This is a genomic window from Pseudomonas sp. WS 5010, assembly GCF_012985565.1.
Taxonomy (GTDB): Bacteria; Pseudomonadota; Gammaproteobacteria; order Pseudomonadales; family Pseudomonadaceae; genus Aquipseudomonas.
Genome location: NZ_JAAQWQ010000012.1, coordinates 1 through 54971, shown reverse-complemented (window position 1 = coordinate 54971; position 54971 = coordinate 1). Strand labels below are relative to the sequence as shown.

Below are 54971 nucleotides of genomic sequence, written 5' to 3'. Positions count from 1 at the left end.
CACACCGGTCGCCGATTTCCAAGCCCCGGCGACCAGCGGGCAGACGTTCAGCCTTGCCGGCCTCAAGGGCAAGCAAGTGGTGATCTACTTTTACCCTAAAGACAGCACCCCGGGCTGCACCACCGAAGGCCAGGGGTTTCGCGATCACTACGCCGCGTTCCAGGCCGCCAACACCGAAGTGTTTGGCGTGTCCCGGGACAGCGTGAAGTCCCACGAGAACTTCAAGGCCAAGCAAGCTTTCCCCTTTGAGCTGATCAGCGACAAGGACGAGGCAGTTTGCCAGCTGTTTGATGTAATCAAGCTGAAGAAGTTGTACGGCAAGGAATACCTGGGCGTTGATCGCAGCACCTTCCTGATCGACAAGGAAGGCGTGCTGCGCCAGGAATGGCGTGGCGTAAAAGTGCCGGGGCATGTGGAGGCGGTATTGGCCGCGGCACAGGCACTGGACAAGGCTTGATGCGGCTGGTGGCAGTTAGATAGCTATCGCAGGCAAGCCAGCTCCCACATGGGTTCGGTGCTCGACCAGACAACTCGGTAAGTGCGGGAGCCGGGCTTGCCCGCGATGGGGCCATCAGGCCTTGCGCAACCAGTAACGATAGACGCCGTTATCGGCCTCCTCGTGCAACAGCGCATGCCCCGCCAGCTTGGCAAACGTGCGGAAGTCCCGCTGCGAACCCGCATCCGTGGCGATCACCTTGAGCACCGCACCGCTGGCCAGCCGATTGAGTTCCATCTTGGCCTTGAGCAGTGGCAACGGGCAGTTGAGGCCGCTGGCATCGAGCTCGGCGTCGTGGTTTACAGCAGCGGTCATGGTTTTGCTCCAGGCGGCGTCAAGGGGCGCTTAGAATATCTGGTCCCGAGCTCAGTGTCCGGCTACAGTAATGTCTTTGTCGAAAGGCTTTGTGCATGACTTTTTTGCGCCCTACCCTGCTGACGCTGGCTTGCCTGCTTGCCTCTCCAGGCTTCGCCGACGACCTGCCGTCACTTGGCGACGCCAGTTCTGCCATTGTCTCGCCACAACAGGAACACCAACTGGGCCGGGCGTGGCTGGCATTTCTGCGCGGCCAGGTCTCGGTCCTCAATGACCCGCAACTCAAGGATTACGTCGAGACCAGCGTCTACAAACTGGTGGAGACCAGCCAGGTCAATGACCGGCGCCTGGAGTTCATCCTGATCAACAGCCCTCAGCTCAACGCATTTGCTGCGCCGGGCGGGATTGTCGGGGTCAACGGCGGCCTGTTTCTCAATGCCCAGACCGAAGGCGAGTACGCCTCGGTGATGGCCCACGAACTGGCGCACTTGTCACAGCGCCACTTCGCCCGGGGCGTGGAAGCCCAGCAACGGATGCAGATCCCGATGATGGCCGCGCTGCTCGGCGGGATTATCGCTGCTGCCGCCGGCGCCGGGGATGCCGGGATTGCCGCGATTGCCGGCAGCCAGGCCGCCGCGATCCAGGAGCAGCGGCGCTTCTCCCGGCAGAATGAGCAAGAGGCCGACCGCATCGGCATCCTCAATATGGTCAAGGCCGGCTACGACCCGCGCTCGATGCCGACCATGTTCGAGCGCTTGATGCGCCAATACCGCTTCGATGCCAAGCCTCCAGAATTCCTGCTGACACACCCGGTCACCGAATCGCGGATCGCCGATACGCGCAACCGCGCCGAACAGACCAAGACCGGCGGCACCGAAGACAGCCTGCGCTATCAACTGATTCGCGCCAGGGTCCAGCTGTATTACGAAGATACGCCCGGCTTGGCCGCCAAGCGCTTCCGCGCCCAGCTGGATGAGAACCCGAAGAGCGATGTGGCGCGTTATGGCCTGGCCATCGCCCAGATCAAGGGCACCCAGCTCAACGAGGCACGGGAAACCCTCAAGCCGCTGCTGGCCAAGGCGCCCAACGACATCACCTACAACCTGGCGCAGATCGAGTTGGATATCACCAACAATCGCATGCCCGACGCGCAGCAACGCACCGACCGCATGCTGGCCCAATACCCCAGCAACTACCCGCTGAACCAGGTGCGCGTGGACTTGCTGCTCAAGCAGAACCGCACCGCCGACGCGGAAAAAGCCCTGGAAGGCCTGCTCAAGTCGCGCTCCGACGATCCCGACGTGTGGTACCAGGTCGCCGAAACCCGCGGGCTATCCGGCAATATCATCGGCCTGCATCAAGCCCGCGCCGAGTACTTTGCGTTGGTCGGCGACTTCCAGCAGGCGATCCAGCAACTGGACTTTGCCAAGCGCCGGGCCGGCAGCAACTTCCCGCTGTCGTCACGTATTGATGCGCGCCAGCGAGAGCTGATCGAACAGGAACGCATCGTCAAAGGCATGATGAGCTAAATCCAGCGCCCACAAAAAAGCCCCGCTCTCGACTATCAAGAGCGGGGCTTTCTTATTGACCGACTGCTAGCGGATTACTCGGCCAGCTTGAAGGTGATGAAGCTGGCACGCCCTTGACGCAGGACCCGCATCGACACCGAGCGATTCTTCGGCAGCGCCTTGGCGATGTCGGTGAATTCCTTGGTGGAGTTGATGGCCTGGTTGTTCAAGTGGGTGATCACGTCGCCTGGTTGCAGGCCAATCAGGGCGGCCGGGCCGTCCTGGACTTCCTTGATCACCACACCGCTCTTGAGGTCGAAGCTCTTCTTCTGCTCGTCGGTCAACTCGACGACGGCAATGCCCAGGCGGTTGCTGCTGCGCTCGGCACCCGATTTACCACCCAGCGCGCCAAGCTCCTGGCCTTCTTCAGGGATCGCGCCCACGGTCAGCTCGACGTTCTGGCGCTTGCCTTCGCGGATCACTTCCAGCTTGGCCTTACTGCCCGCCTTGAGTGCGCCGACCAGATGCGGCAGGTCAGCCGACATGACAATTGGCTGGCCGTTCATGCTCAGGATCACATCGCCAACCTGCAAGCCACCTTTAGCCGCCGGGCCGTCGTCCTGAATCTGCGCAACCAGGGCGCCGGCAGGCTTGTCCAGGCCAAAGGATTCGGCCAGGTCTTTGTTCACTTCCTGGATCACCACGCCCAACCAGCCACGGCTGACCTTGCCACCCGCTTTAAGTTGGTTGGAAACGTCCATGGCCACATCAATCGGGATGGCGAAGGAGACGCCCATGAAACCGCCGGAACGGGTGTAGATCTGCGAGTTGATCCCCACCACTTCGCCCGCCAGGTTGAACAGCGGACCACCGGAGTTACCCGGATTGATCGGTACGTCGGTCTGGATGAACGGTACGTAGTTCTCGTTCGGCAGGCTGCGGCCGATGGCACTGACGATGCCTTGGGTCACGGTGTGGTCGAAGCCAAACGGCGAACCAATGGCTACCACCCACTGCCCGGCCTTCAGGTCCTGGGACTTGCCCAGTTTCAGCACGGGCAGGTCCTTGCCTTCGATTTTCAGCAAGGCCACGTCGGAGCGTGGATCGGTGCCGACCAACTTGGCCTTCAGTTCACTACGATCAGCCAGGCGCACGAGGATCTCGTCCGCGTCGGCGATCACATGATTGTTGGTCAGGATGTAGCCGTCAGGCGAAATGATAAAACCCGAGCCCAGGGATTGGGCTTCGCGCTGGCCACCACCACCGCCACGGGGCGAACGGGGCTGGGGCATGCCACGCTCGAAGAACTCCCGCAGCATCGGCGGCAGGCCTTCGAGATCAGGCATCTGCTGGTTCGAGACTTTACGATCCGGCAGCTTCTGGGTGGTACTGATATTCACCACGGCAGGCGAGGCCTGCTCTACCAGTTGGGTGAAGTCAGGCAACTCCGCCGCTTGCGCGGCAACGGCCTGACCCAGCACCAGCACCGTGGCGACTATGGATAGGTAAGATTTCAAGCGTGGTATCGACATACAGCTCCCGTTACGACGAGCAGGGTTGGGCGACAGGGTTCAATAAACGCCGAAGACTACTACTAGCGACGTCAATATTGCGTGAACAACGCAAGGCCAGAGCCGAGAAGCTCTGACCTATAAAAAACATAAGGAGATTTTGCAAGTGAAAATACTCTCCAGACATTTCATGTTCTGCGCAGCAAAGCAGGCATTTCCTGCATCACTGTGAACGATCTGGATGAGCATAGGATTAACGGCTCACGGCTTTTCGGGTGCTGGGCCACTGCGAACCGACAGGGCGATGCGTTCGGCGGTGCCCAGGGGAATCTCACCGACCACCGTGGCCACGACCTCGCCCTCAGTGGTGGTCATGCGGCGAGAGACAGCAACCGTAGGCCCCAACTGCACCCGGCTTTCGGTCGCGGCTTCGCCACTGACGGGCTCGAGGAACAGCGAAAAGCGCGCCAGCCCGTCCTCATACATCAGGCTGGTGACCACCACCTGAGTCTGGGAGTCCTTGCGCGCGGTGCTGCGGGCTAATTGGAAGCCGGGCGGCAGCCAGCTTGGATGCCAGGCCTGGGGCTCTATTACTTCATCGGCCTTGCTGCTGGCGACCGACAGTGGCTTGCAGTCCTGGCCGGGCTGCAAATCGCTTTCATCCGGGGTTTTGGTGCTCAGTTGAGTGAACTGGAAACGTTCCAGCAACTGGCCTTTGTCATTGATCAGCAATGACTTGAGCGGCAGCGCGGTTTCACGGTCCAGATGCAGCTCGAACCCGTAACGATATTGATCACGTGGCGCCAACGAGACGATCACCGCCTTGCGACCAGCCACACGCGATTTACCAATAACGGCAAGTTCGTAAAAAGAACTGAGTTTTTGTGGATCAAGGACTTGGGCCGGAGCGCCGGGCAGACTGCCCAGACCCGCCACCAGGCTGCCACTGACGCACTGGGTGCGCCCATCGCCCCGGACAACTTCCTGGGCCGAGCCATCGAGCTGCAGCAGTCGTTCGCTAACCTGGCCATTCTGGACACGATGCCAGATGTCATGGGTAGAGAAACTACCGTTACGCTCGTAGATAAACGTGCCTTGGTAGCTTTGCTGCTGCTCTGCCCGCCCAAGACGCTTCAGCCAATCCTGGGCTTCATCGGCATGGGCAGGTACTGCAAACCAGCCACTGAGCAAAAGCGCAAGGAGCGGTATGGCGCGCATAAGGCTCCTTAGCGGTCTAGCGGTTTTCCAGGCTTGCAGCGCGAGCGTATGGCAGTGCGCTTTCGGTACCCTTTACAGCCGACTCTTGAGCGTGCTGGCGCAGGTAACCTGGCAGACGCTGGTCCTGCCAGCCGGATTGCCCTTGAAGCACGCCGTTGGCCATGGGGCCTGTCGCGTCAGAGCTTTCCTTGTAGCCGGCCAGGACAGCCGGGCCCTTGACTTGCGGACCAGCCATGACCGGCTGCTGGGTTTGCTGGGCCAGTTCGGCACCGGCGATTTCGTCCTGGTTGTACAGGCGTACACCGGCCAGTACGGCCACTGTCACCGAGGCAGCGACCGCCAGGCGACCGAGGCTACGCCAAGGACCACGGGTGGCTTTTGCCGGAACGGCTTCATCGGCCAGCGCAGCAGAAACGGCCGCAGCAATATCCAGACGAGGGATTAGTAGATCCTTATGCATCACCGCCCGAGCGACTTGGTAACGAGACCAGGTATCACGGGTTTGGGCATCATCAAATGCGTTGAGCACTCGACGAAGTTCCAGTTCATCCGCTTCGTTATCCATCACTGCGGACAGCGATTCCTGCAGGGCATCACGACTCATGGCGGTTCCTCTCTTGGCTGTCGCCGCTGTCTTTAGTTTTCCTGCAACAACGGTTGCAGGGCTTTATCGATGGCTTCCCGAGCCCGGAAAATCCGGGAGCGTACGGTCCCCACCGGACATTGCATGACGCTCGCAATGTCCTCGTAACTCAGACCATCGAATTCACGTAAAGTTAATGCCGTACGTAAATCTTCTGGCAGTTGCTGAATAGTGCGATGGACAGTGCCTTCGATCTCGTCGCGCAGCAATGCACGCTCCGGCGACTCGAGATCCTTGAGGCCGTGATCACCATCGTAGAATTCTGCATCTTCCGAACTCACATCACTATCAGGTGGGCGGCGTCCGCGAGACACCAGATAGTTCTTCGCCGTGTTGATGGCGATGCGATACAGCCACGTGTAAAACGCACTGTCACCGCGAAAATTACCGAGTGCACGGTAGGCCTTGATAAAGGCTTCCTGTGCAACGTCCTGCGCTTCATGGGTGTCGTGCACGAACCGCACGATCAACCCGAGAATTTTGTGCTGGTATTTCAGCACTAGCAGATCAAATGCGCGCTTGTCGCCGCGTTGAACGCGCTCGACCAGCTGCTGATCCTCTTCCTGGGTTAGCATGAACACTCCTCGTTGTACTTGAAGGAGGCTTGCATAACTAAACGATCAGGCTTGCAAACATAGACTAGGACTTTTCGCAAAAGTTCTCCCCCTTCAAGCAAGTTTCCGGTGGGCTCTGTTTTGGCACACACGAAAAACGCAGCGCGGGCATAGCCGGCTGCGTGAATAATCTTGTCGCCGGTTTTCTGACACTCCCATGTTCCAGGCCAATCAGTAAAACCAACGTTTTCCCAGCTTTCGGGCATCCTGTTATGGAGTCGGGCGTGATGCAAAAGTTCCCATCTCGACACCGGACCGCCTCATCAAAGCCGTGCAGTTCGTTCACCATAGTTTCACAATGCCACGAATGCCCGGCTATTGTGCCGATAGCCCCCTCTATATACTAGTGGGCCGTGTGACCCTTTGATTCGCCGATCCAGGCGTCCTGTTTGCGCCACCCCTCGGATCGCTTTTTGCGGAATCCCATAAATGAGCCAACAGTTTCAACACGATGTCCTGGTGATTGGTAGCGGTGCCGCCGGCTTGAGCCTTGCGCTGACCCTGCCGAGCCATCTGCGCATAGCCGTACTGAGCAAGGGCGACCTGGCCAACGGCTCGACGTTCTGGGCCCAGGGCGGGGTTGCCGCCGTGCTGGATGACACCGACACAGTGCAATCCCACGTTGAAGACACCCTCAACGCCGGCGGCGGCCTGTGCAATGAAGAAGCGGTACGTTTCACCGTCGAACACAGCCGCGAAGCCATCCAATGGCTGATCGACCAGGGGGTGCCATTTACCCGCGATGAACATGCCGGCAGTGATGACGGTGGTTTCGAGTTCCACTTGACCCGCGAAGGCGGCCACAGTCACCGGCGCATCATCCATGCCGCCGATGCCACCGGCGCTGCGATCTTCAAGACCTTGCTCGCCCAGGCCCGGCAACGACCGAACATCGAACTGCTCGAACAACGGGTCGCCGTCGACCTGATCACCGAAAAACGCCTGGGCCTGGCAGGCGAGCGCTGCCTCGGGGCCTACGTGCTCAACCGCGCCAGCGGCGAAGTCGATACCTACGGCGCACGCTTTACCATCCTCGCTTCAGGGGGCGCCGCCAAAGTCTACCTCTACACCAGCAACCCCGATGGCGCCTGCGGGGATGGCATCGCCATGGCCTGGCGTTCGGGCTGCCGGGTGGCGAACCTGGAGTTCAACCAGTTCCACCCCACCTGCCTGTATCACCCCCAGGCCAAGAGCTTCCTGATCACCGAGGCCCTGCGCGGTGAAGGAGCACACTTGAAACTGCCGAACGGTGAACGTTTCATGCAACGCTTCGACCCGCGCGCCGAGCTGGCCCCCCGGGATATCGTGGCCCGCGCCATCGACCACGAAATGAAGCGCCTGGGCATCGACTGCGTCTACCTGGACATCAGCCACAAGCCCGCCGACTTCATCAAGACCCACTTCCCGACGGTCTACGAGCGCTGCCTGGCCTTCAATATCGATATCACCAAAGGGCCGATCCCAGTGGTCCCGGCGGCGCATTACACCTGCGGCGGGGTGATGGTCGACCAGCACGGGCGCACCGACGTGCCTGGCCTGTACGCCATCGGCGAGACCAGCTTCACCGGCCTGCACGGCGCCAACCGCATGGCCAGCAACTCACTGCTCGAATGCTTCGTCTACGCCCGTTCCGCCGCTGCCGACATCCTCGAGCAACTGCCGCGCATCCCGGTGCCGGCCGCCCTGCCCCGCTGGGATGCCAGCCAGGTCACCGACTCGGACGAAGACGTGATCATCGCCCACAACTGGGACGAACTGCGGCGCTTCATGTGGGACTACGTGGGGATTGTGCGCACCAACAAGCGCTTGGCGCGGGCGCAGCATCGGGTTCGATTGCTGCTCGATGAGATCGATGAGTTCTACAGCAACTACAAGGTTAGCCGTGACCTGATCGAGTTGCGCAACCTGGCTCAGGTCGCCGAGCTGATGATCCGCTCGGCCATGGCGCGCAAGGAAAGCCGCGGCCTGCATTACACCCTCGACTACCCGCAGATGCTGCCCGAAGCCCTCGACACTATCCTGGTGCCAACCACCTACGGCGGCTGAACTTCAAGCGCACGCGCAGGCGTCGATGCACATCGGCGGCCTGCGAACCGCGCGGCACACACACCGAGCGTACCCGCCACTCCCCCGGCAACCGGTAGCGCAGCACCACGATCAGCGGCAACGCCAGGCTGTCGGGGCGCAACTGCACAGCGTGCCAGCCCCTCGCCGCACTCCACAGTTGCCAGCCGTCGGCGTTGCGCCGCAGGCCACGAACCGACGAATGGTGAGTCAAGCGAACCTGGCGTGGCAGCGCCCACGCGGCATGGGCCAGGCACACCAGCACACCGAGTGCAGCCATCGATAAGGGTACAGCCAGCAGGCACAGCGCACCGAGTGCAAGCACCTGGGCGAGGAGATACGCCGCCAGCAGAAGCCCGCAGGCCTGCCAGCGGCATTCGAAGGTATTACTTGGGCTGGACACGATCCAGGATCATCCGGACCATGCGCTGCAGCTCCGGATCTTCTGATTCGGCACGCTCCATGAACCAGCCGAACATATCCTGATCTTCGCAGGTCAGCAGCCTGACGTAGAGGTCGCGGTCCACCTTATCGAGGGTGGCGTACACCTCTTTGGTGAACGGCACCAGCAACACATCCAACTCCAGCATGCCGCGACGGCTGTGCCAGTACAGGCGATTGATTTCTACATCTTCGACCATGGAGCGCTCCTCAAATAGGGCGCAAGTATACAGGCCCACGCCCCTCGGAACAGTCGGCTTTGGTCGGGCTTATGAAACTACCCATTTGCCGGGCGCCCCTCTATGATGCACCCATGACTTTCCAACTGCGATGACCCATGGCTGACTCTGCTTTCTTCTGCCCCCTGTCCCACGAAGGCGTCCTGGCCGTTCGCGGCGCTGACGCGGCCAAGTTCCTCCAGGGGCAACTGACCTGCAACCTCAACTACCTCGACGACACCCACGCCAGCCTCGGCGCGCGCTGCACCCAAAAGGGGCGCATGCAGTCGAGCTTCCGCATCGTGCTGCAAGGTGACGGTGTGCTGCTGGCCATGGCCAGCGAACTGCTTGAACCACAGCTGGCGGACTTGAAGAAGTACGCGGTGTTTTCCAAGTCCAAGCTGACAGACGAAAGCGCCGCCTGGGTCCGCTTCGGCCTGGCCGACGCCGATCAGGCAATCGCCAGCCTGGGCCTGGACTTGCCAGCCGAGACCGACAGTGTGGCGCGCCATGCAGAACTGATCGCCATTCGCGTCTCCCCCGGCCGCGCCGAACTCTGGGCGCCCGCCGCGCAAGCCGACACCCTGCGCAGCCAACTGGGCGCAACACTCATCCAAGGCGACCTCAATAGCTGGCTGCTGGGGCAGATCCGCGCCGGCATCGGCCAGGTCATGGCCCAGACCCGCGAGCTGTTCATCCCGCAGATGCTCAACCTGCAAGCGGTCGGTGGCGTGAGCTTCAAAAAGGGCTGCTACACCGGCCAGGAGATCGTCGCCCGCATGCAATACCTGGGCAAGCTCAAGCGCCGCCTCTACCGCCTGAGCCTGGACGGCAGTGCATTGCCCGAGCCTGGTACGCCACTGTTCGCGCCCAGCCACAACAGTGCCATCGGCGAAGTGGTGATCGCTGCGCGGGCCGACGAAGGGATTGAACTTCTGGCGGTGCTGCAAGCCGAAGCAGCCGACAGTGGCGACGTGCATTTAGGTACGCTGGAAGGCGCGGGCCTCAAGTTGCTTGACCTGCCTTACCAACTGGACCGTGATCGCGAGATCCAGCGGTAATCGCCGTACCCTTTTGCAACACCCTAGAGAGCATGAATGAACAAACTGGCGGAAAAAGTCCAACAGGCGTTGGTGATGGCCATCGATAACGATGACCTGGTTCTGCCCACGTTACCGGAAGTGGCCCTGAAAATTCGTCAGGCCGCCGAAGACCCCGAAGTCAGCATCAGCCATTTGAGCAAAGTCATCGGCCGCGACACCGCCCTGACGGCGCGACTGATCAAGGTCGTCAACAGCCCATTGTTGCGAGCCTCCCAGGAGGTCACCGACCTGCATACCGCCATCACGCGCCTGGGCACCAACTACAGCAGCAACCTGGCGATTGGCCTGGTGATGGAACAGATATTCCACGCCCGCTCAGAAGCCGTGGAACAAAAAATGCGTGAAGTATGGCGCCGCAGCCTGGAAGTGGCCGGCGTCTGCTACGCCTTGTGCCGTAACCACAGCCAGCTCAAGCCGGACCAGGCCGCACTCGGCGGGCTGGTGCACCAGATCGGCGTGCTGCCGATCCTGACCTACGCCGAAGATCACTATGAACTGCTCTCCGACCCGGTCAGCCTCAACCATGTGATCGATAGCATCCACCCGCTACTGGGGGACAAGCTGTTACGGGGCTGGGACTTCCCGGAAATGCTGGTGAATGTGCCCGCACACTACCAGGACCTTGAGCGCGACTCGGCCAGCCTGGATTATGTCGACCTGGTGCAAGTGGCCGTGCTGTATTGCCACAAGAATACCCATCACCCGTTGGCCAACACTGCGCTGTCGAACTTGCCGTCATTCAAGAAACTGCGCATCGATCCGCTCAACGCAGCGGTACGTACCGAGCTGGACGAAGCGCGCTCGATGTTCTACTGAGCCGGCTTGCCGGCGATAGCGGTGGGCTACTCTCAGCCGGCGATAAAACTCACCCGCACCTTGAGCCCTTTCAGCTCGCCATCATGCAGGCTGATCTGGGCCAGGTGCGCGCGGCAGATTTCACCGACAATCGCCAAGCCCAGCCCCGACCCCGCGCCCTGCTGGTTACGCCGATAGAAGCGCTCGAACACCCGGTCGCGCTCATCCAGCGGAATACCCGGGCCGTCGTCTTCCACTTCCAGTACCGCTGGCGCCGTCACCCGCAGGATCACATTGCCGCCTGACGGCGTGTGCGCCAGGGCGTTATCCACCAGGTTGCTCAACAACTCGTTCAGCAAGGTCGGCTCGCCGCGCAGCCACACCGGCTCATCCGCCTCCAACGCCAGCGCCACACCCCGCGCATGGGCCAGGGGCGCCATGGCCATGCCCAACTCACGGGCCAGTTGACTGAGGTCGAGCAACTGCGCTCCACCTTCGGCAATTGCCCGCGCCCCGTTTTCGATGCGTGCCAGAGACAGCAGTTGATTGGCCAAGTGGGTCAAGCGATCCGTGCCTTGTGCCGCCGTTTCCAGGGTACTGCGCCAAACCGCCGGGTCCTCGGCGCGCAGGCCCAATTCCAGCCGGGCCTTGAGGGCGGCCAGCGGAGTGCGCAACTCGTGGGAGGCGTCGGCAATAAACTGTGCCTGGCGCTCGAACTGCCCGCGCAGGCGCTCGGTAAAGTGGTTCAACGCCCGCACCAGCGGCCCGAGTTCGTGTTGCACTTCAACCAGCGGCAGCGGCCGCAGGTCATCCGGCTGACGCTCCTCCACCGCCGTGCGCAAACGCTCCAGCGGGCGTAGCGCCGCACTCACCGCAAACCACACCAGCAGCAAGGCGCCGATGGCCAGCATGCCCAGGCGTAACAGGGTGTCGGCCATCAGGCTGCGGGCCATGCTGACGCGGGCTTCGTCGGTTTCGGCCACGCGGATTTCCGCCATGCCGTTCATGTTCGGCTCCGACACTGCCTTGAGCAGGCTCACCACCCGTACATTCTGCCCCTGGTACTTGGCGTTATAGAACCGCGCCAAGGCCGGGTAATCGTCGGTGCGCGGCGTACCGGGCGGCGGGCCGGGCAGGTGTTCGTAGCCAGAAATCAGCTTCTGGTGAATATCATTGACCTGGTAGTAAATCCGCCCGGCACTGTCATAGGCGAATGTGTCCAGCGCCACGTAGGGCACATCGGCACTCAAGGTACCGTCGCGCTGGGACAGGCCGGCGGCGATGGTGCGTGCCGAGGCCAGCAGGGTGCGGTCGTAGGCGGTGTCTGCAGCCTCGCGACCGTTCCAGTAGGCGCTCAGGCCGCTGGCCAGCATCAGCACCACCAACAGCAGTGCCAGGTTCCACAGCAGGCGCCAACGCAAGCTGCTGTGCTTACGCATCGCGCGCTTCCAGCAGGTAGCCAAGGCCGCGGAAGGTGACGATGGCGACCGGCTGGCCATCGAGCTTCTTGCGCAAGCGGTGCACATAGATTTCGATCGCGTCGGGGCTCGCTTCCTCGTCCAGGCCGAACACCTGGGATGCCAGTTGTTCCTTGCTCATGACCCGGCCAGGGCGGGCGATCAACGCTTCGAGCACGGCCTGCTCGCGGGAGGTCAACGTCAGCAGCTCACCGGCGAGGGTGAAACGCCGGGTTTCCACGTCATACACCAGCACACCACAGGTCTGCTGCCGCTCGCCGCCCAGCACACTGCGGCGCAACAGCGCCTTGACCCTGGCTTCCAGTTCGGTCAATTCGAAGGGCTTGGCCAGGTAGTCGTCGGCGCCCAGGTTAAGGCCATGCACCCGATCCTTTACATCGCTGCGGGCGGTGAGCATCAACACCGGCAGATTTTTCCCACGAGCCCGCAGGCGCGCCAGTACCTCGAAACCATCCATGCGCGGCAGGCCCACATCGAGAATCGCCACGGCGTATTCCTCGCTGCTCAAGGCCAGGTCCGCCGCCACGCCATCGTGCAACACGTCCACCGTCAACCCCGTGCTCTTGAGCGCCTGGGCCACACTTTCGGCCAGTTGCAGATGGTCTTCGACGAGCAGGACACGCATGGATTCATACCTCGTTAAGGGGTGGCCGATGCCGCCCTCTGTTTACCAACTCGCGGCGCAGTTTACAGCCGCGGCCTGTGCTGTGAAGCCCGAAAACATTGAAAGGACGCTGAAAGGTTAGTGAAAGGTTCGCCCATTAGCATCCAGAAACGGACGGTTACACCTTCCGAGCTATTTCACCCATAGCGCCCGAAAAACGCCTCGAAGCGTTTTCGCCCCATAAGAACAATAACGGAGTGCATCACGATGCTGTCGACACAGCCCCAGGCTTGCCCGCCTGTTCGTTTTTCCCGCCTGACCCAGACCGCCCTCGCCAGTGCCGCTGCCCTTGCCGGCTTTTCGCCGCTTAGCCAGGCTGCCTTCTTCGAAGACAGTAGCGCGACCCTGGAAACCCGCAACATGTACTTCAACCGCGACTTTCGCGACGGTACCAGCGCGCAACAATCCAAGCGCGACGAATGGGCCCAGGGCTTCATGCTCAACCTGCAATCGGGCTACACCGACGGCACCGTCGGTTTTGGCGTGGATGCGCTGGGCATGCTCGGGGTCAAGCTCGACTCCAGCCCGGACCGCACCGGCACTGGCCTGCTGCCCACCCACGATGATGGCCGCGCCGCTGACGAGTACTCGAAGCTGGGGCTGACCGGTAAAGTGAAAATCTCCGCCACCGAGCTGAAAATCGGCTCGCTGATCCCTGAACTGCCAATCCTCAAGCCCAACGACGGGCGCATCCTGCCGCAGACCTTCAACGGCGGCCTGCTGACCTCCAAGGAGTTCAAGAACCTGACCTTCACCGGCGGGCGCCTGGACAAGGCCAAGGACCGCGATGACACCAACTACGAGGACATCGCCCTCAACAACAAGAACAGCCGCTTCGTCGGCGGGGCCACCGGCAAGCACTTCAACTTCGGCGGCGTGGACTACAAGTTTGCCGAGAAGGCCACCGCCAGCTACCACTTCGCCCAACTGGACGACGTGTACCGCCAGCACTTCCTCGGCCTGGTCGCCTCCACCCCGATGGGTCCCGGCACCTTCGGCACCGATCTGCGCCTGGCCATCAGTGACGACACCGGCAGCGCACGCGGCGGCAGCATTGACAACAAATCCCTCAACGGCATTTTCAGCTACGCCCTCAACGGCCATAAACTGAGCGCCGGCTACCAGCACATGTCCGGCGACAGTGCATTCCCGTATGTGGATGGCAGCGACCCGTACCTGGTCAACTTTGTCCAGATCAACGACTTTGCCGGCGCCGAGGAACGCTCCTGGCAGGCGCGCTATGACTATGACTTCGCCAAGCTGGGGATCCCCGGCCTGAGCTTCATGAGCCGCTACCTGTCCGGCGACAACATCCAACTCAAGAACGGCGACACCGGCAAAGAGTGGGAACGCAACACCGAGATCAAATACGTAGTGCAAAGCGGCACGCTCAAGGATGTGGCCGTGCGCCTGCGCAATGCCACCTACCGTTCCAACTACTCGGCCCGGGACGCAGACGAAGTGCGCGTGCTGGTCAGTTACAGCGTCGCCCTGTGGTAACCCTGAAAGTCATACCCCAATAACAACAATGACGGAGTTCCCCATGTCCTCATCCCTGCGTAAATTTGCCCTGGCCGCCGGCTGCATGTTGTTTGCCGGCCAACTGCTGGCCGCCGAAGAACCCAAGCGCCCGGAATGCATCGCACCGGCCTCCCCCGGCGGTGGTTTTGACCTGACCTGCAAACTGGTGCAAAGCGCACTGGTCAACGAAAAACTGCTGAGCAAGCCGATGCGCGTGACCTACATGCCCGGCGGCGTGGGCGCGGTGGCCTACAACGCCGTGGTGGCCCAGCGCCCTGCCGATGCCGGCACGCTGGTGGCGTGGTCCAGCGGTTCGCTGCTGAACCTGGCACAGGGCAAGTTCGGGCGGTTTGATGAAAGCGCGGTGAAATGGCTGGCGGCGGTTGGCACCAGCTATGGCGCGATTGCGGTGAAAGCCGATTCTCCCTACAAGAGCCTGGATGACCTGGTACAGGCCCTGAAGAAAGATCCGAGCAAAGTGGTGATTGGTTCCGGCGGCACCGTGGGCAGCCAGGACTGGATGCAAACCGCGCTGATCGCCAAGGCTGCCGGAATCAACCCCCGTGACCTGCGTTATGTGGCCCTCGAAGGCGGCGGTGAAATCGCCACGGCCCTGCTCGGTGGACATATCCAGGTGGGCAGTACCGACATCTCCGACTCCATGCCACACATCCTCAGCGGCGACATGCGCCTGCTGGCGGTGTTCTCTGAAGAGCGCCTGGACGAGCCGGAAATGAAGAATATTCCGACCGCCAAAGAGCAAGGCTACGACATCGTCTGGCCGGTGGTGCGTGGCTTCTACCTCGGGCCAAAAGTCAGCGATGCCGACTACGCCTGGTGGAAAGAGGCGTTCGACAAACTGCTGGCCTCCGAAGAGTTCGCCAAGCTGCGTGACCAGCGCGAGTTGTTCCCGTTCGCCCTGACCGGCCCGGAGCTGGACACCTACGTGAAGAAACAAGTGGCTGACTACAAAGTGCTGGCCAAAGAGTTCGGCCTGATCCAGTAATCGCCCCTCTGTGGGAGCGGGCTTGCTCGCGAAAAACTGCAACGATGACGCGTGCTGCCTGGATACACGCGATGTCCTTGCGTTCTTCGTGAGCCAGCTTGCGCCTACAAGAGTCGCAAAGGAGTTTCCTATGCTCTTACAACGCATTTTCGCCGCGGTGTTGCTGCTGGCCTGCGCCTGCCTGGCACTGATGGCCTGGCCGTACCAGGCGTCATTTTCCTACGAGCCGGTGGGACCTCGGGCCTACCCACTGTTGATGCTCGGGCTGATGAGCCTGGCATTGATCTACATGCTGATTCGCCCGCAGCCGACCAAGCACACCGAAGAAGAACCCGCGCTGGACCGCCAGACCCTGGTCAAGATCGGCATCTGCGTGGCACTGCTGATCGTGTTCGCCGGCACCTTCGAACCCTTGGGTTTCATTCTCAGCAGCATGCTGATCGGCATCCCCATGGCGCGCCTGTATGGCGGCCGCTGGATGCCCAGCGTGGTGATCGTCAGCCTGATGTCCATCGGCCTTTATCTGCTCTTCGATAAAGCCATGGATGTTCCGCTGCCCCTCGGCCTGCTCGACGTTCTGGAGAACTGATATGGATACTTTTGGCTATTTGGGCCAGGGTTTCGGCGTCGCGCTGAGCCCCTACAACCTGGTGACCGCACTGTGCGGCACCCTGATCGGCACCGTGGTCGGCCTGTTGCCGGGCCTGGGCCCGATCAACGGCGTGGCGTTGTTGATCCCCATCGCCTTCGCCCTGGGCCTGCCGCCGGAATCGGCGCTGATCCTGCTGGCAGCCGTGTACCTGGGCTGTGAATATGGCGGGCGTATCAGCTCGATCCTGCTGAACATCCCCGGCGAAGCCTCCACCGTAATGACCACCCTCGACGGCTACCCAATGGCCCGCAAAGGCCTGGCCGGCGTGGCGCTGTCGTTGTCGGCATGGAGTTCGTTTATCGGCGCGTTTATCGCCACCTGCGGCATGGTGCTGTTTGCCCCGCTGCTGGCCAAATGGGCGATTGCCTTCGGCCCGGCGGAATATTTCGTCCTGATGGTATTTGCCATTGTCTGCCTGGGCGGCATGGCCGGTGACAAACCGCTGAAGACGTTTGTGGCCGCGCTGATCGGCTTGTTTCTCTCGGCAGTCGGTATCGACGCCAACAGCGGCGTGTACCGTTTTACCGGGGACAACATTCACCTGACCGACGGCATCCAGTTTGTAGTGCTGGTCCTGGGCCTGTTCTCCATCAGCGAGATCCTGTTGCTGCTGGAAAAAACCCACCGCGGCCAGGAAGCGGTCAAGGCCACCGGGCGGATGATGTTTAACCTGAAGGAAGCGTCTTCGGTATTCGTCGTCAATATCCGTTGCGGCCTGCTGGGTTTCATCATGGGCGTACTGCCCGGTGCGGGCGCCACCTTGGCGTCAGCTGTGGCCTACATGACCGAGAAACGCCTGGCCGGTGCCAGCGGCAAATTCGGCCAGGGCGACATGCGCGGCCTGGCAGCGCCGGAAACCGCCATCGGCGCTTCCGCCTGCGGCGCCCTGGTCCCCATGCTGACCCTCGGCGTACCTGGTTCAGGCACCACCGCCGTGATGATCGGCGCGCTGTCGCTGTACAACATCACGCCGGGCCCACTGTTGTTCCAACAGCAACCGGATATCGTCTGGGGCCTGATCGCCTCGTTGTTTATCGCCAACATCATGCTGGTGATCCTCAACATCCCGATGATCCGCATCTTCACCCGCATCCTTGCCGTGCCGAACTGGGCGCTGGTGCCGGTGATCGCCATCATCACCGCGATTGGTGTGTACGCGGTGCACGCCACCACTTTCGACCTGTTCCTGATGGTGGGCATCGGTATCTTCGGCTACATCCTGCGCAAGCTGGACTTCCCGCTGTCGCCGGTGTTGCTGGGCTTTATCCTCGGCGGCCTGATGGAGCAGAACCTGCGCCGGGCGCTGTCGATCTCCAACGGTGACCTGCAGATCCTCTGGTCGAGCCCGATCACCTTTGGTGTCTGGGTGCTGACGGCATTGATGCTGGCCTTCCCGCTGATCCGCATCTACCGCAAACGGGCCCTGCAGCGTCGCGCCGTGGCCGATGTCTGAAGTCACCTTTAAACAATGGTGGGGAACACCGCTGGTCGGCCTGGCCGGCGGTTACCTGGCCAGCCTGATCGGCTGGCCTTTGCCGTATATGGTCGGCTCGCTGCTGGCGATCATCCTGGTGCGTTGCCTCACACCCTGGCAGTTGGCCGAAATTCCCGGCGGGCGCAAATGCGGCCAATGGGTGGTGGGTATCGGCATCGGCCTGCACTTCACCCCGGTGGTGATCGAGCAGGTGATGAGCCACTTTGGCCTGATCTTCTTCGGCGCGCTGGTCACCAGCCTGTCGAGCATTGTCGGCGTGTGGTTGATGCGCCGCAGCGGTGAGGATCGCGCCACGGCGTTTTTCTCAAGCATGCCGGGCGGGTCCGGGGAGATGGTCAACCTCGGCGCGCGCAATGGCGCGGTGCTCAGTCGCGTGGCCGCTGGCCAGAGTCTGCGGGTGTTGCTGGTGGTGCTGTGCGTGCCGGCGATCTTCAAGTACTTGCTGGGCGGCGGTGCGCCACAGTTTCACCCGGCGCCCGTGGATTGGGCCTGGCTGGCCCTGCTGTTTCCGATCGGCGCCCTGGTGGCCTGGGGCTGGCAGCGCCTGCGCCAACCCAACCCCTGGTTGTTCGGGCCGTTGCTGGTCAGTGCCATCGCCAGCATCACCTGGGATTTGCACATCGGCCTGCCCGATGGTGGCAGCCAGATCGGCCAATGGTTGATCGGCAGCGGCCTGGGCTGCCACTTCAACCGGCAGTTCTTCCGCCGGGCGCCGTCGTTCATGGGCCGTACGGTGATCGGCACGCTGCTGACCATGTTGATCGCCACCCTGGCGGCGGTGGGCCTGAGTGCGTTGACGCAGTTGGATTTGCGTTCGCTGACCCTGGGGATGATGCCCGGTGGGATTGCCGAGATGAGTCTGACGGCGGAAACCTTGCAACTGTCGGTGCCGTTGGTGACGGCGATGCAGGTGATGCGGCTGTTGTTTGTGTTGTTCCTCGCGGAGCCGTTATTCCGCCATTGGAACCGCCAGCCGGGCACCCTCTAGAACCGGGTAACAGCCTAATGTGGGAGCGGGCTTGCTCGCTCCCACCTCCTCAGGTGTTGAACTTCAGAGCGGCGGCACTCGCCACTCGATCGGCGTCTCGCCGTTCTGCTCAAGAAACTTGTTCGTCCGGCTGAAATGCCCACACCCCAAAAACCCGCGATAAGCCGATAACGGTGACGGATGCACCGAGGTCAGCACCAGGTGTTTGGTCGCATCGATCAGCTTCTGCTTGCCCTGAGCATGGGCGCCCCACAGCAGGAACACCAGGTGCGGCTGATGCTCGCTGACCAACTCGATCACCCGGTCGGTGAAGAACTGCCAGCCCTTGCCCGCATGGGCGTTGGCATTCGCGCGCTCCACGGTCATGGTGGTGTTGAGCATCAATACACCCTGGTCGGCCCAGCTTTGCAGGCAGCCGTGGCTGGGGATGTCGATATTGAGGTCGCGCTTGAGCTCTTTATATATATTGACCAGGGACGGCGGTGTCGGCACGCCCGGTTGTACCGAGAAGCACAGGCCATGGGCCTGGCCGGGGCCGTGGTACGGGTCCTGGCCGAGGATCACCACCTTGACCTTGTCCAGCGGCGTGGAGTTGAGCGCATTGAAGATCAGCGGGCCCGGCGGGTAGATTTCCTTGCCCGCCGCATGTTCCAGGCGCAGGAACTCACGCAGCTCGGTCATGTACGGTTGCTCGAACTCTTCGCGCAGGGCGTGTTTCCAGCTCGGTTCGAGTTTGATACGGTCGTCGGCAGTCATCACAAACACATCATGTAAAAAGAATGGGCGAACCCTAGGAAAGCCCACTCCACTTGTCAATTGATCTGACGCAGAACCGGCACTTTCCCCCGAAGGGATCATACTCAACGTTCAATTTACCGATTGAGGTCATGATGAATCTGCACTTCGAAGAGCTCACTGGCACAGACGGTGCCCGTATCGGCATCGCCAGCCTGGACGCGGAAAAGTCCCTCAATGCCCTCTCGCTCCCGATGATCCAGGCCCTCGGCGAACGCCTGGACAGTTGGGCGCGCAATCCGCAGATCGTCTGCGTGCTGCTGCGCGGCAACGGTGCCAAGGCATTTTGCGCCGGCGGTGAAGTGCGTAGCCTGGCCCAGGCCTGCCGAGAGCACCCGGGTGAAGTGCCGGCGCTGGCCGCGCAGTTTTTTGCGGCCGAGTACCGCCTGGACTACCACCTGCACACCTACCCCAAGCCGCTGATTTGCTGGGGCCATGGCTATGTGCTGGGCGGGGGCATGGGGTTGCTGCAAAGCGCCGCTATCCGCATCGTCACCCCGAGCAGCCGCCTGGCCATGCCGGAAATCAGCATCGGCCTCTACCCGGATGTGGGCGCCAGTTGGTTCCTCTCGCGCCTGCCCGGCAAACTGGGGCTGTTCCTGGGCCTCACCGGCGCCCATATGAATGGGCGCGACGCCCTCGACCTGGGCCTGGCCGACCGTTTCCTGCTGGATGAACAACAGGGCGAAATGCTCGAAGGCCTGTTGCAATTGAACTGGCAGGAGCAGACCGCGATGCAGCTCAACAGCCTGTTCAAGGCCCTGGCCCAGGAAGCTGCCAGCCAGCAACCAGAACCGCAGTGGCTGCCGCGACGCCCACAGATCGACGAATGGCTGGATGTAGGCGACGTGCAGTGCGCCTGGCGCGCCTTGAGCCAACTGCGCGAGCATGCCGACCCGCTCTTCAGCCGGGCCGGCAAGACCTTGAGCGAGGGCTGCCCGCTGACCGCGCACCTGGTGTGGGAACAGATCCGACGGGCGCGGCACCTGTCCCTGTCAGAAGTTTTCCAGATGGAATACACCTTGAGCCTCAATTGCTGTCGGCATCCGGAATTCAGCGAGGGAGTACGGGCCCGCCTGATCGACAAGGATCAGCAGCCCCACTGGCATTGGCCGGATATCAAGCGCATTCCCGAGGCCGTGGTCGAGGCGCACTTTCACAAGGCCTGGGAAGGACGGCATCCGCTGGCAGATCTGTCGGATCGATGACATGTGGCGGCCAGCCACAAAAAACGGCGCATGACGCGCCGTTTCAAAGAGAAGCGGATTACCTGTGCCCGCCACGGCCTCCTCCATGATCACCGCCCCGGCCACCTCTATGCCCCTGGCCACCATTGCCCCGGTGGTCACCCCAACTCTGGCTGGGCCAAGGCCGGTAACCCGGCCTTGGCCCGGCTTGATAGTAACGGGGGGCCGGCTGGTAATAGCGCGGCGCCGGGTAATAGCGGGGTGGCGGTGCGTAATAGCCCCGCCGGTACTGGTAGGACGGGCCACCGCCGTAGTAATAGACCGGCGCGGGCGCGGTATAGACTTCGGATCGATAGTAGCTGGAGCCTCCATCGTAATAAGGCACGCAGGCAGAAAGGGTCAAGCCGAGTACAGCGCTGAGGAGCAATCGACGATACATGGCGGCCTCCTGGACCGCGGAAGAGCACACACCAGCGACGCTGGGGGGCGCCACACAGCTTTTGCTGAATGACAGAAGATCAGACATCAAAAACCGAATCTGGTGCGACTTGGACATAGATTGATACATCTGTGGCGCAATAAACCGCCCAGGCCTGTATCGTGCCAGGGACACCGGGTTTCACCGGGATCTTGACTGAATTACGCCTGAACCGACCGATGACCACTCCCACACTTTGCCCCGCCTGCGGCGCCCGCAACGACTGCACCTTGGCCGACCCGCGCACCGCTGACCGTGCCTGCTGGTGCTACAGCGTCACCATCGACCCCAAGCTGCTCGAAGCCCTGGCGCCGGAACTGCGCAACACGGCCTGCCTGTGCCCGCGCTGTGCCCAGGTCGACGCCCAATTGCGCGGGGTCGAGCCCCGGTAATGCGTATCGACCGCTTCCTCAGTAACCTGCCCCGCTTCAATCGCCAGCAAGTGCGCCTGCTACTGGCAGAGCGCCGGATCAGCGTCGATGGGCAGCCGGTTGCCGACCCGCGCCAGGACGTTCGCGAGTTCAGCCGCGTGGAGTGTGATGGCCAGATCCTGCAAGCGGGCAAACCCGCACGTTATTTCATGCTGCACAAGCCGCCAGGGTGTGTGAGTGCCACTGTCGATCCCCAGCATCCCACTGTCCTTGATCTGCTGGATGAGCCGGACAAGAGCGACCTGCATATCGCTGGCCGCCTGGACTTCAACACCACCGGGCTGATGCTGATCACCAATGATGGCCAGTGGTCCCGACGCCTGACACAGCCCCACACCAAGCTGCCCAAGGTCTACTACGTCGAGACCGAACAGGAGATTGGCCCGGAGTATGCCGCGACGTTCCGCGCCGGCCTGTACTTCGCCTTCGAGGACCTGACCACCCAACCGGCCGACCTGCAAGTGCTGGGCCCCAAAAGCGCGCGCCTGAGCATCATTGAAGGGCGTTATCACCAGGTAAAGCGCATGTTCGGGCACTTCGACAACAAGGTGATACGCCTGCATCGCGAATGCATGGGGCCGCTGGTGCTGGATGAACGGCTCGCTCCCGGCCAGTATCGGCCGCTGAGCGACGCGGAAATCTGCCAGATATGACCGTTCAGCCGGTGATAGCCCAAACTGCGGGGTGAAGCTTGCGACCTGGCCCGCCTCCTGCTTGAATCAAAACGCCAGCCGCATTCTGACTGGCGAGTCACCCAACCTTCCAAGAAACACTGTGCCTGCCCACACCGCTTGACGTGCGGGCCATGGCAAGTTGCCCGCCATAACAACACCCGTCGGCCAGTTTCATCGGACCGACATGGGCCTCCTTTCAAGGCGTATGCCTACCTGTCACAAAGCTCGTGCAGAGTGATCTGCGCGCACCACCCGCTTGCCAGGAGTCTTACGACATGAGGCCAGAAATCGCTGTGCTGGATATACAGGGTCAGTATCGGGTTTACACGGAGTTCTATCGCGCGGACGCTGCTCAAAAGACCATCATCCTGGTCAACGGCTCCATGGCCACCACTGCGTCTTTCGCCCAGACCGTGAAAAGCCTGTACCCGCAATTTAATGTGGTTTTGTACGATCAGCCCTACGCCGGTCGCTCCAAAGCCCACAACCGCCATGAGCAAATGCTGACGAAGGACATTGAAGGCCAGATCCTCCTGGAACTCATCGACCACTTCGCCGCCGAGCATGTGCTGTCGTTTTCCTGGGGCGGCGTCGCCACCCTCGTCGCCTTGTCCCAGCGCCCTCGCCGCGTGGAAAAAGCCGTGATCAGCTCGTTCTCGCCGCTGATCAACGCGCCGATGCGCGACTACCTGGAACGTGGCGTCGACTACCTCGGCAACCTCGACCGCCACAGCGTCGGCAACCTGGTCAACAGCACCATCGGCAAACACCTGCCGCCGCTGTTCAAGCGCTTCAACTATCGGCACGTCAGCACCCTGGCCGAGCACGAGTACGGGCAGATGCACTATCACATCAGCCAGGTGCTCAATAGCGACCGCCAGTGCTACCTCAAGGCTGCACGGCAGATCGACATTCCAGTGCTGTTCTTGAACGGCGAGTGGGATGAATACACCAGCGCCGAAGACGCCAAACTGTTCGGGCAACATGTGGCCAAAAGCAGCTTCGGCACCATCCAGGCCACCGGGCACTTCCTGGACATGGAGCACAAGGCCGCGTGCAACGACAGCCGGCAGGCATTGATGGGCTTTTTGAAACCGGAACAGTCGGTGAATCGACTGCGGTATCACCAGGGCCAGGCCCTGCATGCACTGGCGATTTGAATGCGACCTGGGTGGGCACGACTGCCCAGGGTTGCCTGAACATTTCGGCTGACGCTCGCAACTTGCACATTTTTCAAAGAAAAACTTCAAATCGCCGCGCAGTTCTGGTACAAAGTCAGCCGCTCTGAGCGGGTATAGTTTAGTGGCAAAACGAAAGCTTCCCAAGCTTTAGTTGAGGGTTCGATTCCCTCTACCCGCTCCACTCAATTGCCCTCCTCCACCTGCTTCACCGGGGTTGGGGATGAAGAAAAAACCGGCCCATGTGGCCGGTTTTTTTATGCCTGGAATTTGCCAGTAAAACCCGCAATCCCCCCCCTCCTGCAGCCTTGTCCCGCGCTCATACACTGCTTGCTTGCAGCACCTGCCGGCGCAGAAGCTCAACATCACGCTGCCTGGCTATTTGCTCAACCGAATTGACGGGTACGTACTGCATCCCCCGGAAGAAAAAAGCCGCTCGGGGTTCCTCGCGTCGCCAGCGTTGAAGGTACTGCAACAACAGCGGTGACACCGCCGAATTTGACCGCAAGAAACGTAGTTCACCCACCCGCGATGAGCGCTAAAGTGCAGGCCTGTCCGCTAAATGATCCGCGCAACAAGGAGCCCACTCATGCCGTGTGAATACAAACTGATGCCCTCCCCCGTCGGCCAACTGACCCTGGTTGCCCGCAACGGCAAGCTCGCCGCCATCCTGTGGGAAACCGAGCGCGCCAACCGTGTGCGCCTGGGCGAACTGGTAGAGGTCAACCACAGCCCGGTGCTGCTGGAGGCCGAGCGACAGTTGAACGAGTATTTTGCCGGCACCCGCGACCGCTTCGAGCTGGAACTGGACTTTGACGGCACCGAGTTCCAGAAAAAAGTCTGGAGCGCACTGTTGACCATTCCTTTCGGTGAGACCCGCAGCTACAGCCAGATCGCTACGCAGATCGGCAACCCCAAGGCCGTGCGCGCGGTCGGTGCGGCGAACGGGCGCAATCCGATTTCGATCGTCGCGCCCTGCCATCGGGTGATCGGTGCTTCGGGCGGGCTGACCGGGTTTGCCGGCGGGCTTGAAGCCAAGCAGTATTTGCTGACCCTCGAGGATGGCGAGGCTACAAGGTCGTTGTTCTGACAGCCACCAAGCGCTAGGGCTGATCAGCCTTGGAATCCTTCAACTGCACCGAGGATTTGCTGCCGTCGGTGTTGTCTTGGGTTTCATTGTTAGAACTGTCGAAACAGCCTTGCAACAACACCAGGCAGCAGGCCAGGCAGAGAGTACGAGAGAGGCTCATGATCACGCTTCCATTTTGACGGGGTGATGAAATAGTGACCGGCCTACACCAGCAGGGTTCGATGCCTGCGCCTCGAACCTGCCCAACGGTTGCACAGCCCCGTCAAATTCATGCAGGTCAGCAATTGTAAAAAGAAATTTCAGCGTGCCGCCACGGTCAGTACTTCATCAGCACCTACCTGGAGCATCACCATGAAGTTCTCGACCCTTTCCCAATCCCTGGCCCGCTGGGCAGGCAGCGCCCGTACCTTCTTTGCGGCAGTGGTGTTGATTGTGCTGTGGGGCGTCAGCGGCCCTTGGTTTCACTACAACGACACATGGCAATTGGTGGTCAACACGTCCACCACCATCATCACCTTCCTGATGGTGTTCCTGATCCAGAACACCCAGAACCGTGACAGCGACATGTTGCATATCAAGATTGATGAGTTGCTGCGGGTGACCAAGGATGCACAGAACGCGGTACTGAGCCTCGATGGCCTGGACTTCAAAGCCCTGGAAAAACTGCGCAGCGAATACCGTTCCCTGGGCGAGCGCCAAACCGTCAGCCTCGGCGGCGACAGCACAGCAGCGGACCCAGGCGGCTCAGTCAAGACCGACCTGAACCAGGCATAAAAAAACGGCGGCTGGATCAGCTCCAACCGCCGCTTGCATGACCAGGCCCGCGATCAACCGTCGCCGTTACGGCTCTTGCCATAGGATGAAGCCAGCGCCCGGGCTTTTTCCAGGCGGGTTTCCAGCTTGGGCAGGGTTTCGTCAACCAATGCCTTTATTTCGGGGATGTCCGACGCCGCGCCTTCCTGCTTGAACAGCGCGATTGCATCTTCGTTGGCCTTGACCTGCTGGGCTGTGTAGGCGGCGTCGAAGGAATCGCCATCGGTCAGTTCAGGCATCAGGGTTTCGGCCTTGTCGACGATCTGGTCGCGAGGTGCCACTGGCAGGTCGAGTTTTTTCGCAATGGCCGCCAAATGTTGATTGGCCAGGGTGCGTTCGTTGATGACCTCGATGGTGTAGTCCTTGATCTCCTGGGACGAGGTCTTGGCGTGGGCCATGCGGCTGGTTTCGATATCGGCCATGCCCTTGGCCGAGGCCTGTTCGATGAATTCGGCGGGGCCTTGGGCGAAAGCATTGCTGGCGCCGAGGCCCAGCAGCATCGCGAAAGTGGCGGTGCGTAACCGGATAGCCATGCGGCTCATGATGGGTTCCTCCAGGTAATAAAGACATGCCGGGGAACGAGCCCCGCCCTGAATCTGAATTTTCAGGGCGGCAAAGGTTTAGAAAAAACTTGCTGGTGCGACGAACGGTCGTCGCTGCTCAGGAGGTTCTACTGCCTAGCAAGCCCGGCAATGCGTGGGCCAGGGCATTGATCGCAAAACCGATGAACATCACGCCGCACAGCTTGGTGATCAACACTTCATGGCGCTGATACACCGTGCGCACCTGCCGCGCGCCCACCACGCCGATCAGGATCCCGTAAGCCAGCAGGCCACCGAAAAAGCTCAGGACAATCAACCACGGCAACATGCCCCAGGTCAGCAACTCGGCCCGGCTCGACAGCAACGCGGTGAACGTGGCCACGGCTACCGGGTACGCCTTGGGGTTGGTCAGGCCAAACAAAATGCCATGCCAGAACGGTTGGCGCGCGGCGCCCTGGGCAGCCTCGCCGCTGCGGCTGCGGGTTCGAATCGCCCGAATGCCCAGCCAAAACAGATACAGCGCGCTGAGCACACCCAACACATCAAACGCACTGCTGCCGATTTCCCGGGCACCGACAATCGCCACCAACGCGGTGCTACACCACACCACATCACCCAACAGGTGCCCGCACAAAAATCCCGCGCCGGCCCGACGCCCGCGCGCCGCCCCAATGCCAAATACCGCCAGCACCCCGGGCCCCGGCGTGATGCCATAGATAAAGCCCGAGGCGATGACGGCAAACAGCAATGATGAAGTCATGGGTAACACGCTCAGATAAATAAGAGGGGCGCGTCGATTGTGCACAATCCATCCGGCACTGCAATGCTAGGCCGCGCGTTTGGCCAACACGTCTTGCACTTGGGCGATCAACCACTGCAAGGCGCCATCCCCGCCACGGCGTTTATGCCAGGCCAAGACAAAACCGAAGGACGGGATATGGAACGGCGGCGGCACCACCAGCAAGTGCCGGGAGTCGATGTTCAGCAGCCCCTGGGAAGACACGGTGAGGATCAGGTCAGTGCCCTGGATCAACTGCGGTGCGATGCCCCAGTGGGGCAGGCTGATTGCCACGTGGCGCCGTTCACGGATCGCGGTCAGTGCCCGTTCGATTTCCGGGGTGCCGCTACCGCGCATTTCCAGCAGCACATGGGGCCGCGCGAGGTAAGTGGGCAAGTCGAGCACACCGCCTGCGGGCAAGCTGTCGCGGTCGACCAGGCAGGCGTAGTGCTCCTCGAACAACGGCGTGCTGCGCAGCTCGGCGGGCAGGTCGGGAAATACCCCGGCCGCGAGGTCGATCTCACCACTGAGCACCCCTTCCTGCATGCCTTCGCGACTGGCGTGGGTGATGGCCAGGTCAATCCCCGGCGCCTGCTCGCGCAGCGCCCGTACCAGCCCGGGCAACAGCAGCGCCGCGCCGTAATCGGACATGGCCAGGCGAAACGTACGCCTGGCCGACGCCGGGTCGAAGCGGTTCGGCGCCAGCAACGACTGGACCTGGGCCAGCGCATCGGCCAGCGGCGCCGCCAGCTCCAATGCGCGGGCGGTGGCGACCAGGCCGCCACCCTGGCGCACCAGCAATGGGTCGCCCAGCAGATCCCGCAACCGCGCCAGCGCGTGGCTTACCGCCGGCTGGCTCAGATGCAGGCGCTCGGCGGCGCGAGTGACGTGCTGCTCGCTGAGCAGGGCGTCCAGGATCACCAGCAGGTTGAGGTCGATGCGGCGCAAATCATTCATGGCATGCATGTTCAGCATAAGAACTTGGAATTTAAATCTGCGCGACGAATACCGTACAGTCCAGTAAAACCTTTGGGAGATTGATCATGACCACGTTGCATTGGCTGGGCTTGTTGCTGTTGGCGGTGATTGCCGGGGCGGTGGTGCCGTTTCAAAGCGCGATCAATGCCAACCTCGGGCGCGGCCTCGGGCATCCGTTGTGGGCGACCCTGGCCTCACTGCTGGTGAGTATCCTGGTGCTGTTGCCAGTGATCCTGGCGCTACGCCTGCCGCTGCCAAGCCTCGGTTTTATCAGCAAGGCGCCGCTGTGGATGTGGACCGGAGGCGCATTCGGTGTGTGTTTTATCTCCCTGGCCCTGGTCCTTTTGCCCAAACTCGGGGCATCGGGATTTATCGCCCTGGCCATGACCGGGCAAATCCTCGCCTCGTTGTTACTCGATCACTTTGGCTTGTTTGGCTTGGTGGAACGACAACTGACCGCGCCGCGCCTGCTCGGCGTGCTGATGCTGATCGGTGGGGTGGCGTTGATTCAGTTCAGCACCGCGCCCGCCAAGGCCCTGGCCGCTGCGGGCTGAGCCACAGCCATCACCGCCCCTCGGCGGCCAGGCGATGGATGTCGGCAGGCTCGATCACCGGTTGCGGTGCGCCATGGCGGACCACACTGAGCATCGCCCGGCCCACGGTCTCGGTACTCACCACCCAGGCCGGCCGCACGCGACGCACCAGTGACAGCAGCGGCCCGATCAGGTTGTAGATCGTCTGGTACAGCGCGGTTTTCGAACGCACGCCATGCAGCGGCTGGATGATCCCCGGCCGGAACACATACACCGCTTTGAACGGCAGGCGCAGCAAGGCATTCTCGGTCTTGCCCTTGACCCGCGCCCACATCACCTTGCCCTGCTCGGAACTGTCGGTGCCGGCACCGGACACGTACACAAAGGTCATCTGCGGATTGAGCCGCGCCAGGGTGCTGGCAGCGACCAGGGTCAGGTCATAGGTCTGGCGGGTGTAGGTGGCTTCATCCATGCCCACCGACGACGTCCCCAGGCAAAACAGGCAGGCATCAAAACCTTGCAGCAGATGCTCCAGGGGTTGGAAGTCGAACATATCGGCATGCAACACCTGGTGCAGCTTGCCATGCTCCTGGGTCAACGCCGTGCGCCCTACGGCCACCACTTCCTGCACATCAGCGGCCAGCAGACACTCACGCAACACGCCCTGGCCGACCATGCCGGTGGCGCCAAATAGCAGAACTCTCATAGGGGGCCTCAGTGGCGAGCTTCAAGTTAAGCGCTGTACGAGGTGCTCAGGTTAACAGCTTGTCGCTTGAAGCTTGCTACTTGCCGCTGCCCCACTCAAAACGCGCTACGGAAAATCTCCTCGATCTGGCGCTGATCCGCCCGCCGTGGGTTGGTCAGGCCGCACGCGTCCTTGAGGGCGTTGGTCGCCAGCAGCGGGATGTCTTGCAGCTTGGCGCCCAGTTCGCGCAGGCCGGCGGGGATGTCGACGTCCTGGGACAGGCAGCGGATCGCCGCGATGGCCGCTTGTGCGCCCTCTTCGAAGGTGGCGTGTTTGTCGGTCACGCCCAGGGCGCGGCCAACGTCACTCAGGCGCGCCGCGCTGACGCTGGCGTTGAAGCTTTGCACGTGGGGCAACAGCACCGCGTTGCACACGCCGTGGGGCAGGTCGTAGAGGCCGCCCAACTGGTGAGCCATGGCGTGGACAAAACCCAGGGAGGCGTTGTTGAAGGCCATGCCGGCGAGAAATTGCGCATAGGCCATGTTTTCCCGCGCGGCCATATTGCTGCCGTCGCGCACGGCCAGGCGCAGGTTGGCGCTGATCAGCTCGATGGCCTTGATCGCGCAGGCGTCGGTGATCGGGTTGGCCGCCGTGGACACATAGGCTTCGATGGCGTGGGTCAGCGCGTCCATGCCGGTGGCAGCGGTCAGGCCCTTGGGCATGGCGACCATCAGCGCCGGGTCGTTGACCGACAGCAGCGGCGTGACGTTACGGTCGACGATGGCCATTTTCACGTGGCGGGTTTCGTCGGTGATGATGCAAAAACGCGTCATTTCGCTGGCGGTGCCGGCGGTGGTGTTGATCGCGACCAAAGGCAGCTGCGGCTTGCTCGACTGGTCGACCCCTTCGTAGTCGCCGATATGCCCGCCATTGGTGGCACACAGGGCAATGCCCTTGGCGCAGTCATGGGGCGAACCACCACCCAACGACACCACAAAATCGCAGGCACTTTGCTGCAGCAACGCCAGGCCGTTCTCGACGTTCTCCACGTTGGGGTTGGGTTTGGCGCCGTCGTAAATCACCGAATCGATGTCCTGCATTGCCAGCTTCTCGGCAATCATGCTGGCCACGCCCGCCTTGGCCAGGCCGGCGTCGGTGACAATCAGCGCCTTGCGAAAGCCGTAGTTGCGGATCGCGCTCATGGCTTCGTCGAGGCAGTCGATGCCCATGATGTTGACGGCGGGAATGAAGAACGTGCTGCTCATGATGAACCCTCGGGGATACGTTGATGCCTACAGCATCAACCCCACCCGCCTGCGGCATCTTGACCAAGATCAACGCCCGCCCGTGATAAAGTCACCACCCAGCCGTTTTTGAGTAGACCCGCCGCAATGAAGGATTTCCAGGATATCGACGCCACCCTTGAAGACTGGAACGCACTGCGCAACAGCATCGCCTTCGACGCCATCCTGATCGGCAACGGTGCCAGTCGCGCGGTGTGGGAAGATTTTGCCTACGACTCGCTGTTTGAAAACGCGCGCACCGTCGAAGAAAAGCCCCTGAGCGCTTCCGAACTGAGCGTGTTTGACGCGATGCAGACCCGCAGCTTCGAGCAGGTGCTGGGCGCCCTGAAAACCACCAGCCGCGTCAACAAAGCCCTGGCCGTCAGCTCCGCCGCGCCGCGCAATCGCTACTACGCGATCAAGGAAGCGCTGATCAATACCATCCACGCCGTGCATATCCCCTGGCGCCTGGTGCAGCCGTCGACCCTGGCCACGATCAACCAGGAACTGGCGAGCTACAAGACGGTGTTCACCAGCAATTACGACCTGCTCAACTACTGGTCGATTCTGCACACACCGGGCATCGACGACCTGTTTCGCGGCGCCGAATCACGTTTTGACCTGCGCGATACCGCTACCGCCGCGACGCGCATCCTGTACCTGCACGGCGGCCTGCACCTGGTGCGCAACCTGGATGGCTCGGCGCGCAAATTGCCGTCCACTGACAGCACGTTGCTCAGCAGCTTTGCCATCAACAACACGATCAAGACCCTCGACGATGTACCGCTGTTCATCAACGAAGGCCCCAGCAGCGAGAAACTCAAGAGCATTCGCAGTTCGGATTACCTGGCGTTCTGCTATGAGCAATTGCTGGGACAGGCAGGTGCGCTGTGCATCTTCGGCCATCACCTGAGCGAACAGGACGGGCACCTGGTGGAGGCGATTCGCCGGTCGAAGATCAAGACCCTGGCGATCTCGGTATTTGGCCGCAGCGACGGGTTTATCCAACAGCAGAAACGCAGGTTTGCCGGGCTGTTTGAGGGGATGGAAGTGGAGCTTAGGTTCTTTGCGGCGCGCAGCCATGCGCTGGGCAACCCGGCATTGTCGGTGCCGGTCGAGCACTGATCCCAGCCTAACTGGATACCCCATGTGGGAGCGGGCTTGCTCGCGATAGCCGTGGGTCAGACGCTGGATGTGTTGAATGACACACCGCTTTCGCGAGCAAGCCCGCTCCCACACAAGCCAGCTCCTACATTGACCGCGTTCCAGGCCTATTCTTCGGCGCTGTGCACCACCACCAGCAACTGCGCCTGCACCTCGCCCACCGAGCGGATCCGGTGGGGCTTTTGCGCATTGAAGTGCAACGCATCACCGCGCTCTAGCAGCACCCGTTCGTTCATGAAGTCCACTTCCACCCGGCCTTCATGCACAAACAGAAATTCCTCCCCCAAATGCTCCTTGAAGGTCTTGTCGCTGAATTCTGCCGGCGGGTAGATGATGAACGGCAGCAGGCTGCGCTCGCTGACCTGGTGGGCCAGCACCGCGTAACCCGGTGCAGTGTCGGGCCGCTCGTGGCTGCGCACCAGGCTGTAGCTGTCGAGGCTGACGCTGTCTTCGCTGAACAGCTCCTCAACCTTGACGTTCAGCGCCTTGGCCAGTTTCAGCGCAGCGGCAATCGACGGGGTGTTCAAGCCACGTTCGACTTTGGACAGGTAGCTCTTGGTCATCCCGGATTTTTCGGCCAATGCCTCCAAGGTGACACCGAGTTTTTTTCTCAATAATTTCAAACGGATAGACATGCGCAGCGATTAATCCAAGCAGGAGGCGATGATTATTGCTTGCCAATGACACATTGTGTCATATAGCCTCTTTAGTGTCATTTGCAGAACCCAACGACCTTGCGAGCAGCGGGAACCAGCAAATCGACGTCCAATGAACCACCCAAAGGACACCGATATGGCCAAGACATTAGCACTCCCCAAAGAACAACTGGTCAAGCAAGCGCTGACCCAGATGCAAAGTACCCTGGCGGATAATACGTGGACCGACCGGCAAAAGCTGGCCCTGACCTGCCGTATTCTGTTCGAGAACGGCCACGACTCGGGCCTGGCCGGGCAGATCACCGCCCGCGGCCCGCAGCCTGGTACCTACTACACCCAGCAACTGGGCCTGGGTTTCGATGAAATCACCGCCAGCAACCTGCTGCTGGTCAACGAAGACCTGGAAGTGTTGGAAGGCCACGGCATGCCCAACCCGGCCAACCGTTTTCACAGCTGGGTGTACCGTGGCCGGCCGGATGTGAACTGCATCATCCACACCCACCCGACCCACATCGCCGCGCTGTCGATGCTCGAAGTACCGCTGCAGGTGTCACACATGGACCTGTGCCCGCTGTACGAAGACTGTGCGTTCCTCGAAGCCTGGCCGGGTGTGCCGGTGGGTAACGAAGAAGGCGAAATCATCACCGAGGCCCTGGGCGACAAGCGCGCCATCCTGCTGTCGCACCACGGCCAGTTGTCCACCGGAAGCACCATCGAAGAAGCCTGCGTGATCGCGCAATTGATCGAACGGGCGGCCAAACTGCAATTGCTGGCCATGGCCGCCGGGACCGTCAAGCCGATCCTGCCGCAGTTGGGACGCGAGGCCCATGACTGGATCTCCAAGCCCAAGCGCCACGGCGCCGCGTTCAACTACTACGCTCGGCAGAACCTGCGCCAACACGCCGATTGCCTGAACTGAAGCCTTTTTCGACCGGAGACATTCCATGTCCAGCCCTACAATTCACGGCATCATCGGCTACACCATCACCCCGTTCAGCGCCGACGGCAGCACCCTTGACCTCGACGCCCTGGGCCACTCCATCGACCGTTTGATCGACAGCGGCGTGCATGCCATCGCGCCGCTGGGCAGCACCGGTGAAGGCGCCTACCTGAGCGATGCCGAGTGGGATGAAGTCAGCGCCTACAGCATTCAAAAAGTCGCCAGGCGCGTGCCGACCATCGTCAGCGTGTCCGACCTGACCACCGCCAAGGCCGTGCGCCGCGCACGTTTTGCCGAAGCCGAAGGTGCCGATGTGGTGATGGTGCTGCCAACGTCGTACTGGAAGCTCAGTGAAGCGCAGATCCTGGCGCACTACGCGGCCGTCGGCGACAGCGTTGGTGTGCCGATCATGCTCTACAACAACCCGGCCACCAGCGGCACGGATATGTCGGTGGAGTTGATCCTGCGCATCGTCAACAGCGTTGATAACGTGACGATGGTCAAGGAGAGCACCGGCGACATCCAGCGCATGCACCAGTTGTACCGCCAGGGTGAAGGCCAGGTGCCGTTCTACAACGGCTGCAATCCACTGGCCCTGGAAGCGTTCGCCGCCGGGGCCAAGGGTTGGTGCACCGCTGCGCCGAACCTGATCCCGCAGCTCAACCTGGATCTGTACCAGGCGGTGCAGGCCAACGACCTGAACCGGGCACGCGAACTGTTCTATCGGCAGTTGCCGGTACTGGACTTCATCCTCAAGGGTGGCTTGCCGGCGACGATCAAGGCCGGTTTGCGCATGACCGGGCTGGAGGTGGGTGATCCGCGGTTGCCGGTGTTCCCACTGGACATGGCGGGTCAGGCGCAGTTGCAGAAGCTGCTGGCCGCGTTGCGCTAAAACACCCCCTGTAGGAGCGGGCTTGCCCGCGATAGCGGTGGATCAGACATACCGCCATCGCGGGCAAGCCCGCTCCCACAGGGGAATGCATGCATCGCTAAATTTACGGAGACAAATAGCAATAATTCTCGATATCATTCGCGACTTTTCTGCAGCGTGCTGCGTCAAGAAGGATATCCATGTCTCGTTTCAAGCCCGACCCGTTGTCGGCCGACGCCTTTCGCGGGTTTTATGCAGATATCCTGCATTACCTGCGCAAACGCACGGACAACGCCAGCGACGCGGCGGACATGACCCAGGATGTCTTTACCCAATGGCTGGACTACCGCGACCGGAGCAAGGTCGAGCAGCCACGGGCCTTTTTGTTTCAGATGGCGCGCAACCTGCTGCGCGACCACTGGCGCAAACAGAAGGTGCGGCACAGCGTCCATCATGAACAGGGCGAATGGGATGCCGAGCCTGTCACCGACGAGCAAAACGATCCTATGGCCGCCGCCCTGCGCCTCCAACGCCTGGAACAGTTGAAAGAAGTCCTCGCCGAACTCTCGCCCCGCAGGCGAGAAGCCCTTATGCTGCACCGCTTCGAAGGCCTGAGCCAGGCGCAGATTGCCGAGCGCATGGGCGTTTCGATCAGCATGGTGGAAAAGCACATTGCCTTTGCCCTGCTGCACTGCAAGCAGCGACTTCAAAAAGACCCGGGCAAGGAGCAGCCAGAATGACCCGCTTGAGCAACCGCGACGGCCACGAAATTGATGAGCACGACACCATCGATGCCCAGGCTGCCAGTTGGTTTGCGCGCAATCGCAACGCAAGCAGCACACAGGAGCGCAAGGCCTTCGCCACCTGGCATGCCGTGCCGGCCCATGCGCGCGCCTACGCCGAATTCGAACAGCTGTGGGCCGACCTTGGCGAACTGCAGCAACTGAATAAACCCGTGCCCTTGCCCACGCGCCAGCCCGCGCCCTGGCGCCCCGCCCTGGCAGTGGCGGCCGCGCTGGTCTGCGCCTTGCTCGCCAGTAACCTGGGCGCCCCGCGCGGGCTCTACCACACCGAGGTCGCGGCACAGGACAGAGGCATGCGCACCCTGGACCTGCCGGACGGCAGCACCTTGTACGTCAACGCCAGCACGCAGTTGCGCGTGGACTTCGATGCCCATCGCCGCGTGATCCATCTGGACCAGGGCCAGTTGTACGTGGAGGTGGCGCCCGACAAGGAGCGGCCATTGTTCGTGCGCGCTGGCGAGGCCGATGTGCGGGTGGTGGGCACCGCGTTTGATGTGCGCCGCAGCCAGCAGCAGTTGGTGGTCAGCGTGGCCCACGGGATGGTTGCCTTCGCCCCCGACCAAAAAGCCAGCGCCGTCATGCTCGGCGCCCAGCAGCGGGCAACCTACAACTACGCCAAGGGCTCCGTGCAGCAACAACGCCTGGCCGTTGGCGAAGTCGCCGACTGGCGCAGCGGGCACCTGTCCTTTCGCAACCGTGAACTGGCCAGCCTGCTGGATGAGCTGAGCCTGTACCGGCCCAAGGCCGTGGTGTTGGCCGATGGCCCGGTGGCGCAACTGAAGGTTTCCGGCAACCTCGATGTGAATGACCCGGACGCGCTGCTCAACGCCCTGCCTGCCTTGTTGCCGGTGAAAACCGTGCCCCTGGCCGACGGCAGGATCCGCATCGAAGCACGCAAATAGCACCACTTGAGAATATTTTGCATTCGCATGTGAGGATTTTTTTTCCTGCCGCGTCTTCCTCCGGTCTGCGTTTGATACGCATGCCTTTTTTGGCTATTTAGCCGCCTTGGGGGATTTCATGTTTCGCGCGCCTTGCCTTGCCCAGCACCTGTTTGTTCGACCGACACTCATCGCCGCCTGCCTGACCGTCAGCCTCACGGCCCAGGCCGAGTCGTTCACCCTGCAACTGCCGGCCCAACCCTTGGCCACGTCCCTGAGCCAGGTTGCGCAACAGGCAAAAATCCAGCTGCTGTTCGATGAAGACCTGCTCAAGAATATCCAGGCGCCCGCGCTCAACGGTGATTTCACCCCCGAAGTGGCGATCCGTACCCTGCTCAAGACCGGCGAGTTCACTCTGATCAAAGTAGGCAGCACCTATGTCGTGCGCCCCGAGGAAAGCCGCACCACCAACAGCGCCAGCGTGCAGTTGGACGCCTTGAGCGTGATCGGTACCGGTAACCAGGTCGACGCCAGCACCGTCGGCCGCTCCACCCTCTCCCAGGCCGATATCGACCGCCTGCAGCCCAACAACATCGCCAGCCTGGTGCAGACGCTGCCGGGAGTGACCATGGGCGGCTCGATGAAACCGGGCGGGCAGATCATCAATATTCGCGGGATGGGCGAGGCCGAAGACGTACCGATGACGGTCGATGGCGCGACCAAAAGCGGTTTCGAGCGCTATCAGCAGGGCACCGTGTTTATCGAGCCCGAGATGATCAAGAGCGTCGAGGTGGAAAAAGGCCCGCACTCGGCCTTCACCGGTAACGGCGGGTTCGGCGGTACGGTCAACATGGTCACCAAGGATGCGCCGGACCTGCTCAAGGACGGGCGCAACAGCGGTGCGATGCTCAAGTACGGCTATGCCAGCAACGACCACGAACAGGTCTACAGCGGCGCCGTGTATGGCCGCACCGATGACGGGCGCATCGACGCCCTGGCCTACCTGACCAAGCGTGACGGCGGCGACATGAAGCTGGCCGCAGCGCGCGACTATGACAGCAAGGAATACCCGATCAACCCGCAGCGCCTGCCCAACAGCGCCCAGGATGTGGACGGTCAACTGTTCAAACTGAACATGTACCTGACCGATGAGCACAGCCTCGGTTTCTCCTACTCCCGGGCCAACAGCGAACGCTGGACACCTTTCTCGGCCAGAAGCTACCCATCGCCACCGCGCAAGACCGATATCGACCGCTATGGCTACGACGCGGCCGTAAGACGGTTCCTGGCCAACCGCCACACCGTCGATACCACGTGGTCAGGCAAGTACGAATACCAGCCCCTGGATAACCCGCTGATCGACATGAAGCTCAGCTATTCGGAGTCCAATACCGACCAGACCGACGAACGCGACGCCACGGCCGTCGTCGGTCTGTCCACCGGCGGGCGCAAGATGGACACTGCCTACACCGACAAGATCCTGGAGCTGCGCAACATCAGCCGCTTCAACAGCGGCCCGCTGGACCATGCCTTGACTACCGGCGTACAGATCCGCAAGCACATCCGCGACACAGAAAGCTGGATGCCCGGCGCAACCTACAACACGCCCAAATACAACTACGGGCATTTCCAGCCGGCCTTCATGCCCCACGGCAAAGTCGACACCAACGCGTTCTACATCCAGGACGCGGTGACCCTGGGCGACGTGACCATCACCCCGTCCCTGCGTTATGACCACGTGCTCAACCGTGGCAAGGCCAACGATGCGCCGTACTACAGCAACCCCGACCCGGCCTACGGCCACGACTACAGCGACCGCACCTATGCCGGCTGGTCGCCGCGCCTGGCAGCGTTCTGGAAAGTCACCCCGGACGTGGTGATGTTCGCCAACTGGAGCCGCACCTGGCGCGCCCCGGTGATCGACGAGCAATACGAAGTCCAGGGCCTGGGCAGCCGCACCTCCACCAGCCGCAATCTGGACCCGGAACGCATCACTGCCATCACCGTGGGTAACGTCACCAGCTTTGCCAACGTGATGGCCAGCGGCGACAGCCTGCAACTGCGTACGACGTTGTTCCACAACAAGATCGAAGACGAGATCTTCAAGGCCACCGGGATTGGCTGCAAGGAACAAAACTCCCAGGTCGGCTCCATCGCCGATGTCTGCACCGACATGGCGTCAAAGACCAACTACCGCAACATCGGCAGCATGACCATCAAGGGCTTCGAGCTCGAAGGCTACTACGACTCGACCTATCTGTTCGGCTCCCTGAGCTACTCGTGGGCCACCGGCAAACGCGAAAACCCCTACACCAACCCGTGGGCCAGCGACATCCACGTCTGGGCCCGGGACATTCCACCGGCCAAGTGGGTCGCTGTGCTTGGCACCAAGATTCCCGCTTGGGACGCACAAGTGGGCTGGCAAGGCCAGTTCGTGCGCAAGACCGATCGCCTGCCCAGCGACAAATATTCGAGCGGCCTGAACAGTGGCTTTGGCGACCTGTTTTACGACCAGTACGCCAACGACAGCTACGACACCCAGGGCCTGTTCGCCAAATGGACGCCGCAACAGGCGTACCTCAAGGGCACTGAAGTCAACTTCACCGTCGACAACCTGTTCAACCGCAGCTACATGCCAGCCTTGAGCGGCGACAGCGCCACCAGCGTCGGGCGCAACGCCAAGATCAGCGTGACCCGCTTCTTCTAACCGCCCAACTGTACGGTTCAATCTGCACCCAGCTGTAAGCCCGCGTCCTGCGGGCTTTGTGGCTAGATGGGCAGCACCTGCCTGCCCATTCAATCCGGTTGCTCCCATGAATTCGCGCGAAAACACCGGCATGGCCCTCGGCCTGCTCGGCGTCATCATCTTCAGCCTGACCCTGCCCTTCACCCGCATCGTGGTGCAGGAAATCCATCCATTGCTCAATGGCCTGGGCCGCGCCTTGTTCGCGGCGGTGCCGGCGGCCCTGCTGTTGCTCTGGCGCCGCGAAGCCTGGCCGACCTGGCGCCAGGTGCGCGGCCTGGCGCTGGTGATTGCCGGGGTGATCCTCGGCTTCCCGGTGTTGTCGGCCTGGGCCATGCAAACCCTGCCCGCCTCCCATGGCGCCCTGGTCAACGGCCTGCAACCGCTGTGCGTGGCGCTGTATGCGGCGTGGCTGTCCCATGAGCGTCCGTCAAAAGCTTTCTGGGCCTGCGCGGCACTGGGCAGCGCGTTGGTGCTCGGCTATGCGTTGATCACGGGCGCCGGCAGCATCCAGGCTGGCGACCTGCTGATGCTCGGGGCGATTGCCGTGGGCGGCCTGGGGTATGCCGAAGGCGGCCGACTGGCCAAGGAGATGGGCGGCTGGCAGGTGATCTGCTGGGCGCTGGTGCTGTCGACGCCGCTGTTGATCGGGCCGGTGACGTACCTGGCGCTGCAACATGAAGGCGCAATCTCGGCGCGCACCTGGTGGGCGTTTGGCTACGTCTCGCTGTTCTCGCAGTTCCTGGGGTTCTTTGCCTGGTATGCCGGGCTGGCCATGGGTGGGATCGCGCGGGTCAGCCAGATCCAGCTGTTGCAGATCTTTTTCACCATCGCCTTTTCCGCGCTGTTTTTTGGCGAGCACATCGAGCCGATTACCTGGCTGTTTGCCTGCGGGGTGATCGTCACGGTGATGTTGGGGCGCAAGACAGCTGTGCAGCCTGCACCGGTCTCCAAGGCGAGCACGATCTGATGTGGGAGCTGGCTTGCCTGCGATGCAGGCACCTCGGAGTATCAGGTAAAGCGAGGTGATGCTATCGCAGGCAAGCCAGCTCCCACATTTTGATTTGCGTCATTCTCCGGCCAGGTAACCATCCGCCCGCAGCAGGGTTTCCAGGCAGTGTTCGGTGATGTTGTAGAACGCCTTGAGCTCCTGGATTTTCTCCAGGAGTTGAGCGTTGTCCACCTGCTCGGCACGCTTCACGGCCAGGATCATCTTGTTCTTGTTGGTGTGGTCCAGGGAGATGAATTCAAACACCTTGGTTTCGTACCCGCAGGCCTCCAGGAACAACGCACGCAAGCTGTCGGTGACCATCTCGGCCTGCTGGCCCAGGTGCAGGCCGTATTGCAGCATCGGCTTGAGCAGTGCCGGGCTCTGGATCTGCAAGCGGATCTGTTTGTGGCAGCACGGCGAGCACATGATGATCGACGCCCCGGAGCGGATGCCGGTGTGGATTGCGTAGTCGGTGGCGATGTCGCAGGCATGCAGGGCGATCATCACGTCCAGCTCGCTGGGCGCCACGCTGCGCACGTCACCGCACTTGAACACCAGCCCCGGGTGCTCCAGGCGGGCGGCGGCGTTGTTGCACAGGGTCACCATGTCTTCGCGCAGCTCCACGCCCGTCACCTGGCCTTCGGCCTTGAGGGTGTTGCGCAGGTAGTCGTGGATGGCGAACGTCAGGTAACCCTTGCCCGAGCCAAAATCCGCGACGCGTACCGGCCGGTCCAGTTGCAAGGGGGATGAGGTCAGCGCGTGGCTGAACACTTCGATGAACTTGTTGATCTGCTTCCACTTGCGCGACATCGCCGGGATCAGCTCGTGCTTGGCGTTGGTCACGCCCAGGTCGGCGAGAAATGGCCGGCCAAGGTCGAGGAAGCGGTTTTTCTCACGGTTGTGCTCGGCCGATGGCGCTTCACGCAACTGCTGGGGTTTGCTTTTGAACAGCGAGCTTTTGTTCTTCTTGCTGTATTCCAGCTGCGCTTCGTCGGTCAACGACAACAGGTGGGCGTTCTTGAACGAGGCCGGCAACAGCGCGGCAATCGTCGCGACGCCGTCTGCCAGGGCGAAGTTCTTGGTGATATCGCGGGTCTTGTAGCGATAGACAAAGGACAGGCACGCCTGCTCCTTGACCGTCACTGCCTTGATGATCAGGCGTTGCAGCTCAACCTCATCGCCCACGTACTTGGCCAGCACCAGCTTGATAAAGGCATTCTGCTCGAGGCTTGCGCGCAGCAACTCGATGAACTGGGCATGATGATCCGGCGCGGGGCTGGCAGGTTTAGCGGTGACAGACATGAACAAAAACGCCTCGGGCAGGGAATGCCGGGCATTTTAGGGGGGATGGCGCTCCAGGGCACGGAGTTATTTGCCCAACGGTCAGTGCGATTGAAAATGCCGCTTGTGTAGGAGCTGGCTTGTGTGGGAGCCGGCTTGCCTGCGATGCGGGCACCTCGGTCTATCAGTCACACCGGGTTGATGCTATCGCAGGCAAGCCAGCTCCCACACAAGCCAGCTCCCACAGGTTATTTCAGGACGACCAGGCGGTTGGGCAGTTCATTGCGCGTGTGGGTCTGGGGCACATGCACCTTGAGCAGTTCGCCGCAGGCCTCAATGCATGTGATAAACCCCGCCAATGTCTGCCCCTGTTTCACCTGCTGGGTAAACGTCTTGACGATAGCGTCCCAACTGCTGTCATCCAGCCGCTTGGAAATCCCGTCGTCCACCAGGATCTCCACATAGCGCTCGGCCTCACTGACAAAAATCAACACCCCGGTGCTGCCCAGGGTGTGGTGCAGGTTCTGCTCCAGGAACTGCCGGCGCGCCAGGTTCGATGCGCGCCAATGCCGCACCGAGCGCGGGATCAGGCGAGTGGTGATGGCCGGCAGGCGGAACACCAGGCACAGCACAATGAACGTCGCCCATTGCGCCAGCAGCAAGGTGTGCATGGTCAACCAGCCCGACAGGTAATGCACGATCCCCGGCACCACCAACGCCACCACACTGGCCCACAGCAGCGGGATGTAGGCGTAGTCGTCGGCGCGGGCGGCGAGTACGGTCACCAGTTCGGCGTCGGTCTGTTGCTCGACCCTGGCGATCGCTTCGGCGACTTGGCGCTGCTCGTGTTCTGTCAGTAAAGCCATGGTTGTAGATGCTCTTTAGTTATTGTCATTACCAGCCACCCGAAGCCCCGCCGCCGCCAAAACCGCCACCGCCGCCCCTGAAGCCACCGCCCCCGCCGCCACCGCCGCCACGCCCGCTGCTGCTGAGAATCGCCAGCAGGATGGCGCCCACTGGCAGGCCCATGCGGTTGCACAGCCACAACACCACCAGCAACAGGATGAACAGGCCGATGGAAAACACCGGGTTGTCCTTGGCAAAGTTGGGATCCGCCACATGGGCGGGCACCGCCAACGGCTCGCCGCCGACCACCTGGATCATGGCCGCCACGCCGTCGCTGATGCCCTGGGTAAAATTGCCCGCCTTGAACTTGGGCGCAATCACCTGGTTGATGATCACCCACGACTGCGCATCGGTGAGCACGCCCTCCAGGCCGTAGCCCACTTCGATGCGCAACTGGCGCTCGTCCCGGGCCACGATCAACAGCGCGCCGTTATCCTTGCCCTTCTGGCCGATGCCCCAGTGCCGGCCCAGTTGATAACCGTAGTCTTCAATGGGCAGGCCTTGCAGGTCGGGCACCGTGACGACCACGATCTGGTCGCCGCTGGTTTGCTCCAGCGCCTGCAATTGCTGGCTCAGTTGCGCACGCACCGGCGGGTCGATCATCTGCGCGTTGTCGACCACCCGCCCGGTCAGCGCCGGGAAGTCCGGCGCCGCCTGGGCAGTCAGGCTAAAGGCCAGCAGCAGCGCCGCCAGCCACCCAGCACGCCAGGTCATCAGAATTTCACTTGCGGCGCTTTATCGGCATCGGCACTGGTGGCCTCGAAGTTGGCGCGCACCGGCAGATCGCTGTACATCACGCTGTGCCACAGGCGGCCTGGGAAGGTACGGATCTCGGTGTTGAAGGCCTGCACGGCGGCGATAAAGTCGCGACGGGCCACGCTGATGCGGTTTTCGGTGCCTTCAAGCTGCGATTGCAGGGCCAGGAAGTTCTGGTTGGCCTTGAGGTCCGGATAGCGCTCGGACACCACCATCAGGCGGCTGAGGGCACCGCTCAGGCCTTCCTGGGCCTGCTGGAACTGCTTGAGTTTTTCCGGGTTGTCGAGGGTGCTGGCATCGACCTGGATCGAGGTCGCCTTGGCCCGCGCTTCGATCACCGCGGTGAGGGTGTCCTGTTCATGGGCTGCATAGCCCTTGACCACTTCCACCAGGTTGGGGATCAGGTCGGCACGCCGTTGATACTGGTTCTGCACCTGGGCCCAGGCCGCCTTGACCTGTTCGTCCAGGGTCGGGATCTTGTTGATGCCGCAACCGCTCAGCACGCTGCTGATCAGTAGCAGGGCCGCGGCTTTCCAGCCCCATCGAATAGTCTGTGCTGCTTGCATGGTGTGTCTCCTGACCAACCTTATGGAATTTGACGACTGACCCTATACATCACGCGCTTGGGGCATAATCCGCCACTACTGGATTACAGCGAGCCAATCAGCTAAAAGATGCCCTTCTTTATGGATAGTTCATAAAGAGCTGAGAAGTGTGCGGTATTTATCCACACAACACCCGAACAACAATAGTCGCTCCCCACATTTTGGCCGAGCCGTGTTTTTTACCTGAACACTGCGCAGTTCGCCGAAAAAGGATATTCATGAAAAAGCTGTGTTTGCTGGGCCTTGTTGCCACTCTGGCCAGTCACTCCGTCGTTGCCGAGACCAAGCCCGCTGCGCTTAAGGACAAGGACGCGTTCGTCAGCGACCTGCTCGGACAGATGACCCTGGATGAAAAGATCGGCCAGTTGCGCCTGATCAGCATCGGCCCGGAAATGCCGCGCGAGATGATCCGCAAGGAAATCGCCGCAGGGCGCATTGGTGGCACGTTCAACTCCATCACCCGCCCGGAAAACCGTCCGATGCAGGACGCGGCGATGCGCAGCCGCTTGAAGATCCCGATGTTCTTCGCCTATGACGTGATCCACGGCCACCGCACTATTTTCCCGATCAGCCTGGCCCTGGCCTCGAGCTGGGACATGGACGCCATCAGCCGCTCCGGGCGCATTGCCGCCAAGGAAGCCGCCGCCGACAGCCTCGACATCACCTTCGCGCCGATGGTCGATATTTCCCGCGACGCGCGCTGGGGTCGGACCTCCGAAGGGTTTGGCGAAGACACCTACCTGGTGTCGCGCATCAGCGAAGTGATGGTCAAGGCCTTCCAGGGCCCGAGCCCGGCCCAGGCCGACAGCATCATGGCCAGCGTCAAGCACTTCGCCCTGTACGGCGCAGTGGAAGGCGGGCGCGACTACAACGTGGTCGACATGAGCCCGGTCAAGATGTACCAGGACTACCTGCCGCCCTACCACGCGGCAATCAAGGCCGGCGCCGGCGGGGTGATGGTGGCGTTGAACTCGATCAACGGCGTGCCTGCGACCGCCAACACCTGGCTGATGAACGACCTGTTGCGCAAGGAGTGGGGCTTCAAGGGCCTGACGGTGAGCGACCACGGTGCGATCTTCGAGCTGATCAAGCACGGCGTGGCCAAGGACGGTCGCGAAGCGGCCAAGCTGGCAATCAAGGCCGGCATCGACATGAGCATGAACGACCAGCTCTACGGCAAGGAACTGCCAGGGCTGCTGAAATCCGGCGAGATCGAGCAAAGCGACATCGACAACGCGGTGCGTGAAGTGCTCGGTGCCAAGTACGACATGGGCCTGTTTGCCGACCCATACCTGCGTATCGGCAAGGCCGAGGATGATCCGGCCGACACCTATGCCGAAAGCCGCCTGCACCGCAGCGAAGCCCGCGACATCGCGCGGCGCAGCCTGGTGTTGCTGAAAAACCACAACGACACCCTGCCGCTGAAGAAATCCGCGACCATCGCCCTGGTCGGCCCGCTGGCCAAGGCCCCCATCGACATGATGGGCAGTTGGGCCGCCGCCGGTAAGCCCGCGCAATCGGTGACCCTGCTGGACGGCATGAACGCGGTGATCGGCGAAAAGGGCCAGGTGATCTACGCCCGTGGCGCCAACATCACCAGTGACAAGGCAGTGGTGGACTACCTGAACTTCCTCAACTTCGATGCCCCGGAAGTGGTGGATGACCCGCGCTCGGCCCAGGTGCTGATCGACGAAGCGGTCAAGGCCGCGAAAAGCGCCGATGTGGTGGTGGCCGCCGTGGGCGAGTCCCGTGGCATGTCCCACGAATCCTCGAGCCGTACCGACCTGAACATCCCGCAAAGCCAGCGCGACCTGATCAAGGCCCTGAAAGCCACGGGCAAGCCGCTGGTGCTGGTGTTGATGAACGGCCGGCCACTGTCGATCCTCGAAGAGCACCAGCAAGCCGACGCGATCCTGGAAACCTGGTTCGCCGGCACCGAAGGCGGCAACGCGATTGCCGATGTGCTGTTCGGTGACTACAACCCGTCGGGCAAGCTGCCGATCACCTTCCCACGCTCCGTGGGGCAGATTCCGACCTACTACAACCACCTGACCATTGGCCGGCCGTTCACCCCGGGCAAACCGGGCAACTACACCTCGCAGTACTTCGACGACACCACAGGTCCCCTGTATCCGTTCGGTTATGGCCTGAGCTACACCCGTTTCAGCCTGTCGGACATGGCGCTGTCGTCCACCACCCTGAACAAGACCGGCAAGCTCGACGCCAGCGTCACCCTGAAAAACACCGGCAAGCTCGACGGCGAGACCGTGGTGCAGCTGTACATCCAGGACGTGGCCGGCTCGATGATCCGCCCGATCAAGGAACTCAAGAACTTCCAGAAGATCCTGCTCAAGGCCGGTGAATCGAAGGTGGTGCACTTCAGCATTACCGAGGATGACTTGAAGTTCTACAACACCCAGCTCAAGTTCGCCGCCGAACCTGGCCAGTTCAATGTGCAGATCGGGCTGGACTCCCAGGATGTGCAGCAGCAGAGCTTTGAACTGCTCTGATTGAAGCTGTAAACACGGTCAATGTAGGAGCTGGCTTGCCTGCGATGCAGGCACCTCGGTCTATCAGTTACACCGAGGTGCTGCCATCGCTGGCAAGCCAGCTCCTACAGTTGATTGCGGTGTGTTCCCTACCCTCTTCGATCCAGCAGATTGACCACCAACCGATCGATCCACCCCCACACCCGCTGCTTGACCCGCCGCCACAACGGTCGGGCCTTCCACGCCTCCAGGCTGACCGCCTGGCTCTGGGCGAAATCACGCTCGAAACTGCCCGCCACCGCCAGCGTCAACTCAGGGTCCAGCGCTTCCAGGTTGGCCTCCAGGTTGAAACGCAGGTTCCAGTGATCGAAATTGCACGAGCCGACGCTCACCCAATCGTCCACCAGCACCATCTTCAGGTGCAGGAAACACGGCTGGTATTCAAAGATCTTCACCCCCGACTTGAGCAGGCGTGGGTAGTAGCGGTGGCCGGCGTAGCGCACCGAAGGATGGTCGGTGCGCGGCCCGGTGAGCAGCAGGCGCACGTCCACACCGCGCCCGGCCGCCCGGCGCAGGGCCCGGCGTACGCCCCAGGTGGGCAGGAAGTACGGCGTGGCTAGCCAGATACGGCGCTGGCCGCTGTTCAAGGCGCGGATCAGCGATTGCAAAATGTCCCGGTGTTGGCCGGCGTCGGCATACGCCACCCGCCCCAGGCCGGGGCCGGTCGCCGGCACTTTGGGCAGGCGCGGCAAGCCAAAATGCGTCGCCGGCTTCCAGGCACGACGGTGGTCGTTGACCCGCCATTGGCGGTCGAACAGGGCTTGCCAGTCCTGCACCAGCGGGCCGCTGATTTGCACCATGACCTCGTGCCACTCACAGGTGTCCTGCCCGGGGGTCCAGAACTCATCGGTGACCCCAGTGCCGCCCACCACGGCGATGCTCTGGTCGACCAACAACAGCTTGCGGTGGTCGCGGTAGAGGTTGCGCATCCAGCGGCGCCAGCGCAGGCGATTGTAAAAGCGCAACTGCACCCCGGCCTCGAGCAAGCGGCGCCGCAGGCTGAGGGTAAATGCCAGGCTGCCGTAGTCATCGAACAGGCAACGCACCTGCACCCCGCGCTCGGCCGCCTGCACCAGGGCCTTGACCATCTCTTCGGCGCAGGCGCCCGCCTCCACCAGATACAGCTCAAGCTCTACCTGGCGCTCGGCACGGGCGATCGCCACGAGCATCTGCGGGAAAAAATTCGGGCCGTCGATCAGCAATTCGAAGCGGTTGGCGCTGCGCCAGGGGAACACCGCGCCGCTCATGTCAGCGCGCCGTGAAAATCAGCACCGCACCCACCGGCACCGACAGGCTGATCGCGTCCAGGCCAGCGGCCTTGCGCAGAGTCTCGACACCGGTGAGCAAGTCAAAATCCTTGGCGTGCAGCACCAGTGGTTCCAGGGTCACCACCTGGAACCGCCGGTCGTCCAGGCGCGTTGCCAGCAGTTCGGCGTTGTAGGTCTGGGTCTTGCCATGCAGGGTGACCGACAGCGGCAGGCGCAACTCCAGTTGTGCGCCGGTAGCCAGGTCGTTGATCGGCTGCAGATTGATTTGCGCGTTGATCAGCGCGTCGGGGTAGGTCTTGATCTGGAACAGGTCGTTGCGCATGCGCTCATCGCGCAGCGGGATGCCGCTGTTGACCGACTCCAGTTCAACCTGCAACTGCGCCGCGCCGTTCTCTTCGACCTTGCCATGCAGCACCAAGAAGCGCTGGACTTCGGAGATATCGGTGTTTTTGGTGGTGACGAACGACAGCCGTGAGGATTCGTTATCCAGGTACCACGCAGCCTGCGCGGGCATGGCGGCAGCGGCCAGCAGCAAGAGGGCCAGGGGTTTGAGGATGGATGTGTTGAACATTAAACACTCGCGCGCAGAAAAACCTGCTCGAACATTAACTGGCCGGCCTGCTGCACGCAATGTAACGGTCCCGGCAATTTAACTGTGGGAGCGGGCTTGCTCGCGATAGCGGTGGGTCAGTTAATAGATATTTGACTGACCCACCGCTATCGCGAGCAAGCCCGCTCCCACACAAACCAGCTTGCACCTTAGGCCAGTGCCTGCTGCACGCCTTGCACGGTGGCCTCAAGGCTCGCCAGATGCAAACTCAGCACCCGCTCCACCGGCGCCTGGTGCATCGGCCAGTGCAACGCCATGCTCCCTACCAATCGGCCATTGGCCCGCACCGGCAGCGCCACCGCGCGGATCAGGAACGGCAGGCGCACCGGGTATTCCCAGTACCCTTCGGTACGCTGGCCAAATCCCTGGTGCTGGGATTGCTCGCAGGCGCGGTATTGATCATCGGCCGCCACATGCTCGCGGCTGGCCAGGCGCTGCACTTCTTCTGCGGCAAGTTCAGCCAGGCATGCCTTGCCCATGGCTGAATGAAACAGGCTGGCATGCTGGCCAACGATCTGGCAGTTGTTCGGGTACAGCTTGCGCAACACCGTGGGGATCGCGCTTTCCATGACTTCCAGGCGTTCACCGTCAAAGTTCGACAAGTCCGCCACCAGCCCGGTGCGTTCGCTGAGTTCCAGCAGCCAGGGCGCCGCGCACTCCACCAGGCGCCGCTTGAAGCGTTGCTGGGTATCGCCGAACAAGCGCTGGGCGCTGAGGCGGTAGCGCCGGTCGCTCAGGCCGCGATAGATCCAGCCCTGTTCTTGTAGGGTCAGCAGCATGCGCGAGACCGTGGCCTTGGGCAGGCGTGTCAGGTAATGCAGTTCCTCAAGCCCCAGGGCCTGGTGCTCACCGAGCAACTCGATGATGGCCAATGCCCGCTCCACGGAGCGCACAGTCCCTGTGTCGACGTTGCTGCCCATGGCTGACCTCCCGGTTGCTGATGGTTGAGCGAATTTCACAGCAAGATACAGGCCGTCACCCGCTCAAGCATTCCGGAGGGCGACGCTGCACCCAGTGCGTCAGTTGTTCGTGGGCGTACGCCAGTTGCAGCACCGCGCGATCCGCCTGGGCCGGGCCGATGATTTGCAGGCCCATGGGCAAGCCTTGCGGGTTGAAGCCCACCGGCACACTCATGCTCGGCAGGCCGGCCAATGTGGGGCCGATCACCACCTCCATCCAGCGGTGATAAGTGTCCATGGCCTGCCCCCCGACGACGCGTGGCCAGGGCTGTTGTGCATCGAAAGGGAACACTTGTGCCGTGGGCAGCAGCAGGAAATCGTAACGTTCGAACAACCTGGCCAGGGCGCGGTACCAGTCACTGCGCGCCAGCGACGCCTGATACACATCCGCCGCCCTCAGGCCCAGGCCGCCCTCGACTTCCCACTGCGCTTCAGGCTTGAGCAACGCACGTTTTTGCGGGTCGGCATACGCCGCCCCCAGCGTGCCCTGCACCAGCCAATGGCGATGGACCAGCCAGGTTTGCCACAGGCGCTCCATGGAGAAATCCGGCTGGCAGCTTTCCACCTCGCAACCCAACGCGCTGAAGTCGCCGAGGGCCGATTCACACAGCGCCAATACGCCGTCGTCCATCGGCAGATAGCCATTGTAGTCACCCAGCCAACCCAGACGCGCGCCCTTGAAATCACGGGCCAACGGCGCGCCGAATACGCCGGGGTCGTCCTTGAGCGACAACGGCACCCGCGGGTCATAACCGGCCTGGGTGCCCAACAGCCGCGCCACGTCCGCCACACTGCGCCCCATCGGGCCTTCGGTGGCCAGTTGCTGGACAAACACCTCCGGCGCCGGGCCATGGGGCACGCGGCCCTGGGACGGGCGCAGGCCGAATACGTTGTTGAACGCCGCCGGGTTGCGCAGCGAGCCCATCATGTCGCTGCCATCGGCCACCGGCAGCATGCGCAGCGCCAGGGCCACCGCCGCCCCGCCGCTGCTGCCGCCCGCGACCAGGGTCGGGTCGTAGGCATTGCCGGTGGTGCCGAACACCCGGTTGTAGGTCTGCGAGCCGAGGCCGAACTCCGGCACGTTGCTCTTGCCGATGATAATCGCGCCGCTGGCCCGCACCCGCGCCACGGCGATCGCGTCTTCAGTGGGAATCTGTTCGGCGAACAGTGGCGAACCCAGGGTGGTGCGCAGGCCCTTGGTCGCCGCCAGGTCCTTGATGGCCTGGGGCATGCCGTGCATCCAGCCGCGGGAACGGCCCTGCTTGAGCTCAAGATCACAGGCGCGGGCTTCGGCCAGCGCATCGGCTTCGTCGCGCAGCGACACCAGGGCATTGACCAATGGATTGAAGCGCGCGATCTGCGCCAGATAGGCCTGCATCACTTCGTGGCAGGACACCTGCCGGGCATGGATCGCCTGGGACAGCTCCACCGCATCCAGTTCAACGATGTTCAAGGTTTCACCCCCTTGGCAAACCGCGCCGGCGCTGCAGCCCTTGGCGCCTCATGCATGCAGTAAGTGCCCAGCAGCGTCAGGACGCAAGCGAACAGCACATAAAACGCCGGAGCTACCGGTGTCTCCAACACCTTGCTCAGCCACGTCACAATCAGCGGGGCAAAACCGCCGAACAGCATCACCGCCACGTTGTAGGCCACCGACACGCCGGTGGAGCGCACCTCGATGGGAAACTGCTCGGCCAGGGCCGTCGGCGCCGGGCCGAAGAAGCCGCCGATGGCGATGCACAGCATCACCTGCATCACCAGCAAGCGCTCGATGGACGGCGCCGCCGCGACCCATACATACAGCGGGTAGACCATCACGAAAAACGCCAGGGTGAAGGCCATCAGCACCGGCCGCCGGCCCAATCGGTCAGAGAGCAGGCCCGACAAAGGGATGACCACGGTCATCAGCGCCACGGCGAACATCTGCACCATCAACACCTGGTCCAGAGGCAGGCCGAGGTTCTTGTGGGCGAAGGTCGGCATATTCACCAGCACCACGTAGAACGACACCGTCGCACCACAGGCCAGGCCCATGCTCACCAGAATGCTGCGCCGATGCTCACGCAGCACTGTCATCAGGCTTGGCGCCGGGCCGGTGGCCTGTTTACGTGCTTCGATAAATTCCTCGGGGTCTTCCATGTGCCGGCGAATCCACAAGCCCACCGGGCCGATCAGCAGGCCGAACACAAACGGCAGGCGCCAGCCCCACAGGTCGAGGGTCTCAGGGGAGAAGAAATGGGTGACCAACGCCACCATCGCCGCGCCGCCAAACACAGCCAAACACTGCCCGACCAATTGCCAGGAGCCGTACAGGCCCTTGCGATGGGCCGGTGCGCTTTCCACCAGGAACGCCGTGGCGCTGGCATATTCGCCGCCGGTGGCAAAGCCCTGGAGCATCCGCGCCACCACGATCAACAGCGGCGCGCCCATGCCGATGGCGGCGTAGTTGGGCGCAAACACGATCAGCGCGATAGACACGGTCATCAAGCGGATAATCAACTGCATGGCGGCCTTGCGGCCTTTGCGGTCGGCATACATACCGAGCAGGATGCCGCCCACCGGGCGCATGAAAAAGCCCACGCCGAAGGTGGCCAGGGCCATCAGCAGCGACGCGTATTCATCGTCCGAGGGGAAAAACTGCCGGGCGATGATGCTGGCCAGAAAGCCGTAGACGATGAAGTCGTACCACTCCAGCGCGTTGCCGACCACCGCCGCTACCACTTGCCGGGTGCGGGACACGCCTTTTATTGAAGTCTGCATGAGAACACTCCATTCAACCTGTTGAGGAAAGGTCCAGCGGCAGGAAAAAGGCAGGTGGTCAGGCCGGCTTGAGCCAGCTCTCGGCCAGGGCGCCCCAGTAGGCGGCACCGGTCAGCAGGATCTCGTCGTTGAAGTCATAGGCGGGGTTGTGGACCATCGGCCGCGACACGCCGTTGCCGATAAACAGGTAGCTGCCGGGGCAGCGTTGGAGCATCCAGGCGAAGTCTTCGCTGCCCATCAGCTTGGGCGTGTTGGCGTCGACCGCCGCTTCACCGAGCAAGGCAACGCCGACCTGGCGGGCGAACTCGGTTTCATCGGCATGGTTGACCAGCACCGGATACGCCGGACGGTGTTCGATCTGCGCGGTGCAGCCAAAGCTGGCGGCCTGGGTCTGGATGATCGCCTTGACCCGCTCCAGCATCTGCTCGCGCACCGGCGCATTGAGGGCGCGCAGGCTCAGGCGCAGGATGGCCTGCTGGGGAATCACGTTGGCGGCCTGCCCTGCTTGCAGGGCGCCGACCGTGACTACCGCCGCTTCCTGGGCATTGATGTTGCGCGCGACCACCGTCTGCAAGGCCATCACCGTACTGGCGGCGGCCACCAGCGGGTCCACGGTCAGGTGCGGCATGGAACCGTGGCCGCCGACGCCTTCGAGGGTCACGGTGAGCAGGTCCTGGGAAGCCATCATCGGCCCGGTCCGCAGGCCCAGGTGGCCGGCGGGCAAGCCGGGCATGTTGTGCATGCCGAACAGGGCGTCACAGGGGAAGCGCTCCAGCAAGCCATCGGCGAGCATCGCTTCAGCGCCGCCCTGGCCTTCTTCGGCCGGCTGGAAAATCAGGTTGAGGGTGCCGTCGAACCGGCGCGTCGCCGCCAGGTAACGCGCGGCGCCCAGCAGCATAGCGGTGTGACCGTCGTGACCGCAGGCATGCATGCAGCCGGCGTGCTGGCTGCTGTAGGCGACGCCGGTGTTTTCAATAATCGGCAAGGCGTCCATGTCGGCACGAATCCCCAGGGTACGCGGGCTGCTGCCATTGCGCAGCACGCCCACCACGCCGGTGTGGCCGATGCCGGTATGTACTTCAAACCCCCAGTTCTTCAGGGATTGGGCGACCAGGGCCGAGGTGCGGTTTTCTTCGAACCCAAGTTCAGGGTGGGCGTGGATGTCCTGGCGTACGGCGTGCAGGTCGCTGGCGACATCGCTCAGCCAATCCAGGATGTGCTGGTGTGGGCGCATGGTGACTCTCCTCGCAGGCGGGTATTCCCGTTCTTTTTTGTGGCACCGCCACAGATAACCGCGATGGGCGGGCGAGGACAATCAAAGGTGGTTCCACCCTGTGGAACCTTGTGGCAATAGGTGAGCACGCTTGCTTGAACTGAAGTACGAAGTGCCCCCAACAGGCTTATCCCTCACAGCGGAATCGCCTATCAGAGTGATAAAGAGCCAGTTTATTCACGTAGCAACATCTACACCATGAGTTCTGGGCACCAAACAACCAGGAGCGATGGGCACGTGGAGGAAAGTTATCCAAATCTCTCAAGCAAAAAACTCTAAAGGCGCAAGAGAAAACAAAAAAACAATATAAAAAACTGTCACTTTTCACAGTATTCAAAATACGCACAAAAAAATAAAACTACCTTCGAGCCACAACATCACAACCCACACCTAGGAAAAATCATCATGAAAAACTTCAGCACAGAAAAATGCCTATTGGCTTGCTTCGTAGTTTTGACTGCAATCACAAACGCCAATGCAGCACTAGACCCGAAATGTTACGACAACATCCAGGTCGCCAAAGGTATCAGCGACACCCCGCTAAAAAACCCCGATGGCAGCGATAAGATGGTAGGTACCAAAAAACCCATCAGCATCGATATTGCGTTTCCAAATCCCTTACCCGCAGGCGGCACCGCCACTTTTGACCTTTCTAAATCAAAAGTACCTAGTGTGGAAATGGAAACCCCTGCCCCAGTGCTTCATCCAGAGTTCACACTAATCTCTTCCACCAAATACACCTACACTTACAAAATCCCCATCCGTGCAAGTGACTATCACGGAAAGTTTACGGTAATAGACACTTACTGCGGCTTTTCAAACTCACAAACCAAGTTGCTCATGCCTGTCAGGTAAATCACCACATCACATATTTGGAAGTGCGGGTTTATGACCGATATTGAGAACCTTCTATCGGACAATCACATCATCGATTTACGATCCTGTCCGCCAATCTGCTTCCCTTGGCTGTTGGTCAGCGCCGAGCCTGCAGTTCTTTACCTTGCGCAGTGGTGAGCTAAACATCACAACAATCGACACCCCTGCCGTTCCCCTATCCACCGCGCCGTATGCGTGCGCCCCAACCCACTCGCCGTCACTTCACTGCGTTCGGGCGTGTCGACCAACGCACTGGTCGGCACGTACTGCTTCACATACCCCAGGCAATAGTCAGCAGGATTGCCCGCCACATACCGACACGAGCAATACTCCTTGGCCGTATACGCCGCGATGATGTCGGGGAACGCTTGCAGGTTGACGCGCTCATGCCAGGCCCACCCCAGCAAGGCGAGCAACAGCAGGAGAAACAGGCTGATAAACGGACGGCGCCGGATCATGGTTGCACCGCCGCGAGCACGCGCTTGAGCAGTTCGTTGTGGTGATAGCTGGCGTCGCGGTCATCGCCATAGCGCACGATCACCAGCCTTGCCTCGGGCAACACATACAACGCCTGGCCCCAGTGACCCAGGGCCGCGAAGGTATCGTCGGGCGCATCCGGCCAGGGCCGGGCAGCGCCCTGCACTTGACGGTTGAGCCACCAGTGGCCGCCGGGCACCGCTTCGTCCTGACCCGCGATGTACTGCGCCAGGGGTTGGCGATTGAAGTCGACCCAGGCCTTGGGTAGCAACTGCCGCTCGCCCCAGCGCCCGTCCCGCGCCATCAACAAGCCAATTCGTGCCAGGTCGCGGGCGGTCATATAGGCATAGGACGAGGCAACAAAGGTTTCATTGGCGTCGCTTTCCCAGGTGGCGCTGCGAATGCCCAGGGGCGTGAACAGCGCGGTCCACGGGTAATCGACATAAGCCTTGTGGCCGAGCATGCCCTTGAGGGCGGCGGACGCCAGATTGCTGTCGCCGCTGGAGTAGCGAAACGCCTGGCCCGCAGCGCTGAAGGTGTGGGTGTCGGCGGCAAACTCTGCCATGTCGGCACGGCCACGGGTGTAGAGCATGGCCACCACCGAGGATTTCAGCGGCGCGTATTCGTAGTCTTCCTGCCAGTCCAGGCCCGAGGTCCAGTTCAGCAGGTGCGCCAGGGTGATGTTCGGGTGCTGTTTCATCGGCGGATAAAAGCGCGCGACCGGGTCGCTGAGCTTGAAGCGGTTTTCGCCGTAGGCAACGCCAAGCACCGTGGCCAGCAGGCTCTTGCTGATGGACCAGGTCAGGTGCGGCGTGCTTGCGCTAGTGGGTGCGGCGTAGCGTTCATAAATGACTTCGCCGTCGCGGATCACCAGCAGTGCGTCGGTGCGGATGCCTTCGCGGGTGATGTCATTGCGGGCCGGGAACGCATACTCCTCCAGCGCCTTCACGGCGGGACCGGCCAACTGCGGGCCCTGGGACCACTCCCGCGCCGGCCAGGCCTGGGCATGTGCGGTAGCGGTGAACAGCAGCAAGGCGACGCACAACAGGCCTTTGACCATGGACTAGCACTCGGGGGCATTCAGGCCCGCGAGCCTAATGCAGATAAATGACGGTTTGGCGACAGGCCTGGGAGCCACTATATAGCTCCTGTGGGAGCGGGCTTGCCCGCGATGACCATAGGTATCTACACAACTCTCTTCTCGGTCTGTGTACATATCCATTGCTGCGGTAACGGCCACTTGGGGTTCCGCCCTGACGGCGGCTCACTTTGGAGAAGCGCCAAAGTAAGCAAAACGCTCTTGCCCCACCACTCGGTGCCTCGCCTAGGCTCGGCATGCCCGCAGTCAGGCATTGCTCCGTGGGCCCGCCGCGATCGGCCATCCATGGCCGTGTCGCGGCTACCCCGGCATCCATGCCGGGGTGCCC

The 54971-nt window shown here is 61.9% G+C and carries 56 protein-coding genes, 1 tRNA gene and 1 pseudogene (1 of these 58 running past the window's edge); 28 read left to right on the top strand and 30 right to left on the bottom strand.

Going from position 1 to position 54971, the window contains the following annotated elements; all coding sequences use genetic code 11:
* Window positions 1-457, top strand: partial view of a peroxiredoxin gene (locus HBO11_RS27110; RefSeq protein WP_169956708.1) — the 3' portion only. Its footprint begins 17 nt before the window's first position; only the last 457 of its 474 coding nucleotides appear in the window; its start codon lies off the left edge, out of view; its stop codon occupies window positions 455-457.
* Window positions 458-571: 114 nt separating this feature from the next.
* Here HBO11_RS27110 and HBO11_RS27105 read toward each other — a convergent pair whose 3' ends face one another.
* Window positions 572-811 carry a sulfurtransferase TusA family protein gene (locus tag HBO11_RS27105; RefSeq protein WP_169956710.1) on the bottom strand — a complete coding sequence of 80 codons (240 nt, stop codon included), beginning with the start codon at window positions 809-811 and terminating at the stop codon, window positions 572-574.
* 95 nt (window positions 812-906) lie between these two features.
* Here HBO11_RS27105 and HBO11_RS27100 point away from each other — a divergent pair, with 95 nt between their 5' ends.
* Window positions 907-2340, top strand: a complete 1434-nt coding sequence (locus tag HBO11_RS27100; protein WP_169956712.1) for a M48 family metalloprotease — start codon at window positions 907-909, stop codon at window positions 2338-2340.
* A 74-nt stretch (window positions 2341-2414) separates the two neighbouring features.
* Here the strand turns inward: HBO11_RS27100 and HBO11_RS27095 are convergent, their stop codons facing one another.
* The 4 genes from HBO11_RS27095 to rpoE form a co-directional block, all read right to left on the bottom strand.
* Window positions 2415-3851, bottom strand: a complete 1437-nt coding sequence (locus tag HBO11_RS27095; protein WP_169956714.1) for a DegQ family serine endoprotease — start codon at window positions 3849-3851, stop codon at window positions 2415-2417.
* 240 nt (window positions 3852-4091) lie between these two features.
* Entirely contained in the window at window positions 4092-5048 is a 957-nt protein-coding gene (locus HBO11_RS27090) for a MucB/RseB C-terminal domain-containing protein (RefSeq protein WP_169956716.1), read from the bottom strand.
* 16 nt (window positions 5049-5064) lie between these two features.
* A complete protein-coding gene (locus HBO11_RS27085; protein WP_169956719.1) occupies window positions 5065-5652 on the bottom strand; it encodes an RseA family anti-sigma factor in 588 nt (195 codons plus the stop codon).
* Between the two features lie 32 nt (window positions 5653-5684).
* Window positions 5685-6266: an RNA polymerase sigma factor RpoE gene (gene rpoE, locus HBO11_RS27080; protein ID WP_003172477.1), complete on the bottom strand. Its 582-nt coding sequence runs from the start codon at window positions 6264-6266 to the stop codon at window positions 5685-5687.
* A 468-nt stretch (window positions 6267-6734) separates the two neighbouring features.
* Here rpoE and nadB point away from each other — a divergent pair, with 468 nt between their 5' ends.
* Window positions 6735-8351, top strand: a complete 1617-nt coding sequence (gene nadB / locus HBO11_RS27075; protein ID WP_169956721.1) for an L-aspartate oxidase — start codon at window positions 6735-6737, stop codon at window positions 8349-8351.
* Here nadB and HBO11_RS27070 read toward each other — a convergent pair.
* Window positions 8320-8772, bottom strand: coding sequence for a hypothetical protein (locus HBO11_RS27070; protein ID WP_169956723.1), 453 nt, complete (start codon window positions 8770-8772; stop codon window positions 8320-8322). The two genes, nadB and HBO11_RS27070, sit on opposite strands and share 32 nt — an antisense overlap.
* Window positions 8756-9010 (bottom strand): succinate dehydrogenase assembly factor 2, encoded by a 255-nt coding sequence (locus tag HBO11_RS27065; RefSeq protein WP_017736358.1) that lies wholly within the window; start codon window positions 9008-9010, stop codon window positions 8756-8758. The genes HBO11_RS27070 and HBO11_RS27065 overlap by 17 nt, the downstream gene beginning before the upstream one ends.
* A 137-nt stretch (window positions 9011-9147) precedes the next feature.
* Here HBO11_RS27065 and HBO11_RS27060 point away from each other — a divergent pair, with 137 nt between their 5' ends.
* Together HBO11_RS27060 and HBO11_RS27055 are read left to right on the top strand one after the other, a co-directional pair.
* Window positions 9148-10089 (top strand): folate-binding protein YgfZ, encoded by a 942-nt coding sequence (locus tag HBO11_RS27060; RefSeq protein ID WP_169956725.1) that lies wholly within the window; start codon window positions 9148-9150, stop codon window positions 10087-10089.
* 36 nt (window positions 10090-10125) lie between these two features.
* Window positions 10126-10947, top strand: a complete 822-nt coding sequence (locus HBO11_RS27055; RefSeq protein ID WP_169956727.1) for an HDOD domain-containing protein — start codon at window positions 10126-10128, stop codon at window positions 10945-10947.
* Between the two features lie 32 nt (window positions 10948-10979).
* Here HBO11_RS27055 and HBO11_RS27050 read toward each other — a convergent pair whose 3' ends face one another.
* Together HBO11_RS27050 and HBO11_RS27045 are read right to left on the bottom strand one after the other, a co-directional pair.
* The gene (locus HBO11_RS27050; protein ID WP_169956729.1) at window positions 10980-12365 is read right to left on the bottom strand and encodes a sensor histidine kinase; all 1386 of its coding nucleotides are present in this window, start codon (window positions 12363-12365) and stop codon (window positions 10980-10982) included.
* Window positions 12358-13029: a response regulator gene (locus HBO11_RS27045; protein ID WP_169956731.1), complete on the bottom strand. Its 672-nt coding sequence runs from the start codon at window positions 13027-13029 to the stop codon at window positions 12358-12360. The genes HBO11_RS27050 and HBO11_RS27045 overlap by 8 nt, the downstream gene beginning before the upstream one ends.
* Window positions 13030-13275: 246 nt before the next feature.
* Between HBO11_RS27045 and HBO11_RS27040 the strand changes: the two genes are divergently transcribed.
* The 5 genes from HBO11_RS27040 to HBO11_RS27020 all read left to right on the top strand — a co-directional run bounded on the left by HBO11_RS27040 (window position 13276) and on the right by HBO11_RS27020 (window position 18730).
* Window positions 13276-14568, top strand: a complete 1293-nt coding sequence (locus HBO11_RS27040) for an OprD family porin (RefSeq protein ID WP_169956733.1) — start codon at window positions 13276-13278, stop codon at window positions 14566-14568.
* A 43-nt stretch (window positions 14569-14611) separates the two neighbouring features.
* Window positions 14612-15595 (top strand): tripartite tricarboxylate transporter substrate binding protein, encoded by a 984-nt coding sequence (locus tag HBO11_RS27035; protein ID WP_169956735.1) that lies wholly within the window; start codon window positions 14612-14614, stop codon window positions 15593-15595.
* A gap of 130 nt (window positions 15596-15725) precedes the next feature.
* A complete protein-coding gene (locus HBO11_RS27030; protein WP_169956737.1) occupies window positions 15726-16184 on the top strand; it encodes a tripartite tricarboxylate transporter TctB family protein in 459 nt (152 codons plus the stop codon).
* Window position 16185: 1 nt separating this feature from the next.
* Entirely contained in the window at window positions 16186-17700 is a 1515-nt protein-coding gene (locus HBO11_RS27025; RefSeq protein ID WP_169956739.1) for a tripartite tricarboxylate transporter permease, read from the top strand.
* Window positions 17693-18730 carry an AbrB family transcriptional regulator gene (locus tag HBO11_RS27020; RefSeq protein WP_169956741.1) on the top strand — a complete coding sequence of 346 codons (1038 nt, stop codon included), beginning with the start codon at window positions 17693-17695 and terminating at the stop codon, window positions 18728-18730. The genes HBO11_RS27025 and HBO11_RS27020 overlap by 8 nt, the downstream gene beginning before the upstream one ends.
* Before the next feature lie 63 nt (window positions 18731-18793).
* Here the strand turns inward: HBO11_RS27020 and ung are convergent, their stop codons facing one another.
* Window positions 18794-19489, bottom strand: a complete 696-nt coding sequence (gene ung / locus HBO11_RS27015; protein ID WP_169956743.1) for a uracil-DNA glycosylase — start codon at window positions 19487-19489, stop codon at window positions 18794-18796.
* 131 nt (window positions 19490-19620) lie between these two features.
* Between ung and HBO11_RS27010 the strand changes: the two genes are divergently transcribed.
* Complete coding sequence (locus tag HBO11_RS27010; protein ID WP_169956745.1) at window positions 19621-20733, top strand: enoyl-CoA hydratase/isomerase family protein; 1113 nt, start codon at window positions 19621-19623, stop codon at window positions 20731-20733.
* A 58-nt stretch (window positions 20734-20791) separates the two neighbouring features.
* Here the strand turns inward: HBO11_RS27010 and HBO11_RS28745 are convergent, their stop codons facing one another.
* The gene (locus HBO11_RS28745; RefSeq protein ID WP_169956747.1) at window positions 20792-21151 is read right to left on the bottom strand and encodes a hypothetical protein; all 360 of its coding nucleotides are present in this window, start codon (window positions 21149-21151) and stop codon (window positions 20792-20794) included.
* A 218-nt stretch (window positions 21152-21369) separates the two neighbouring features.
* Between HBO11_RS28745 and HBO11_RS27005 the strand changes: the two genes are divergently transcribed.
* From HBO11_RS27005 to HBO11_RS26980, 6 genes and pseudogenes are all read left to right on the top strand, one after another.
* Window positions 21370-21582, top strand: coding sequence for a cysteine-rich CWC family protein (locus HBO11_RS27005; protein ID WP_169956749.1), 213 nt, complete (start codon window positions 21370-21372; stop codon window positions 21580-21582).
* The gene (locus HBO11_RS27000; protein WP_169956751.1) at window positions 21582-22274 is read left to right on the top strand and encodes a pseudouridine synthase; all 693 of its coding nucleotides are present in this window, start codon (window positions 21582-21584) and stop codon (window positions 22272-22274) included. Before HBO11_RS27005 ends, HBO11_RS27000 begins: the two co-directional genes overlap by 1 nt.
* A gap of 296 nt (window positions 22275-22570) precedes the next feature.
* Window positions 22571-23455, top strand: a complete 885-nt coding sequence (locus tag HBO11_RS26995; RefSeq protein ID WP_169956754.1) for an alpha/beta hydrolase — start codon at window positions 22571-22573, stop codon at window positions 23453-23455.
* A gap of 128 nt (window positions 23456-23583) precedes the next feature.
* Window positions 23584-23657: transfer RNA gene (locus tag HBO11_RS26990), tRNA-Gly, on the top strand.
* Window positions 23658-23822: 165 nt separating this feature from the next.
* Window positions 23823-23960, top strand: a pseudogene (locus tag HBO11_RS26985) (type II toxin-antitoxin system HicB family antitoxin); the annotation flags it as partial.
* A gap of 102 nt (window positions 23961-24062) precedes the next feature.
* On the top strand, window positions 24063-24563 hold the full coding sequence (locus HBO11_RS26980; protein WP_169956756.1) for a methylated-DNA--[protein]-cysteine S-methyltransferase: 501 nt from the start codon (window positions 24063-24065) through the stop codon (window positions 24561-24563).
* Window positions 24564-24576: 13 nt separating this feature from the next.
* Here the strand turns inward: HBO11_RS26980 and HBO11_RS26975 are convergent, their stop codons facing one another.
* Complete coding sequence (locus HBO11_RS26975) at window positions 24577-24723, bottom strand: hypothetical protein (protein ID WP_169956758.1); 147 nt, start codon at window positions 24721-24723, stop codon at window positions 24577-24579.
* A gap of 191 nt (window positions 24724-24914) precedes the next feature.
* Between HBO11_RS26975 and HBO11_RS26970 the strand changes: the two genes are divergently transcribed.
* Window positions 24915-25337, top strand: coding sequence for a low affinity iron permease family protein (locus HBO11_RS26970; RefSeq protein WP_169956760.1), 423 nt, complete (start codon window positions 24915-24917; stop codon window positions 25335-25337).
* A gap of 53 nt (window positions 25338-25390) precedes the next feature.
* Here HBO11_RS26970 and HBO11_RS26965 read toward each other — a convergent pair whose 3' ends face one another.
* The 3 genes from HBO11_RS26965 to HBO11_RS26955 all read right to left on the bottom strand — a co-directional run bounded on the left by HBO11_RS26965 (window position 25391) and on the right by HBO11_RS26955 (window position 27671).
* Window positions 25391-25918, bottom strand: coding sequence for a DUF4142 domain-containing protein (locus HBO11_RS26965; RefSeq protein WP_169956762.1), 528 nt, complete (start codon window positions 25916-25918; stop codon window positions 25391-25393).
* 118 nt (window positions 25919-26036) lie between these two features.
* Window positions 26037-26678 carry a LysE family translocator gene (locus HBO11_RS26960; protein WP_169956764.1) on the bottom strand — a complete coding sequence of 214 codons (642 nt, stop codon included), beginning with the start codon at window positions 26676-26678 and terminating at the stop codon, window positions 26037-26039.
* 66 nt (window positions 26679-26744) lie between these two features.
* Window positions 26745-27671 (bottom strand): LysR family transcriptional regulator, encoded by a 927-nt coding sequence (locus HBO11_RS26955; protein ID WP_169956766.1) that lies wholly within the window; start codon window positions 27669-27671, stop codon window positions 26745-26747.
* A 68-nt stretch (window positions 27672-27739) separates the two neighbouring features.
* On the opposite strand from HBO11_RS26955, the gene HBO11_RS26950 reads away from it, so the two are divergent.
* Window positions 27740-28228: a DMT family transporter gene (locus HBO11_RS26950; protein WP_169956768.1), complete on the top strand. Its 489-nt coding sequence runs from the start codon at window positions 27740-27742 to the stop codon at window positions 28226-28228.
* Window positions 28229-28238: 10 nt separating this feature from the next.
* Here HBO11_RS26950 and HBO11_RS26945 read toward each other — a convergent pair whose 3' ends face one another.
* Both HBO11_RS26945 and yiaY read right to left on the bottom strand, forming a co-directional pair.
* A complete protein-coding gene (locus HBO11_RS26945) occupies window positions 28239-28913 on the bottom strand; it encodes an NAD(P)H-binding protein (RefSeq protein WP_169956770.1) in 675 nt (224 codons plus the stop codon).
* Between the two features lie 95 nt (window positions 28914-29008).
* The gene (gene yiaY, locus HBO11_RS26940; RefSeq protein ID WP_169956771.1) at window positions 29009-30157 is read right to left on the bottom strand and encodes an L-threonine dehydrogenase; all 1149 of its coding nucleotides are present in this window, start codon (window positions 30155-30157) and stop codon (window positions 29009-29011) included.
* A 126-nt stretch (window positions 30158-30283) separates the two neighbouring features.
* Here yiaY and HBO11_RS26935 point away from each other — a divergent pair, with 126 nt between their 5' ends.
* Window positions 30284-31300 carry a DUF4917 family protein gene (locus HBO11_RS26935; protein WP_169956773.1) on the top strand — a complete coding sequence of 339 codons (1017 nt, stop codon included), beginning with the start codon at window positions 30284-30286 and terminating at the stop codon, window positions 31298-31300.
* Between the two features lie 146 nt (window positions 31301-31446).
* Here HBO11_RS26935 and HBO11_RS26930 read toward each other — a convergent pair whose 3' ends face one another.
* Entirely contained in the window at window positions 31447-31974 is a 528-nt protein-coding gene (locus HBO11_RS26930; RefSeq protein ID WP_169956775.1) for an XRE family transcriptional regulator, read from the bottom strand.
* 157 nt (window positions 31975-32131) lie between these two features.
* Here HBO11_RS26930 and HBO11_RS26925 point away from each other — a divergent pair, with 157 nt between their 5' ends.
* The 6 genes from HBO11_RS26925 (at window position 32132) to HBO11_RS26900 (ending at window position 39203) form a co-directional block, all read left to right on the top strand.
* Window positions 32132-32914 (top strand): aldolase, encoded by a 783-nt coding sequence (locus HBO11_RS26925; RefSeq protein WP_169956777.1) that lies wholly within the window; start codon window positions 32132-32134, stop codon window positions 32912-32914.
* 25 nt (window positions 32915-32939) lie between these two features.
* Window positions 32940-33827, top strand: coding sequence for a dihydrodipicolinate synthase family protein (locus HBO11_RS26920; protein ID WP_169956779.1), 888 nt, complete (start codon window positions 32940-32942; stop codon window positions 33825-33827).
* A 179-nt stretch (window positions 33828-34006) separates the two neighbouring features.
* Entirely contained in the window at window positions 34007-34546 is a 540-nt protein-coding gene (locus HBO11_RS26915; protein ID WP_169956781.1) for an RNA polymerase sigma factor, read from the top strand.
* On the top strand, window positions 34543-35511 hold the full coding sequence (locus HBO11_RS26910) for a FecR domain-containing protein (protein WP_169956783.1): 969 nt from the start codon (window positions 34543-34545) through the stop codon (window positions 35509-35511). Before HBO11_RS26915 ends, HBO11_RS26910 begins: the two co-directional genes overlap by 4 nt.
* Window positions 35512-35629: 118 nt before the next feature.
* A complete protein-coding gene (locus HBO11_RS26905; protein WP_169956785.1) occupies window positions 35630-38197 on the top strand; it encodes a TonB-dependent receptor in 2568 nt (855 codons plus the stop codon).
* A gap of 106 nt (window positions 38198-38303) precedes the next feature.
* Complete coding sequence (locus HBO11_RS26900; protein ID WP_099167892.1) at window positions 38304-39203, top strand: DMT family transporter; 900 nt, start codon at window positions 38304-38306, stop codon at window positions 39201-39203.
* Window positions 39204-39302: 99 nt separating this feature from the next.
* Here the strand turns inward: HBO11_RS26900 and HBO11_RS26895 are convergent, their stop codons facing one another.
* The 4 genes from HBO11_RS26895 to HBO11_RS26880 all read right to left on the bottom strand — a co-directional run bounded on the left by HBO11_RS26895 (window position 39303) and on the right by HBO11_RS26880 (window position 42733).
* Window positions 39303-40526 (bottom strand): SAM-dependent methyltransferase, encoded by a 1224-nt coding sequence (locus HBO11_RS26895; protein ID WP_169956787.1) that lies wholly within the window; start codon window positions 40524-40526, stop codon window positions 39303-39305.
* A gap of 227 nt (window positions 40527-40753) precedes the next feature.
* Window positions 40754-41371, bottom strand: coding sequence for a TPM domain-containing protein (locus HBO11_RS26890; protein WP_169956789.1), 618 nt, complete (start codon window positions 41369-41371; stop codon window positions 40754-40756).
* Window positions 41372-41399: 28 nt separating this feature from the next.
* Window positions 41400-42125 carry a YgcG family protein gene (locus tag HBO11_RS26885; protein WP_169956791.1) on the bottom strand — a complete coding sequence of 242 codons (726 nt, stop codon included), beginning with the start codon at window positions 42123-42125 and terminating at the stop codon, window positions 41400-41402.
* Window positions 42125-42733, bottom strand: a complete 609-nt coding sequence (locus HBO11_RS26880; RefSeq protein WP_029297013.1) for a LemA family protein — start codon at window positions 42731-42733, stop codon at window positions 42125-42127. The genes HBO11_RS26885 and HBO11_RS26880 overlap by 1 nt, the downstream gene beginning before the upstream one ends.
* Window positions 42734-42990: 257 nt before the next feature.
* Here HBO11_RS26880 and bglX point away from each other — a divergent pair, with 257 nt between their 5' ends.
* Window positions 42991-45282 (top strand): beta-glucosidase BglX, encoded by a 2292-nt coding sequence (bglX, locus tag HBO11_RS26875; protein ID WP_169956793.1) that lies wholly within the window; start codon window positions 42991-42993, stop codon window positions 45280-45282.
* A gap of 128 nt (window positions 45283-45410) precedes the next feature.
* On the opposite strand, the gene HBO11_RS26870 is transcribed toward bglX, so the two are convergent.
* The 6 genes from HBO11_RS26870 to HBO11_RS26845 all read right to left on the bottom strand — a co-directional run bounded on the left by HBO11_RS26870 (window position 45411) and on the right by HBO11_RS26845 (window position 52152).
* Window positions 45411-46568, bottom strand: coding sequence for a phosphatidylserine/phosphatidylglycerophosphate/cardiolipin synthase family protein (locus HBO11_RS26870; RefSeq protein WP_169956795.1), 1158 nt, complete (start codon window positions 46566-46568; stop codon window positions 45411-45413).
* A 1-nt stretch (window position 46569) separates the two neighbouring features.
* Window positions 46570-47160, bottom strand: coding sequence for a YceI family protein (locus HBO11_RS26865; RefSeq protein WP_169956797.1), 591 nt, complete (start codon window positions 47158-47160; stop codon window positions 46570-46572).
* A gap of 188 nt (window positions 47161-47348) precedes the next feature.
* Window positions 47349-48119, bottom strand: a complete 771-nt coding sequence (locus HBO11_RS26860) for an IclR family transcriptional regulator (protein WP_169955539.1) — start codon at window positions 48117-48119, stop codon at window positions 47349-47351.
* Between the two features lie 55 nt (window positions 48120-48174).
* Window positions 48175-49611 (bottom strand): amidase, encoded by a 1437-nt coding sequence (locus HBO11_RS26855; RefSeq protein ID WP_169955538.1) that lies wholly within the window; start codon window positions 49609-49611, stop codon window positions 48175-48177.
* Window positions 49608-50918, bottom strand: a complete 1311-nt coding sequence (locus tag HBO11_RS26850) for a citrate-proton symporter (RefSeq protein ID WP_169955537.1) — start codon at window positions 50916-50918, stop codon at window positions 49608-49610. Before HBO11_RS26850 ends, HBO11_RS26855 begins: the two co-directional genes overlap by 4 nt.
* Window positions 50919-50976: 58 nt before the next feature.
* Window positions 50977-52152: a M20 aminoacylase family protein gene (locus HBO11_RS26845; protein ID WP_169955536.1), complete on the bottom strand. Its 1176-nt coding sequence runs from the start codon at window positions 52150-52152 to the stop codon at window positions 50977-50979.
* 444 nt (window positions 52153-52596) lie between these two features.
* Here HBO11_RS26845 and HBO11_RS26840 point away from each other — a divergent pair, with 444 nt between their 5' ends.
* Window positions 52597-53046 carry a hypothetical protein gene (locus tag HBO11_RS26840; protein WP_169955535.1) on the top strand — a complete coding sequence of 150 codons (450 nt, stop codon included), beginning with the start codon at window positions 52597-52599 and terminating at the stop codon, window positions 53044-53046.
* A 167-nt stretch (window positions 53047-53213) separates the two neighbouring features.
* Here the strand turns inward: HBO11_RS26840 and HBO11_RS26835 are convergent, their stop codons facing one another.
* Window positions 53214-53525, bottom strand: coding sequence for an amidase (locus HBO11_RS26835; RefSeq protein WP_169955534.1), 312 nt, complete (start codon window positions 53523-53525; stop codon window positions 53214-53216).
* Window positions 53522-54604: a serine hydrolase gene (locus HBO11_RS26830; RefSeq protein ID WP_169955533.1), complete on the bottom strand. Its 1083-nt coding sequence runs from the start codon at window positions 54602-54604 to the stop codon at window positions 53522-53524. The genes HBO11_RS26835 and HBO11_RS26830 overlap by 4 nt, the downstream gene beginning before the upstream one ends.
* Window positions 54605-54971 lie beyond the last annotated feature (367 nt).

What these genes read in the sequence shown, in the direction of transcription:
- HBO11_RS27105 (WP_169956710.1), bottom strand. Translation starts at nt 811, where the DNA reads ATGACCGCTGCTGTAAACCACGACGCCGAGCTCGATGCCAGCGGCCTC.
- HBO11_RS27100 (WP_169956712.1), top strand. Translation starts at nt 907, where the DNA reads ATGACTTTTTTGCGCCCTACCCTGCTGACGCTGGCTTGCCTGCTTGCC.
- HBO11_RS27095 (WP_169956714.1), bottom strand. Translation starts at nt 3,851, where the DNA reads ATGTCGATACCACGCTTGAAATCTTACCTATCCATAGTCGCCACGGTG.
- HBO11_RS27090 (WP_169956716.1), bottom strand. Translation starts at nt 5,048, where the DNA reads ATGCGCGCCATACCGCTCCTTGCGCTTTTGCTCAGTGGCTGGTTTGCA.
- HBO11_RS27085 (WP_169956719.1), bottom strand. Translation starts at nt 5,652, where the DNA reads ATGAGTCGTGATGCCCTGCAGGAATCGCTGTCCGCAGTGATGGATAAC.
- rpoE (WP_003172477.1), bottom strand. Translation starts at nt 6,266, where the DNA reads ATGCTAACCCAGGAAGAGGATCAGCAGCTGGTCGAGCGCGTTCAACGC.
- nadB (WP_169956721.1), top strand. Translation starts at nt 6,735, where the DNA reads ATGAGCCAACAGTTTCAACACGATGTCCTGGTGATTGGTAGCGGTGCC.
- HBO11_RS27065 (WP_017736358.1), bottom strand. Translation starts at nt 9,010, where the DNA reads ATGGTCGAAGATGTAGAAATCAATCGCCTGTACTGGCACAGCCGTCGC.
- HBO11_RS27060 (WP_169956725.1), top strand. Translation starts at nt 9,148, where the DNA reads ATGGCTGACTCTGCTTTCTTCTGCCCCCTGTCCCACGAAGGCGTCCTG.
- HBO11_RS27055 (WP_169956727.1), top strand. Translation starts at nt 10,126, where the DNA reads ATGAACAAACTGGCGGAAAAAGTCCAACAGGCGTTGGTGATGGCCATC.
- HBO11_RS27050 (WP_169956729.1), bottom strand. Translation starts at nt 12,365, where the DNA reads ATGCGTAAGCACAGCAGCTTGCGTTGGCGCCTGCTGTGGAACCTGGCA.
- HBO11_RS27045 (WP_169956731.1), bottom strand. Translation starts at nt 13,029, where the DNA reads ATGCGTGTCCTGCTCGTCGAAGACCATCTGCAACTGGCCGAAAGTGTG.
- HBO11_RS27040 (WP_169956733.1), top strand. Translation starts at nt 13,276, where the DNA reads ATGCTGTCGACACAGCCCCAGGCTTGCCCGCCTGTTCGTTTTTCCCGC.
- HBO11_RS27035 (WP_169956735.1), top strand. Translation starts at nt 14,612, where the DNA reads ATGTCCTCATCCCTGCGTAAATTTGCCCTGGCCGCCGGCTGCATGTTG.
- HBO11_RS27030 (WP_169956737.1), top strand. Translation starts at nt 15,726, where the DNA reads ATGCTCTTACAACGCATTTTCGCCGCGGTGTTGCTGCTGGCCTGCGCC.
- HBO11_RS27025 (WP_169956739.1), top strand. Translation starts at nt 16,186, where the DNA reads ATGGATACTTTTGGCTATTTGGGCCAGGGTTTCGGCGTCGCGCTGAGC.
- HBO11_RS27020 (WP_169956741.1), top strand. Translation starts at nt 17,693, where the DNA reads ATGTCTGAAGTCACCTTTAAACAATGGTGGGGAACACCGCTGGTCGGC.
- HBO11_RS27010 (WP_169956745.1), top strand. Translation starts at nt 19,621, where the DNA reads ATGAATCTGCACTTCGAAGAGCTCACTGGCACAGACGGTGCCCGTATC.
- HBO11_RS28745 (WP_169956747.1), bottom strand. Translation starts at nt 21,151, where the DNA reads ATGTATCGTCGATTGCTCCTCAGCGCTGTACTCGGCTTGACCCTTTCT.
- HBO11_RS27005 (WP_169956749.1), top strand. Translation starts at nt 21,370, where the DNA reads ATGACCACTCCCACACTTTGCCCCGCCTGCGGCGCCCGCAACGACTGC.
- HBO11_RS27000 (WP_169956751.1), top strand. Translation starts at nt 21,582, where the DNA reads ATGCGTATCGACCGCTTCCTCAGTAACCTGCCCCGCTTCAATCGCCAG.
- HBO11_RS26995 (WP_169956754.1), top strand. Translation starts at nt 22,571, where the DNA reads ATGAGGCCAGAAATCGCTGTGCTGGATATACAGGGTCAGTATCGGGTT.
- HBO11_RS26980 (WP_169956756.1), top strand. Translation starts at nt 24,063, where the DNA reads ATGCCGTGTGAATACAAACTGATGCCCTCCCCCGTCGGCCAACTGACC.
- HBO11_RS26975 (WP_169956758.1), bottom strand. Translation starts at nt 24,723, where the DNA reads ATGAGCCTCTCTCGTACTCTCTGCCTGGCCTGCTGCCTGGTGTTGTTG.
- HBO11_RS26970 (WP_169956760.1), top strand. Translation starts at nt 24,915, where the DNA reads ATGAAGTTCTCGACCCTTTCCCAATCCCTGGCCCGCTGGGCAGGCAGC.
- HBO11_RS26965 (WP_169956762.1), bottom strand. Translation starts at nt 25,918, where the DNA reads ATGAGCCGCATGGCTATCCGGTTACGCACCGCCACTTTCGCGATGCTG.
- HBO11_RS26960 (WP_169956764.1), bottom strand. Translation starts at nt 26,678, where the DNA reads ATGACTTCATCATTGCTGTTTGCCGTCATCGCCTCGGGCTTTATCTAT.
- HBO11_RS26955 (WP_169956766.1), bottom strand. Translation starts at nt 27,671, where the DNA reads ATGCTGAACATGCATGCCATGAATGATTTGCGCCGCATCGACCTCAAC.
- HBO11_RS26950 (WP_169956768.1), top strand. Translation starts at nt 27,740, where the DNA reads ATGACCACGTTGCATTGGCTGGGCTTGTTGCTGTTGGCGGTGATTGCC.
- HBO11_RS26945 (WP_169956770.1), bottom strand. Translation starts at nt 28,913, where the DNA reads ATGAGAGTTCTGCTATTTGGCGCCACCGGCATGGTCGGCCAGGGCGTG.
- yiaY (WP_169956771.1), bottom strand. Translation starts at nt 30,157, where the DNA reads ATGAGCAGCACGTTCTTCATTCCCGCCGTCAACATCATGGGCATCGAC.
- HBO11_RS26935 (WP_169956773.1), top strand. Translation starts at nt 30,284, where the DNA reads ATGAAGGATTTCCAGGATATCGACGCCACCCTTGAAGACTGGAACGCA.
- HBO11_RS26930 (WP_169956775.1), bottom strand. Translation starts at nt 31,974, where the DNA reads ATGTCTATCCGTTTGAAATTATTGAGAAAAAAACTCGGTGTCACCTTG.
- HBO11_RS26925 (WP_169956777.1), top strand. Translation starts at nt 32,132, where the DNA reads ATGGCCAAGACATTAGCACTCCCCAAAGAACAACTGGTCAAGCAAGCG.
- HBO11_RS26920 (WP_169956779.1), top strand. Translation starts at nt 32,940, where the DNA reads ATGTCCAGCCCTACAATTCACGGCATCATCGGCTACACCATCACCCCG.
- HBO11_RS26915 (WP_169956781.1), top strand. Translation starts at nt 34,007, where the DNA reads ATGTCTCGTTTCAAGCCCGACCCGTTGTCGGCCGACGCCTTTCGCGGG.
- HBO11_RS26910 (WP_169956783.1), top strand. Translation starts at nt 34,543, where the DNA reads ATGACCCGCTTGAGCAACCGCGACGGCCACGAAATTGATGAGCACGAC.
- HBO11_RS26905 (WP_169956785.1), top strand. Translation starts at nt 35,630, where the DNA reads ATGTTTCGCGCGCCTTGCCTTGCCCAGCACCTGTTTGTTCGACCGACA.
- HBO11_RS26900 (WP_099167892.1), top strand. Translation starts at nt 38,304, where the DNA reads ATGAATTCGCGCGAAAACACCGGCATGGCCCTCGGCCTGCTCGGCGTC.
- HBO11_RS26895 (WP_169956787.1), bottom strand. Translation starts at nt 40,526, where the DNA reads ATGTCTGTCACCGCTAAACCTGCCAGCCCCGCGCCGGATCATCATGCC.
- HBO11_RS26890 (WP_169956789.1), bottom strand. Translation starts at nt 41,371, where the DNA reads ATGGCTTTACTGACAGAACACGAGCAGCGCCAAGTCGCCGAAGCGATC.
- HBO11_RS26885 (WP_169956791.1), bottom strand. Translation starts at nt 42,125, where the DNA reads ATGACCTGGCGTGCTGGGTGGCTGGCGGCGCTGCTGCTGGCCTTTAGC.
- HBO11_RS26880 (WP_029297013.1), bottom strand. Translation starts at nt 42,733, where the DNA reads ATGCAAGCAGCACAGACTATTCGATGGGGCTGGAAAGCCGCGGCCCTG.
- bglX (WP_169956793.1), top strand. Translation starts at nt 42,991, where the DNA reads ATGAAAAAGCTGTGTTTGCTGGGCCTTGTTGCCACTCTGGCCAGTCAC.
- HBO11_RS26870 (WP_169956795.1), bottom strand. Translation starts at nt 46,568, where the DNA reads ATGAGCGGCGCGGTGTTCCCCTGGCGCAGCGCCAACCGCTTCGAATTG.
- HBO11_RS26865 (WP_169956797.1), bottom strand. Translation starts at nt 47,160, where the DNA reads ATGTTCAACACATCCATCCTCAAACCCCTGGCCCTCTTGCTGCTGGCC.
- HBO11_RS26860 (WP_169955539.1), bottom strand. Translation starts at nt 48,119, where the DNA reads ATGGGCAGCAACGTCGACACAGGGACTGTGCGCTCCGTGGAGCGGGCA.
- HBO11_RS26850 (WP_169955537.1), bottom strand. Translation starts at nt 50,918, where the DNA reads ATGCAGACTTCAATAAAAGGCGTGTCCCGCACCCGGCAAGTGGTAGCG.
- HBO11_RS26845 (WP_169955536.1), bottom strand. Translation starts at nt 52,152, where the DNA reads ATGCGCCCACACCAGCACATCCTGGATTGGCTGAGCGATGTCGCCAGC.
- HBO11_RS26840 (WP_169955535.1), top strand. Translation starts at nt 52,597, where the DNA reads ATGAAAAACTTCAGCACAGAAAAATGCCTATTGGCTTGCTTCGTAGTT.
- HBO11_RS26835 (WP_169955534.1), bottom strand. Translation starts at nt 53,525, where the DNA reads ATGATCCGGCGCCGTCCGTTTATCAGCCTGTTTCTCCTGCTGTTGCTC.
- HBO11_RS26830 (WP_169955533.1), bottom strand. Translation starts at nt 54,604, where the DNA reads ATGGTCAAAGGCCTGTTGTGCGTCGCCTTGCTGCTGTTCACCGCTACC.